This window comes from Streptomyces sp. NPDC025793 (assembly GCF_055558375.1).
On record NZ_JBVHMR010000024.1, the window covers coordinates 57,328 to 114,478 of the forward strand.

The window sequence follows — 57,151 nt, forward strand, 5'->3', positions numbered from 1 at the left end:
CACTAGAGGTCGAGGCGATGCGTTCGTTCAAGTCGATTTTATCGTCCAGCGCGCGCAGCACTCCCGTGATTGCTTTCTGCTCCGCTAGGGGTGGAAGTCTCAGCGTCAACCGCTTTGCCGATCCGACATTAAAATGCTGCTGCACGGCTCCCACCGTGTGAGCCTGAATGAACTCCCGCGCTGTCTCGTTAATGGCATAGCACAGGAACCACGGCTCCACGCCAGGCCCCGGCCTTGCAATAACGAGGTCAGCGCAGTTCAGGGATCCCACCCCGCCTGGAATCACAGAGGAGACGCCTGGCTCGCCCGTACGGACGATGACCAAGTCTCGTTCATGCAACTGCGACTTGGACAGCTCATCGTGGAAGTCTTGATCGATGTACTTGAGTGATGCGAGGTCGAGTCGACCGGGTTTCACATTCTGCGACCGCAGAAACGGGATCCCCTTGGGCACGTATCGCGAGGCCATAGACCCCACGTGCCCCACAGTGATCCGCGTACAAAGTTCTCCTAGTTCACGCACCGGCCACTCGGTCATCCCAGCCTCCCCAACTGCTCCCGCACCACCGAATCCAACCGAGCCGACTCATCCAACTGCTCGAACAACTCCTTCGTCAGCCGAGCGATCCGCTCTTCCACCGGCTCTGCGTCCGGGTCCTCTTCGACCTCCGCCGCCCCCACATACCGCCCCGGCGTCAGCACATAGTCGTGCTTCTCGACCTCCTCCAGCGTCGCGCTGTAGCAGTAGCCCGGGACGTCCTCGTATGAAAGGCCCTTGTCCCTCGCCGACTTGGTGCCCCGCCACGCGTGGTACGTGTCGGAAATCTTCTCCAGGTCCTCCTTCGTGAGGATCCGCTCCGTGCGGTCGACCATCGTGCCCATCGCGCGCGCGTCGATGAACAGCACCCGGCTCCGCCGGTCCTCCAGCGCCCTCGCCCCCTGCGGGGACTTGTCCTTCGTCAGGAACCACAGGCACGCCGGGATCGCCGTCGTACGAAACAGGTTGCCCGGCAGGGCGATCATGCAGGAGACCAGGTCCGCCTCGACCATCGCCGCGCGGATCTCACCCTCCCCCGACTGCTTGGACGACATCGAGCCGTTGGACAGGACCACGCCCGCGCTGCCCCGGTCCCCCAGCTTGGACACGATGTGCTGGAGCCACGCGTAGTTCGCGTTCGACTGGGGTGGCGTGCCGTACCGCCACCGCCTGTCGTCCGACTTCCTTGCCCAGTCGGACATGTTGAACGGCGGGTTGGCCATGACGAAGTCGGCCTTCAGATCAGGCAACTTGTCGTCTGCGAACGTGTCCGCCCAACGGTCGCCGACGCCCTTCGGGTCCATGCCGTGGATGGCGAGGTTCATCTTCGCCAGGCGCCACGTGCGCTCGTTGGCCTCCTGGCCGTAGACCGCGATGTCGTGGGTATGGTCCTTGCCCTTGCGCCGTTCGACGAACTTGCCGCTCTGCACGAACATGCCGCCCGAGCCGCACGCCGGGTCGTACACCCGCCCTTCGTACGGCTCCAACACCTCGACGATCAGGCGGACCACGCTCGCTGGCGTGTAGAACTCGCCGGCCCTCTTGCCCTCCGCCCGCGCGAAGCGCTCCAGGAAGTACTCGTACGTCTCGCCCAGGATGTCCTGCGCGGGACGGTCGCCGTGCCCCGTGAAGCGCGCGTCGCTGATGAGGTCGACGAGTTCCTTCAGGCGCTTCTGGTCGACGTTGTCGCGGTTGAAGATCTTCGGGAGGACGCCGGTGAGGGTCTTGTTGGCCTTCATCACCTCGTCCATGGCCTCGTCGAGGAGCTTGCCGACGCCGCCCTCCGCGCTGGCCGCGTTCTCCGAGATGTGGTCCCAGCGGGCGGTTGGGGGCACCCAGAAGACGTTCTTCTCCGTGTACTCGTCCTTCTCCTCAAGGAAGGCAGCCCGGCGGTGCTCGGGGATCTGGGCCAGCTCGGGGTCGGCGGCCAACTCCTCGCGTCGTTCGGTGAAGGCGTCGGAGACGTACTTCAGGAAGACCAGGCCGAGCACGAACTCCTTGTACTGGGCGGCGTCCATGGAGCCGCGGAGCTTGTCCGCGGCCTTCCACAGGATGTCCTGGATCTCCTTGGTGCTAGAGACACTGAGCAGTTCGCCCTGTCCGGCGGCTGCCGCGGCTCGCTTGCGGGGAGGCATCGTTCCTTCTTCCGACTTGTCAGTGGGTGGGTCTGGGGGTTACGTACGGTTGATGGTTCGGGTTTCGCCGAGGGTGAGGGTGCCGTCGGCCAGGCCCGCGATCGTCAGGCGGCGGGCCTCGGCGAGGGCTTTGGTCTGGGCGTGCAGCAGGCGTTCCCGGCGTTCGGTCTCGGCCAGCAGGGCGTCGAAGCGCAGCACCTCGTCCGGGTCGAGGTCGGGGAGCTGGTAGTCCTCGATACGGCGGGCGGGGCGTACGGCGCTGGGGCTGCGCGCGGTGCCACGGGCCGCGCCGAGCAGGGCCGCCAGGACCCGGGGGGTGAGCGGACGGGGGGCGTCGGCGTTGACCCGGAGGACGCGGGCCGGGAATGCGACGACCGAGAAGCCGTCGTGGTCGACGTACACGCCGAGGCGGGGCGCGAGGGTATAGACGACGTCACCGGGCTCGGTGAGCGCCGCCCGTTCGTACGCTGTCGCCAGCAGCAGACGGTCGATGCGGCGGTCACCCATGGGCCGTTCGCCGGTGACCTCCTCGGGGCCCAGAACGGTGTGGTGGCCGTCCCGGGTGAGGTGCTTCTCGTCGATACGGTGGCCGGGGAGGCGGGTCACTCTGCGTGCGGTGATCAGCTTGTCGAGGGTGGTGCGTTTGGGCAGGCGACCGACCCTGCGCATTACGGCCCCTCGGTAAGGGCCTCGCTCGTCCTCGTACGTGTGGGTGTCCGCCGTCGCGCGTTCCAGGCGGGCCTCGGCCTCGGCGATCAGGGCGGGGCGTTCGGTGACCTTGTCGGACCAGATCGCGGAGGCGGGCGGCGCAGGCGGGGTCAGCGGACCGCCGAAGGCCCGGTCCAGGTCGGCGACGGGGACCACACGGCCGTAGCGCGGGTCGTGACCGTCGAGTCCTCGGAAGCCTTCCGATCGCCAGAGGAGGACGTCCTCGACGAGTCGCATGCGCACACCCGGCGTGAGCTGCTCCGAGCTGATGTCGGCCAGTAAGACCAGGCCCTCCGCCTCCCGGACGGGACCACGTGTGAGCGTCCACAGCGCGAGACGGTAGCCGGGGCGGAAGGGCAGGACCCCGCCAGGAAGCGCGATGACCGACTCGACGATGTTCTCGCGCAGGAGGGCCGAGCGGAGCTGGGCGGCCTCGGTGCTCTTCAGCTCGTCGACGAGCGCGTCGGCCGGTCCGAGGACGAGGGCCGTGCAGCCGGGGCGAAGGAGGTAGGCGACGCGTTCGAGCTCCGTCAGGGCGGCGAATACCGAGCGGTCCTCGCCGGGGCGGTACGGGAGCTGGGTGACGACGAGGTCCGGGTCCGCGAAGCGCTCCTCCAGGTCGGGGCCGGTCTGGACGTCCAGGTCGAGTTCGCCGACGCCCGCCAGCAGGAGGCGGCGGCGGGTGATGCGGGTGAGCCGGTCGTCGGGGTCGGCGGCGAGGACGGTGACGCGCTCGCGGTCCTCCGTGTCGTCGAGGAGCGCGGCGAGCAGGTCGCCGACGCGGGCGTGCGGGTCGGCGAGAGTAAGGGCCTCGCCTCGCTCAAGGCGGACGCGGAGGTCGGTGAGCTGGGTGAGCAGGCTCCGCAGCTCCGGGGTGACCGCGTCGGCGGCGAGGGAGTCCAGTCCAAGCCGGGAGCGGGCGGCGAGCAGCCACTCGTACGCGCCGCGCTCGTCGTAAGCGGACTCGATCAGGTCCTCGGCGAGGCGGGCGAGCGGGGCCGCTTTGGCGTCGATCAAGCGAAGCTCGCGGAGTACGAAATCGTCCTCGGCGTCTATCCGTTCGGCTCGGCGCAGCAGCGCGGACCAGAGGGCGTCGTCGGCGTCGGCGCCGGGCTGGGAGGCTGGGGAGACGTTCGCGTCGTCGGCCAATGGCCGGCCGTCGAGCCGGCGCAGGCACAGCAGGCTGCCCAGCGTCTCGACCAGCTGCCACGGCGTGAAACGGTCCCGCAGCGCGATGATGCCGAAAAGGGCCAGCTCGGATCGGAACTCCTGCGGGGCGGCGTTGCCCAGGCCCGAGGCGATCAGCCAGTCGGTCACCTGTGCGCCGTCGAACAGCGGCCGTCCCGAGTTCTCGGACACGACGGCGGGGAAGTCCGGGTGGCGTCGTCGCCAGGTGGACACGACAGGGCGCTTCACCCGGGCGAACATCGCGATGTCGGACATCGACACCAGGAGGGACAGCGGCCCTGGGGAGCGGAGTGCCGGGTCAGGCAGACCAGTGACCACGGTGTGCATCCCTCCCCCACTCATCTATCGTCACATCAGCCGCTTCGCCCGTCAGACCGGGCCTTGTCTTGCGTCGCGGTTCCGCTTGCAGCGGATTCTCGCTCGACGCCACAAGACGATACGCCGACCCCGGCTACGCAAGTGCACCTTCGTTTGATAATGATGGTTATCAGACCTGGATACAGGGTCGCCCCTTCGAGCTGCCTCGTCTGGCTGGGTGATTCACATCCGAAGTGCCACTGCTCCCGAGAGATGCGCCAGAATGACGGATCAGTTTCCCGACTGAACAGCACTGAGGGGGTGGCAGCAGGAAATGGTCGAGCACAGCCGCGGACCGTCTTGCCGAAAAGGGCTCACTGCGCGGCGCACCCACCGGCCAGCGGCGTTCAGCTGCTCTCGGTCCGATGGTTGAGCGCATGGTCGCCGTCGGTGGGAAGCCGCAAACACCGGAGCTCGTGGACGGACCGGGCTGGAGCCGCCCGGGACTGGACATCGCAGCGAGCCGTTATCCGCTCTCGGTGGAGCGGCACGTGATGCGCATGGTCGATCACCTGGTGCCCGGGGTGACCACAGCGACTCCGCATGCGCGGTACTACGCTCTGCACGGGCTGATCGCGGCGCAAGCCAATGCGGAAGACCTGACAGTCCCGGCCTCCCAAACTCTGCTGCGCCGCGCGGAAGTGGCGTTGGCCGCCGTGTCGTTCGCGCATCATCCACAGCCTCTGGAGTGGCTGCCGCGTGCTCATGGAATCGATGCCCTGGTCCGGAGGCTGCACGCCGGAACGGTCACCATGTCCGAGGCCGAGATCCCGGGCAAGGACGGGTACGTACGCAACCCGTGGGGGTTCTGGAAGGCGTACGCCGGATCCGAGGTCCCGCTCGGCATCCTCGGCACCGGCCCCATGCCGGTTCCCGGGCCGCGGCTTGAGACCGCGGCACTGCGAGCCGGACTGGGCGGGCTACTCGAACTGGCCGCCGAAGACACGCTGAACGTGGATGATCTCGCCTCTTTCGGCGACCGGCTGTGCGTGTGCGCGGGCGGTGAGCGTCCTGACGGAGCGTGGCTGGCGAACCTCATGTGCGAGCCCGGTGCACCGGCCGAAGCAGGCTCCCGCTCGGCCACACGGCGACAGACGATTCAGCTTCTGGCTCGTGTGGTCGCCACACATCCCGTCCGATACTTCACCCGCGACATCGGCCATGTGCTCGCTTTCGGCGACTTCCTGACCACCGATGCCGTGACCAGCGGCATCGACGCGGCCGGTGCCTGGCGCGGAGTGGTGCTGCGGAACTACTCCGTCGGAGCGTGGCGCCGTCTGTGGTCCTGGCTCGTGGAGCAGGTCGACGGGCTGGTACCGATCGAGGAAGTGGCCGACCGCTTCGCCGCGGAGTTGCCCGACATGACGGTGGACGCATTCCTGTCCTCTCTACCCGCGACGCAGAGCACTGCCGGAACGCCGTTGCCCGCCGAGCACGACCTGCGGTGGGCGGGTGATCCCTTGCCTGTCGCCGAGCTGCGGGTGCTCGCCGCGAGTGCCCGTCGGGTGGACGAACTCACCGGTCGGGTCCGGGACGCGTTCCTTGGCCAGCGCGGTGTCGAGCTCGGCCCGGAATGGGTCCGGCGGCGGCTTGACGAAGCACGGCGCATGAAACTGCCCGATGTCGCCCGCCGACTCACCTACGACCTGGTGGCGCGGTCGCAGCGGATCGCGCTGGCCAAGGCCCGCCGACGTGCTGACGGCACGCTGTGGTTACCGACCCGGCTGCATGAGCGCGGCGGGATGCTGTACCGGACGAGCCAGGAGGGGCGCGATGACGTCGGGCTACGGCTGAATCAACTCGGAACCGTGCTGGCCACCTGCGGCGTACTGCGGTACCACGACCAGCACTGGTCAGTGACCAGTAGCGGGAGGGCTCTCGTTGACTGAGGCCGCATCGGCACCGGGAGTGGTGGAGCCACCAACCGCGTTCGCCTCTCCGCTGACCCTCATCCTCGAGGAGCGTACGGGCGGGCGGAGCCTGGAAGAAGCGCTCTTCCTCAGCTTCACCGCCGATCTCGGCTTCTTGGAGGAGGTCGCCCTCGGCGTCACCCAGGCCACCGGAGCACGCGTCACGGTGGTGGGAGATGTCTCCATGGCGCGGAACGATCCCCGGTCCGTCCGGCGGGCCGGCCGCAGCTACCTCGCCGGTCTGGCATACGCACACGGTGCCGCGTTCCACCCCAAGCTGATGGTCCTCGCCGGACCGGAGCACGCCACCATCGCCCTCGGCTCCGGCAACACGACGCTGGCAGGCTGGCAGGCCAACGCCGAACTGTGGACGGTTCTGCGGGTGGACGGCGAGCAGAGTCCCACCGCGGTTCCGGAGCTGTCGGCATGGCTGCGCGACCTCCGGGAAAGGGTGAGGTTCTCCGCCGGCGTGCCACAAGCGCTGGGCCGGGTTGCAGCACTGCTGGACCGGCTCCACCGCGGCAGGACACCCACGGCGCCACAGGTCCGCGTCGTCAGCAGTCTGCGTGCGCCGATCATCGATTAGCTGACGCAGGGGCCCGTCGAGGAACTGGCCGTGTTCGCGCCCTTCTACGACCAGCGCTCCATGGCACTGCGGCGGTTGCTCGAACGCTTCCGTCCGAGTCGGTTCACCCTCGCCTACCAGCCCGGGCTCAGCGACCTCGACGGCCCGTCGGTCGCCGCCCTCGTGAAGGAGTACGACGGACGCGTCATCAGCGACAACGACCAACGGTATCGCCACGGGAAACTCGTCGAGTGGGTCTCTGAAGGGCAGCGGTGGGCCCTGACCGGCAGCCCGAATCTCTCCGCCGCGGCCCTGCTGCTTTCCCAGGGCGAGGGCGGCAACTGCGAACTCGGCATCATCACGCCCACCCCCACCACCCTCCTTCCGGACGGCACCGACGAGCCCGTCGCCCGGCTGCACACGGCCCCGCCCCTCCCTCGCCCCATCGCTGGCAATGGACCGCTGCTGCTCGGTGCCCTACGCGTATCGGACGGCCTGGAGATCAGCGTGGCCCGACCGCTCTCCGACACCGCTCACCTCGAGTTGTCTCAGGCGGCAGCACCGCCGGAGGCATGGGAGCGCATCGCCGACATCCCGCCCGGCCAGGCCACGGTGACGGTGACAGCTCCGGCGGATGCGGGCAGCCGTGTGCGCCTGCTGGTAGTCGGCAGCGACGGCGTACCAAGCTTCGGCAACATCGTGTTCGTCGTCGACCCTGACCGCGCCCTGCGCCGAATGACCCCGGCACAGTCCCAGGCCCCCACGACACGGCCTCCCGACCTGTTCGCGGATCCCCGGCTCGCCGAACGATTCCTGAGCGACCTGGAAACCCTCCGTACGGGACTGACCCCCACCCCGGCGGGCGTATCCGCGAGCAGCAGCACTGGCGGTGCGGTCACGACGGCCCCGCTGGACGGCGACGAGGACGGCTGGGAGCGCTATCTGGACGAATGCGCCGGACGCGTCGGACATCCGCTCACGCGCTTCGCGCTGGGGCTCCCCCTGCCCACCGACATCAGCACGCCCTTTCAGGACCTGCTGCCCGTCTCCTGGGACGAGCGGTTCATCGATGACATCGAAGCCGCCCTCGACGATGACGACGCGGAGGCCGTGGCAGCAGAGCACGACCCCGAGGCAGTCGGTGCCGAAGCGAGCAGCACCGCCACCCTGCCCGACCTCCGGCAGGCCGACCAGGAAGTCCGCCGTAGATACCGGCGCTGGGTGGAGCGCCTCGTCGCCCTCGCTCCCCAGTTGGGCCCTCCGGAGCGCATGCTCGTCGTCCGGCTGACCCTGTGGACCGTTGCGGCCGGCGCTTGGCCTCCGGCACACACCGACTGGCTCCCGCTGCTCTCCCGGGCCGTCCGCGCACTGAACCGAAACGATCTTCCCGAGCGGATCGAGCCCCAGGTCGGCAGCCTCGCCGCAGTCGCCCTCGCCGTGCTCCGAAGCCACGCCCCACGCTACGAGATCACCCCTGAGACACTCGCTTTCAACGAAGCCTCCCAGCCAGTCGGCCACCTGCTTCCCGCCGTGGACTCCGCGTACGTCACGGAGTACACGACGCTGCTCGACACAGCCTTCGGCCCGGCAGTCGATCAGGCCGCCGTGCTCGATGTTGCGTCGGACATCGTCCAGGACGATCCCCTCGTCGACGCCGTATGGTCCCTCGCCGAGAAGGGGCGCGACGTACACCGCCACGGACGACTCCTGCTCCATGTCATCGGCCGCTTCAGCAACCCCGCGCTGGTGGCACTCGAAGCAGTCGGCGCCGCCGAGGATGCGCCCCTGGTCGGGGCCTGGGCCGACTCGGGCTCGGACTCCGGCGGGGGAGCCTGGGCGCTGGTCGTCTGGCGTCGGCCCGACCTCATCGTGGTCGATGCCCGTCGGCCGATTCCCCTCTGGCGGCATTACCGGCTCACCGGGCTGGTAGGCCCCAGAGCCCTCGCCGTACAGCGCGGCTTCGAATCCGCCACCTCCGTACCCCACGGCCCCCGCAACCAGCCCTTCGAACTGGCTCACCAAGTCCTGTCAGACCTGCGTCTGGCCGGGCCACGGCCACCACGGTGCGAGCCATAGTCCGTGGACTACCCCGGGTGCTCGCCGTGGAGGACACCGTGCCACCGGCCACCGGTGAGCACGGTCCTCAGGATCTGTCTACGGCAAGGTGCGAGCGGGGAGTGCTGTACGCCTACGGGGTCAGGGGCCATCAATCCGCTGCTGCCTCGTCCGGGTCGATCATGGCCAACCACCCGGACATCTCTTCCTCAGCCTGGCGTTCGTCAGCAGCGCTTTGTTCCTTGTCCTCCTCCCAGGCCACGCTCTTGAAGATCTCCTCCGATTCCCACTCATCAAGCAGTTCGTGAGGTCTGTGATCCCAGTCGCCGAGTTCCCCGTAGTACTCCTTGGCGCTGTACAGCAATCGGAGATCCGCTTCGATGAGTCGATAGCGGGGGCTCACGCCGTAGAAATGCTGGTGTGTCGGGCGCCGAAGATTCACCTCGACCGCCCCGAGGTAGCTCTCCGACTCAGCCAGGAGCGCTTGGTGCAAGTCATCGAGTTGGCCTCTGCGCACGCCACGGACGAGGGCGAGGGCCACTTCCACGTCCGCCAGCAGAGTGCCCAGAGCGTTGATGGAGTGCGTCGACCACACCTTGGGCTCACCCGCCAAGTGGGCCGCTGCGATGTCAAGCGGCTTCGGCAGGCCGGTCAGCCCCGAGTGGGTGACGAGATTGCCCACGGCGACCGTGAGATCACGCCGGAACTCCGGCACCACCCGCATCAGCTGCCGGAACGTCTCACGCTGGATCTGCCCCGGGTCGACCTCAAGTTCGTTGAAGTGCAGTGCCACAGTGACGTCGTCGTTGCTCGGGTCACGAGTAGCGCCCAGCAGCCGCGATCCCGACCCGTGCGACGACAACCCTGTCTCGAAGTCGTCGACAGAAACCATCCTTACGGTCTCGTCCTCGCCCTGAATGACGTACTTCATGAACGCCCCTTCTGCGGTTTGCGGCTTCCCGAAGAACAGCGCGGAGATCCGAATCGCATCGGCGGATTCACCCACGACAAGGCCGATCCCCGCATAGGTGGCCTGCTCTGTCGCCGCGCTGACCAAGTCCGTGCCGGCGGTAGTGGTGGTGAGCCATTGCGGGTCATACCGGATCATGACCGTACGTCCGCCCAGTCGAAAGGACAGGTAGGGGTCGTCCTGCCATGTTCCGGTGAGCGGCCGAGGAAACGGCCGGTTGGACACGTTGCGGCTACGCATCGGCGCGTTGAACGCCACGTACATCCCCTGCCGGATCGCGTCCAGACGTGCTTCGCCGAGAGGCACAGCGTGCCCTCGCCACGACTCGAAGACGGGACGCACAGTCCCGACGAACATTCCGGGGGCGAACCCCTGCCCAGAGAACTGCCTCGTCGGGTCGAGGCCGGCACGTTGAGCCGCCTGTTGCACGACATCCCCGCCCGGAAGCATCGCAACTCTCGGCACGTTGAGGTAGTCGATGCTGCTGTAGCTCATCCTCCACGCCTGCCCGGCTTTCCTCAGGGCGGCGGTCCAGGTCTCGTGCTCCGCCTTGAGTCTGGACAACTCCTCAACGGTGTACGCCTCTCCATTGTTCTTGTCGACGATGTCGTGGCAGGTCGAGCACAACAACAGGAGGTTCGATACGGCGTTCCTGGCCTCGATCGGCAGGGTGGGGTCCGCTCGGGGCCCATGATCGCTGAGTGCCACGTTGTGTGCCGTCTGAGCCGTTGGGGTGCGTCCGGCAGTCCCAGGGTCCAACTCCCGCCGACATATCTGGCACATGCCGTTTGCCAGCCTCCAGAGCTCCCGGCGAACGCGCTCCCTGGCCTCCGGCCCTCTGGACATACCGCCCCCACCCCATTACCACTTCGATTCGTACGCGTGTGCACGCTGCTCAGAGGCACCGATCCTGCCAGCGATCAAGTCTCCAGGCGGTAACTCCACGCCATCTCTTCAGGTGCCTCACGCGACATTGGCCGATACCGTGTGGTTTCAGCCGTCACAAGAGAGCCCTCGTGCCCGTTCCGGGTTGAGCGGCTCCCTGTCCGGATGACCGCGAACCTCCTGAGGAATCTCGACAACATGGTGAAGAGAGTGCTGGCTTTGATCGGTCGCCGAGGCTGCAACGAGCCCTGAAGGGCTCGGCTAGTTGCGCCTGCGAAGTATGTACCGCAAGCTGTCGCGTGAGACGGTGACGATACCGACCACCGGGATCGTCGATCGGACCAGCCAGGAATTGGCGCAGCCGCCACCTCAGCCAAGCCATCCAGCAATGGCGTGAGCGAGCGCGTCACCCCCCTGCTGCACCACGGTCCCCGCCACCAAAGCCGGCAACGCTTGCACAGCCCCGCGCAGCGCCCCAATCGCCGGTGCATCCGAGGCTGTCAGCGAGGTGTCGATGGAGTCCGCCATGGCGCGGAACACCTGCGCGTTCGGCAGGACCGATCCGTTCTGATCCACCTCGGTTCGGAATGCGGCAAGGAGGTCGCGCACGGTTTCCATGCTGACAGCGGGACTCTCGACGGACGCGGACTGGTGGACGTTCGAGATGTTCTGCCCAACCACGTTCTGGAGTGGGGCGATGTTGTTACCGCCGATGCTGATGCCCGAGCCCCGTCCCTGTTCCGGTTCGGGGCAGCGACGTCCTACAACCATCAACTTCTCCCTCCTTGAGTCTTGTTGTCCTGGCCGACATTGCTGATGCCGCTGCCGGCGACGTTCTGGATGGGTGCGTTGTTGTCGCCGTAGACCTGGATGTTGGTGATGACCGCGGCCACCTGGCGCTCGTACGCAACGATGTCGACGCCCAGCTCTTCGAGGTAGGCGGAGACCGTGCGGAAGACGCAGGTCTGCATGAGGACGACGTGCCGCTTCGCATCGTCGGCCTGGTGCATGTCGGTGACTTCTTCGGTGGAGTACCGGTCCCGGAGGCTGACCGGATCTTTTTCCTCAGCCCGACCACCTTCCGACTGCGCTCCGAGGGCGAGCCGGGTCACCAGCCGCCACAGTGCGAGGGGGCCGTGGACGGCGTCCAACAGGGACTGCACGACCACCCAGCCGTAAAGTCTCGCTCCGCGCTTGACGACGGGTGAGTCCGTCACCCTCAGCTCGTTGTAGAGAGGCGTCATAACGTGCGGGCGCAGGGTAAGCCGTAGTTCGCCTGCCTCCAGTGCGGCATGCGCGAACAGGGTGACCACGACCTGGCCGTCCCAACTGACGCACTGTGCCCGCAAATAGAGCCGGTCCGGCACGCTGGACGGTGACCGGCGGCCCCGGCCGCGCAGGTCCGGCAGCTCCAACTTCGCGGCACGGGTCCGTCGAAGCCACAGCTCGGACGGCAGCCCGAGAATCTCCGTGACGGAGAAGCCGGGTAGGGGATCGGTGATCTCCCGTGCGCCACGGCCCAGTTCCCTGAGGGCGTCGCCCATCTGCCGCAGCAGTTCCCGCTCGCCGAAGGGCTTGATCGATACCTCTGAGTCCTTGGGCTTGAGTGGGATACCGATGTCAGCCACGCCCCATACGTAGCGTCCGGCTCCGACGAAGGTTTCCGGATGGTCATAGGGCAGTTCGAGCCGCGTCTGCTCGTTGCCGATGAGAGCCATCCGACGCATGGCCTTCGCCGACGTCCAGGGCAGGCGGTCAGACGCGATGCCGTCCCGGACGATCCTGGACAACCCCGCCCGCGCCATGAGGCGATCTCCCGCACAGATGAGTACGGCTCCGGCCAGCAGGGCGAACGGCAGCAGGAGCAGTCCGGTTCGCAGGGTGACCGCCTCGCCGCGTATCGGCTCGTAGGGCACTACGGCGAGTATCCAGGGGACACACAGAACGAGGTACGCCAGACGGGGTGAGGGCGCCAGCCTCGACTTCTTGCCCTTGCGGGCTGCCCGTAGCCCGGCCCACCACATGAGGCAAGCCAGCAAAACGGCGCCGCCCCACACGACGGCTGCCCGGGGGACCTCGTACGCAACACCGACGGCAAAGAGCAGGACGAGCGTTCGCCGCAGCCGACGCCGTCTCCGTGCGCGCAGACTGTGCGCGATGACGGGCACTAGGTCGAATCCGTACGAGGGAACAGGCAACGGCGGGCCGTGGAGAACGTGATCACGTACCCACTGGGCCATGGGCTCACCCAGGGGAGGGCAGTCGTCGTTGCCCTCCAAGTAGATGCGTCTACGAGTACTGCGCCGCGGCTTGTTCGGTTTCTGATCCTTGCCCTGGATCTTGCTCCACCACGCCTTGACGGCCTTGACCCGGTCGGGACGGGTGTAGACGGCCTGGCACAGCAGCCTTGTCACCTCCGACGAGGTCGAGTCCACCTCACCAGAGCCGCCACCGCGAGAGGGGACAGGCCCGGCCTGAACCGGTACCGCGGGCCCATCGACCATCCCTTCCGGGGCACGCCCCTCTCGTACACGCAGTCCCCGACCGAACCCCATTCCCGCCCCCCGTTCACTGACACGGCGGGCATCATCATGGTGAAGTCCCGGAACCACCAGACCGCAAACGCGACAATGCACTCAACCTGCCTGGATCGGTGAAGGTTTGACCGAATACCGCTCACAGTCGAGAGTGCCTCGCACACAGCATCAACGCGTAGCCCTCCGCGCCTTGCCGGCATGAACGGCCTTGACCGTCATTGGCCCGGGCTACAGAACGGTCCGCGAGGCCGCGGCTTCGGTCGTGCTGACCGCGCCCGGCGTCGCGCTCCATAAAGAAGCGATCCTCGATCTCCTTCTGGACGGCCTGTCGCACCAGGCGTAGGGACATCGGCGCCGTGCTCGGCTCTGGGAGCCATCTGGGAGCCGACTCGCTCCCGAAACCCCCTCCACACCACCCGAGACCAACCGGAACCACCCACCCGAACTGTGTAAACACAATCCCGGCAGGAAAGATCATTAATCGAACCTCATTCGGGACGAAGAGGTCGTGGGTTCAATTCCCACCATCTCGGTAGGAAAATACCGGGTCAATTCAGCGTCCGCACGTGAAAAACGTCAGCCTGATTGCTTGTGTGGAACCGTCCTGCACGGCCGGGGGTAATCACCGGATCGCCTCACAGGCGGTGGCCAGCAGGGCAACAGCGTCCCAGGGCACATCCAGGGCACACGAGCCCGGGAAGCAGCGTTGACCCGTGAGAACTACCGAGAGGTAATTCCGCAGGTCACCGCACGTTTGCCCAAGAAGTGCCAGCTCAGCCCCGCACCCCTCCCATTCGCTGCACGAGTGGCAGGACTTCAGCCACCGGCTGCATGAGGCGGGGCATCAGCCGTATTGCCTTGTGTGGCCCTGATCGGCCCTGAGCTGGGGTTTCTTGCGGATCGGGCGGGGTCTTCGGGCCTCGCCGGCAGCGGACAGGCGGGCTTCTCGTTCAACTGCTCGTCGCCGAGCGGCTCCTGCTCGTGGGGCCCGAACCACGGCGGGCGGCTGAGGGGCGACGGACGACGGCACGATCTGGCGCGCCGCAGCCGTGAAGCTCTCCGGCGGCAGGTGGAGGCCTGCGCTCGACGGTCACCGACACCCACGGCGACGGCTCGACCACAGCGGTGTACAACGCGTACGCCGTCAGCCGAGGCCCGACCGGACCGGTTCTCGCCGCCGCCCGGAGTCAGCCGACGACAACCGCATCAACTCCCGTACCCCTGGCGGTCGTTGTCGTCGTAGCGAGCCGCAACGAGCGGGGGAACCTGCCCGTGGCGGCTGCGCTTCGGGAACGGCCCTCGCCGAGGCGCTCCGGCCGCCGTACCGCCTCCCCCGGGCCCGCCCGGTACGCCACGCCCTCCTGCCCGTTGGGAACCGGCCGTAGTGGGGTTATCGTCGGAATCCTGGGGCCAGGACGAGGAGGACGGCCGGTGATGTCGCAGGACGAGGCCGTGATCGGCTGCATGGGCAAGGTGCTCATCGGGACCCGCGGAACCGCCGGTCCAGGCGAGGTGCTCGTGCGGGTCAGAGGCGGCTCCGAGACCTTTCTCGCCTGGTCCGAGAATCCCCTGCCCGCAGGCTCCACGGTCCTCGTGATCGAATCACGCGGATGCCGCGAGGTCGGCGTCATCGAGTGGGTGGATCCATTGGACGCGCTCGACGGAGACACCGCCGGCGCAAGCTGAGGAGTACAGGCATGTTCGGATACCGCGTTCCCGCTCCCGACGAGGCGATGCTGATCTCGGGAGGCAGGCGGGGACTGGGGGGCGCTCCGTTCCGCGTGGTCACGGGCCACGGCAAGTTCGTGCTTCCGGTCTTTCGCAAGGTCCGCTTCCTCACGCTGTCGATGTGTGAGGCGGAGGTCACCGAGACCTGTGTGACCAAGCAGGGCATCTCCCTGCACGTGCGCGCGGTCATCGCCTTCAAGGTCGGCAACGACCAGGAGAGCATCATCAACGCCGGCCAGCGCTTCCTGTCCGACCAGGAGCAGATGTCGGTGCTGACCGGCCGGATCTTCGCAGGTCACCTGCGGGCCATCATCGGCTCGATGACCGTCGAGGAGATCGTCACCGAGCGGCAGAAGCTCGCCGCCGAGGTGCTGGACACCTCGAAGGTCGAGATGGCGAAGATCGGCCTGATCGTCGACTCGCTCCAGATCCAGTCGATCGACGACGGCGACACCGGCTACATCGCCGCGATGTCCGCCCCGCACAAGGCCGCCATCCAGCGCCAGGCCCAGATCGCCCAGGCGCAGGCCACCCAGGCCTCGGTCGAGGCGGAGCAGGCGGCGGCCCGCAAGCAGGCCGAGTACGCCCGGCAGACCGCCGTCGTCCAGGCCGAGTACTCGGCCGAGGTCGACCGCGCGCAGGCGCAGGCCTCCCAGGCCGGTCCGCTGGCGCAGGCCCACGCCCAGCAGGAGGTGCTCGCGGCACAGACCGAACTGGCCCAGAGGCAGGCCGAGTTGCGGCAGCAGCAGCTGGTGGCCGAGGTCGTCAAGCCGGCCCAGGCCGAGGCCGAGCGGGTCCGGATCCTCGCCGCCGCCGAGGCCCAGCGCATGAAGATCCAGGCGGAGGCCGCGGCCTCCTACGACCGGGTCGCGCTGGACCGGATGCTGATCGACCAGCTCCCGCAGATCGTGAAGGAGGCCGCGGGCGGCCTGGCGGGCGCCAACGTCAACGTCCTCAACGGCGCCGACGGCCTCGGCGAGATCGCCGCCGGCCTGGTCTCGCAGGGCCTGACGATCCTCGACTCGGTCCGCCAGAACCTGGGCGGCCAGGACAAGGAGAAGACCGGCACCGCGGGCACCGCCGGAGGCACCAACCCGAGCGGCCTGCTCCAGCTGCGCGCGGGCAAGGGCCGCTCCTCGGACGACGACGGCCCGGTCACCGTCGACTAGCACGCGAAGTGCCGGTCGGGGCCGGGGTCCCGGTCCCGACCGGCACCGCCACATGCCACCGCCACCGCCACCGCGAGGCCCTCGGCGCCGTCGCACACGTGAGACCTCGCCGCGGAACCGATCACGAGAACGGCCACCACCCCCACCGGTGACACCCCGGCCCGGCGCGACCACCCGGAAACCCTACGTATTGTAGGTTCCCAACCGCCAGCGGCCACACGCCTGTTCAACGGGGGACCCATGCAGGACAGCGAGACGAAAACCGGCGAGGAGGCGTGTGCGCGCAGTCTCGCGCCCACGGTGACCCTGCTGGTCGTCAGCCTGATCGTCGCCGCCGTGGGCGTGTACGAGCTGTGCGGTTTCGGCCTGCACAGCCTCGACCGGCGCCCGCACCTGTTCAGTGACGGCCTCGCCACCGGCGGGGTGATCGTCGCCGCGGTGGCGGCCGGCGCGGCGGTGGGCAACCTGGCCTGGCACCTGGCGGCGGCCCGGCGCGGCACGGGTAAATCCGGTTGATTTCCGGTAAGACGCACAGCCGGGACACAGAAAGGGCCGGGTAAGGCGAGCACAGGGAGTTCCCAGGAAGGCGGGAACAGGCAGATCCAGGTAAGAGCGGATGCCGGTACGCTCCCGGTAGCCCCGGCGCCCGGACCATCGCCGTCCGCTCCGTGTGAATCCGGTGAGTGCCGCCGCATCGGGGCCGCGCACCACGCGCACCCACGCTTACCCTACGAACTGTAGGGTCGGCGTTTCCCCGTCCCTCCCCACCCAAGGTGACCAGTCACCATGCCCGCACAGCAGTCGACCGTGATCGACGCGCAGGTCCCCGGCCAACGCGGCAGCCGCCGCGAGTTCCAGTTGCCCGCGCCCAGCCCCCGGCTGCGCGCGGCGGCGGCTTCGGCCACCGTCTGGTACCTGCGACTGATCGCCGTCTTCAACATCATCGCGGTGCTGTCGGTGCCGTTCCGCAAAGAAGTGCAGGAACACAACGACGGCAAGATCTTCACCGCCCGCCATGTGCACGCGCACACGCACCACGCCGGCCAGTTCTTCACGCCGTACCTGGCCACCGCGGGTCTGGCCGCGGCCGCGGCGGCGATCTTCCTGGCGCTGGTGATGCGGCGCGGCAAGCGGGCCGCGTGGGTCGTCAACATGCTGATGGCCGGCCCCCTGTTCGTGCTGTACGTCCTCGCGCTGACCCAGCACCCGTTCAGCGGCCATGTCTTCAACTGGGTCTCCACCGCCCTCACCGGCCTCTTCGTGGTCGCGCTGCTGATCGGCCGCCGCGAGTTCAACGCCGTCGGCGACCCCTCCAACCCGAAGCTCGCGCTGGCGGCCGGCGTCGGCGGGATCCTGGTGGCCGGCGGTCTCGGCACGCTGCTCGTGCACGCCACCAACAAGGTGCCGGGCGGCGGTCCCCTGTACGAGGAGCTGGCCTACACCCTGCTGCGCGGCGTCAGCGTCGGCCCCTTCGCCGACCGGGTCGACTCCGTGCACGCGCCCCGCTGGGTCGACATCATCGTCAACGTCCTGCTGGCCGCCGCCTTCTGCCTGGTCCTGTACGCCTGCTTCCGCTCCCCGCGCGGGCGCCGGCTGCTCACCGACGAGGACGAGGAGAAGCTGCGCGCGCTGCTCGACAAGCACGGCGCCCGTGACTCCCTCGGCTACTTCGCGCTGCGCCGCGACAAGGCCGCCATCTTCTCGCCCACCGGGAAGGCGGCCGTCACCTACCGCGTCGTCGGCGCCGTCTCCCTCGCCTCCGGCGACCCGATCGGCGACCCCGAGGCCTGGCCCGGCGCCATCGACGCCTGGCTGTCGGAGGCCCGCCGGCACGCGTGGACCCCGGCCGTGATGGGCGCGAGCGAGGAGGCGGGCACGATCTACGCCCGCCACGGCCTGGACGCCCTCGAACTCGGCGACGAGGCGATCGTGGACATCGCGGACTTCACCCTGGAGGGCCGCGCCATGCGTGTCGTCCGCCAGGCCCACAACCGGGTCAAGCGGGCCGGCTACACGGTCCGGGTCCGCCGCCACGAGGACATCCCCGAAGAGGAGATGAACCGGCTCGTCCAGCGCGCCGACGACTGGCGCGACGGCGCCACCGAACGCGGCTTCTCCATGGCCCTCGGCCGGCTCGGCGACCCCGGGGACGGCCGCTGCGTGATGCTGGAGTGCCGCGACGCGAACGACGAACCGCGCGCCCTGCTCAGCTTCGTCCCCTGGGGCGAGCACGGCCTGTCCCTGGACCTGATGCGCCGCGACCGCGACAGCGAGAACGGCCTGATGGAGTACATGGTCGTGGAACTCCTGCTCCAGGCGAAGGAGTTGGGGGTCCAGCGCGTCTCGCTGAACTTCGCGATGTTCCGCGCGGTCTTCGAGCGCGGCGCCCGCCTCGGTGCCGGTCCGGTCCTGCGCCTGTGGCGCTCGGTCCTCACCTTCTTCTCCCGCTGGTGGCAGATCGAGTCCCTGTACCGGGCCAACGCCAAGTACCGCCCGGTCTGGGAACCGCGGTTCCTGCTGTTCGCCAAGTCCAGCGACATCCCGCGCATCGGTCTGGCCTCGGCCCGGGCGGAGGGGTTCCTCGAACTGCCGGGTATGGGCGGGAAGTCGTAGGGAGCGGCCGAGCGGCGGCGGACCGGCGGCAGCGGCCGACGGTCCGCCGCTTGCGTCGGTCCTCAGCCGTTCACGCGATCCCGCCGCCCACGGTGAACCCGATGACCGAGCCGCCGCCCTCGCGCCGGAAGGCGAACGGCGCTCCGCCGTGCGCCATGGCGACCTCGCGGACGATGGACAGCCCGAGGCCCGAGCCCGGCAGGGAGCGGGCGTCGGCGGCCCGGTAGAAGCGGTCGAAGATGCGGATGAGGTCGCCCTCCGCGATACCCGGCCCCCGGTCCAGCACCTCCACCCGTACCGTCCCCGAGCGGGCCGGCCCGGTGATGTTGATCTCGATGGGGGACGTGCGGTCCCGGTCGAACTTGGCCGCGTTCTCCACCAGGTTGGACATGGCCCGCTGCAGCATCCCCGGCCGGCCGTCGGTGGTCGTGTCGCCGCTCGTACGGAGCACGATCTCGCGCCCGGTACGGCGCTTGGCCACCCCCATCACCTCCTCGGCGATGTCGGCGAGGTCGACGCGCTGCGGCGGCTCGGTGTCGGACTGCCCGGCGGCCAGGTCGACCAACTCGTTGACCAGGTCGGTCAGTTCGCGAGCCTCCTGGCCGAGGTCGGCGACCAGGTCCTCACGGGTCTCGGGCGGGAGTTCGTCGATACGGCGCAGCAGCGAGATGTTCGTCCGCAGCGAGGTGAGCGGGGTGCGCAGCTCGTGCCCCGCGTCCTGGACCAGCCGGCGCTGGTCCTCCTCGGACTGCGCGAGCCGGCCCAGCATCCGGTCGAAGGCACGGCCCAGCCGGCCCACCTCGTCCAGCCCGGTGACCGGCACCTCGATACCCAGCCGGCGGGTGCGGGCCACGTCCTCGGCGGCGGAGGTGAGGATCACCAGGCGCCGGGTGATCCGGCGCGCCAGCCACCAGCCGAACAGACCGGCGGCCACCACGACCGCCGCCATCAGGATCAGCGTGCGCCGCTGAAGGGTGCGCAGCAGGTCCTCGGTGTCGCTGAACTCCTGGGCGATCTGCACCGCGCCCCGGCCGTCGCCGAGCGAGATGGTGGCGATGCGGTACAGGTCGGAGTCCACCGGCACGTCCTTGTGCTGGACCACCTTCCCGGCGGTCTGCGCGAGGGCCATCGCCTTGTCCCGGGAGGTGACGGGCAGGCTCGGACTGCCGTGGTCCACTATCTGGCCCTGCGCGCCCAGCACCTGGACATCGGTGCGCGCCGGCCGGACCAGGTCATGCCCCGGCCGGGACGACGAGAAGTCCTCCGGCACCATCTCGTGCTGCCGTACCTCGTCCCGTACGTCCTGCACGACCTGCGAGAACACCGACTGCTGGTCGACGCGGACCAGCCGGGCGGCGGAGCTGTACGACAGGATGCCGACGAGGATCGTGACCGCCGCGGTGACGGCCGCGAAGGAGACGACGAAGGTGGTGCGCAGGGAGACGAGCCCCGGCCGGCGCCCGGCCAGCGACCGCTTGAGCCGCTTGAGACGGCCCACTCAGTCCTCCCGCAGCACGTAACCCACGCCCCGCACGGTGTGGATCAGCTGCGGGGCGCCGGGCTCGTCGAGCTTGCGGCGCAGGTAGCCGACGTACACGGCGAGGTTCTTGGAGCCCGGACCGAAGTCGTAGCCCCAGATCCGGTCGTAGATGGTGGAGTGGTCGAGCACGATGCCGGCGTTGCGCACGAGGAGCTCCAGCAGCTCGAACTCGGTGCGGGTCAGCTCCAGCTCGCGCTTGCCGCGCCAGGCACGGCGGGCCTGGAGGTCCATACGGATGCCGGCGGCCTCGACCTGCCGGTCCGAGATCTGGACGTCGGCCCGCACGGAGTCGGTCCCGCCACCGCTGCCGTTCGCCCCGGCGGGCACCGGGAGCGTACGGCGCAGCAGCGCACGCAGCCGAGCGAACACCTCCTCCACGTCGAAGGGCTTGACGACGTAGTCGTCGGCGCCGGCGTCCAGGCCCGCGATGCGGTCGGCGGTCTCCACGAGGGCGGTGAGCATGAGGATCGGGGTGCGGTCGCCCTCGGCGCGCAGCACACGGCAGACCTGCAGACCGTCGATGCCGGGCATCATCACGTCCAGCACGAGGACGTCCGGCGGCGTCTTGTGGGCCTGGGCCAGGGCTTCCACGCCGTCGGCGACCGCCGTCACCGCATACCCTTCCAGCGTCAGCGCACGCTCCAGGGCATGGCGGATGGCACGGTCGTCTTCGGCGAGCAGCACAGTCTGGGGCACGCCCCCAGTTTGCCAAGGCCTGCGGCGGTTCGGTCGAGGCGGGCGGGCCTACGATCACCCTTTTTACCGCCCTCTCACCGTCACGGTGGAACCCGACCCCGCCCCTTTCCGTCCTCTCACCATCTCCGCCCCGCCCGCCAGGGCCGCCTCACAGCCGGCCGAGCCGGGTCGACGGGCGGGCGGAAAAACGGAAAAACCGGCCACTACAACGCCGCCTCCGCGGGGAGCAGGGACCGGTGCGTGGGCGCCTCCGGCACCCCGGCCGGCCGCCCCTTGGCGAACTCCTCCCGCAGCACCGGTACGACCTCCTCGCCCAGCAGGTCGAGCTGCTCCAGCACGGTCTTCAGCGGCAGCCCCGCGTGGTCCATGAGGAACAGCTGGCGCTGGTAGTCACCGGCGTACTCACGGAACGCCAGCGTCTTCTCGATCACCTGCTGCGGCGAACCCACGGTCAGCGGGGTCTGCTCGGTGAAGTCCTCCAGCGAGGGTCCGTGACCGTAGACGGGCGCGTTGTCGAAGTACGGGCGGAACTCGCGCACCGCGTCCTGCGAGTTCCTGCGCATGAACACCTGGCCGCCGAGCCCGACGATCGCCTGCTCGGGCGTGCCGTGCCCGTAGTGGGCGTACCGGGCCCGGTACAGCTCGACCATCCGCTTGGTGTGGTCGGCCGGCCAGAAGATGTTGTTGTGGAAGAAGCCGTCGCCGTAGAAGGCCGCCTGCTCGGCGATCTCCGGGGAGCGGATCGAGCCGTGCCAGACGAACGGCGGCACGCCGTCCAGCGGCCGCGGGGTCGAGGTGAAGCCCTGCAGCGGCGTACGGAATTCGCCCTCCCAGTCCACGACGTCCTCGCGCCACAGGCGGTGCAGCAGGGCGTAGTTCTCGATGGCGAGGTTGATGCCCTGGCGGATGTCCTGCCCGAACCAGGGGTAGACCGGGCCGGTGTTGCCGCGGCCCATCATCAGGTCGACGCGCCCGTCGGCCAGGTGCTGGAGCATCGCGAAGTCCTCCGCGATCTTCACCGGGTCGTTGGTGGTGATCAGGGTGGTGGACGTGGACAGGACGAGGTTCTCGGTCCGCGCCGCGATGTAGCCGAGCATGGTGGTCGGCGACGACGGCACGAACGGCGGGTTGTGGTGCTCACCGGTCGCGAAGACGTCCAGGCCGACCTCCTCGGCCTTCAGCGCGATGGCGACCATGGCCTTGATCCGCTCGGCCTCGGTCGGGGTGCGCCCCGTGGTGGGGTCCGGCGTGACATCGCCGACCGTGAAGATCCCGAACTGCATGGCTCGCTCACCCTCTAGGTTGTTGACCGCTAAACTTAGCTTTCCGAACGGCCACCCAACCTCGGGTATTCCACCCCCGTCGACACCCCGCCGAGCCGGACCTCAGAAGGTGTACGCGTCCCCGGTGTCCAGCACGAGGACCTTCAGCCGGTCGTTCGACCGGTCCCCGTCCACCGCGCCGCCCGCCCACGCCGTGTCGACCTCCAGCGTGACCTCCGACGACCGCTCGCCCAGCCGCACCGGCACCCGCAGCGGCTCCCCCGCCGCGTCCACGCCCACCGCGCCCGTCGCGCACAGGAGCGTGCGCTCGTCCTCCCGTACACACCGGGCCGGCAACTGCTGCGCCGCGGCCAGCGGCACCGACCAGCGCAGCCGCACGGTCGCGTCCGGCACGGCGGCGGGGCCGCCGTTCCACGGGGTCAGCCGCAGATCGACCGCGCCCCCGTCCAGCTGCGCCACCCCGTGGAACGCCAGATCGGCCTCGGGAACGGGAGTCCGCCCGGGAGCGGCCACGGCACCCCCGCACGCCAGCACCACCCCGGCACACACGACCCCCGACACCGCCCCCGACACCACTGCCCGAGCCCGCATCCGCACGCCACTCACCTCGCACTCCGGCCGCCCTGGCTGTCGCAGGGATGTATGCCACCGCAGCCGCCGCCCAGGCGCCCTCCAACAGGTGACAAGCGGATGACAAGCTGGGCGGCATGCCGATCCTCCGCTCCGCCGCCCTGTTCGTCGTCGCCGCGCTCTTCGAGATCGGCGGCGCCTGGCTGATCTGGCAGGGCGTACGCGAACACCGCGGCTGGCTGTGGATGGCCGGCGGAGTCCTCTCCCTCGGCGCGTACGGCTTCGTCGCCACCTTCCAGCCCGACGCCCACTTCGGCCGCATCCTCGCCGCGTACGGCGGGATCTTCGTGGCCGGCTCGATCCTGTGGGGCATGGTCGCCGACGGCTACCGCCCCGACCGGTACGACCTCACGGGCGCCCTGATCTGCCTCGCCGGCATGGCCGTGATCATGTGGGCCCCACGAAACGGCGGCTGACCCTCACTTACGCTGGACGGAGCACCGCCACCGGACCCCCCGAACGAGCACAGGAGCAGCCCATGGCCCCGGCCCCCGCGTCCCGCATCGCCGTCGTCACCGGTGCGAGCAGCGGCATCGGAGCCGCCACCGCCCGGCAGCTGGCCGAGGCCGGGTACCGCGTCGTCCTCACCGCGCGCCGCAAGGACCGCATCGAGGCGCTCGCCGAGGAGCTGACGAAGGCGGGCCACTCCGCGACCGCGTACCCGCTGGACGTGACCGACCGAGCGGCCGTGGACGAGTTCGCGAGCGCCTTCACCTCGATCGCCGTCCTGGTCAACAACGCGGGCGGCGCCCTCGGCGCGGACCCGGTGGCCACCGGCGACCCGGAGCACTGGCGCACCATGTACGAGACGAACGTCATCGGCACCCTGCACGTCACCCAGGCCCTGCTCCCGAAGCTGGAGGCGAGCGGCGACGGCACGATCGTGGTGCTCTCCTCCACGGCCGGCCACGGCACCTACGAGGGCGGCGGGGGCTACGTCGCCGCCAAGCACGGCGAGCACGTCCTCGCCGAGACCCTCCGCCTGGAGATCGTCGGCCGCCCGGTCCGCGTCATCGAGGTCGCCCCCGGCATGGTCAGGACCGACGAGTTCGCCCTGACCCGCTTCGGCGGAGACACGGCGAAGGCCGCCAAGGTCTACGAAGGCGTGGCCGAACCCCTCACGGCCGACGACGTCGCCGACACGATCACCTGGGCGGTCACCCGCCCCAGCCACGTCAACGTCGACCTCCTGGTCGTGCGCCCCCGCGCCCAGGCCTCCAACACGAAGGTCCACCGGGAGCCGTGATGCCGGACAACACCGAATCGCCCGAGCCCGCCGACGCCCTCGACTCCTTCGAGAAGTCCCTGGAACAACGCCGCCTGGCCCAGGAGAAGAAGGACGAACGCCGGGTCTGGTGGTTCCTCGGCTACTTCCTCTTCGGCATCCACATCGTGGCCTTCGTGATGATCTACGCGGTGCGGCACGGGAAGTAACCCGACCGGTGACCAACTGGACGAGGCCCCCGCCACCGGGGGGGGCCTTTCGCGTCAGCCCTTCACGCAGACGAACTGCTTCAGCTTCGCCACGACTTCCACCAGGTCACTCTGCTGCTGCATGACCTGGTCGATGTTCTTGTAGGCACCCGGGATCTCGTCCACCACCCCGGAGTCCTTGCGGCACTCCACACCCCGGGTCTGCTCTTCCAGATCCTTGGTCGTGAAGTGACGCTTCGCCGCGTTACGGCTCATACGCCGACCCGCGCCGTGGGAGGCCGAGTTGAAGGCCTTCTCATTCCCGAGCCCCTTCACGATGTACGAGCTGGTGCCCATCGAGCCGGGAATGATCCCGAACTCACCGGAGCCGGCCCGGATCGCGCCCTTGCGGGTGACGAGCAGGTCCATGCCCTCGTACCGCTCCTCCGCCACGTAGTTGTGGTGGCAGGAGATCTCCGGCTCGAAGGTCGGCCTGGCCTTCTTGAACTCCTTGCGGATCACGTCCTTCAGGAGCGCCATCATCAGCGTGCGGTTGTACTTGGCGTACTCCTGCGCCCAGAACAGGTCGTTGCGGTAGTCCGCCATCTGCGGGGTGTCCGAGACGAAGACCGCGAGGTCCCGGTCGACCAGGCCCTGGTTGTGCGGGAGCTTCTGGGCCACGCCGATGTGGTGCTCGGCGAGTTCCTTGCCGATGTTCCGGGAACCGGAGTGCAGCGTGAGCCACACAACCCCCTCGGTATCGAACAAAAGCTCGATATAATGGTTGCCCGCACCGAGCGTTCCCATCTGCAGAGTCGCCCGCCCCCGGCGGAACTTCACAGCATCGGCGACCCGGTCGAACCGCCCCCAGAAGTCGTCCCACCCAGCAGTCGCCAGACCATGGAAGTCACCCGGCGCCACCGGATCCTCATGCATCCCCCGCCCCACCGGGATCGCCTGCTCGATCTTCGACCGCAGGCGCGACAGGTCGCCCGGCAGGTCGTTCGCGGTCAGCGAGGTCTTGACCGCCGACATCCCGCAGCCGATGTCCACCCCGACCGCCGCCGGGCACACCGCGCCCCCCATCGCGATGACCGAGCCGACCGTCGCGCCCTTGCCGTAGTGCACGTCCGGCATCACGGCCAGACCCTTGATCCACGGCAGGGTCGCCACGTTCTGGAGCTGACACAGGGCCACGTCCTCCACCGTCGCGGGATCCGTCCACATCCGGATCGGGACCTTCGCGCCCGGTATCTCCACGTACGACATACGTTCCTCATTCCCCCGTTGGCGATAACAAAAGACTTAGAAGCGACAAAAACGATAAAGCGCAAAAGCAGCGCGATGGTCGGCGAAATGGGACAGGGAACCGGCGGGCGCGGCAGTGCGTGCGATACACATTGTCTCCAGGGGGCGCCCCGCTGCGGCAAGCGATTAACCAGCGGGGACACTGGAGCATCAAGCGAGCGCACACCCATCCGAGAGGAGCCCGACCGTGCAGCGGAAGGCGTACGTACCCGGCGCAGCCGCCCTCCTCGCGGCCCTGTTGGCCGGCTGCACGAGCGGTTCCGGCGGCAGCGGCACGACGGACAACGCGAACCCCGGCGGCGCGGGCACGACGACGGTCGCGGCGCAGCCGGGCAAGTACCGCACGCTGCCCGAGCCGTGCGGCGCGGTCGGTCATGACAGCCTCGACACGCTGCTGCCGGGCATCAGGCAGATCACCGATCCCGACCAGCGGGACAAGGCCTACCAGGGCGACGCGGAGCTGACCTACGACACCGATCGCAAGGTCGGCTGCCACTGGAAGGTGGACTCCGAGGACGCCACCGACCGGCTGTCGGTGGATTTCGAGCGCGTGGTGTCGTACGACAACGCGGTCAGCGACGACGACCAGGCGAAGAAGCTGTTCGGGGACAAGGAGTCGGCCGCCGACCTGCCGACGCCGAGCACGTCCCCGTCGGCCGGCGCTTCCCCCTCCGGCTCCCCCTCGCCGTCCGGCTCTGCCTCCGGCACCCCCTCCGGCACCCCCTCGGGTTCCCCGTCCGGCTCGGCGTCCCCCTCCGGCACTCCGGCCGATCTCCAGCCGAGGGTGCTGACCGATCTCGGTGACGAGGCGTATGTGGACGACCAGCTCGCGTCGTCCGGTTCGACGGCTCAGCAGCGGACGGTGACTGTGGTGTTCCGCACGTCCAACGTCCTTGTCACGCTTGTGTACGAGGAGCAGCCGATGGCGACGGGGGCGGCCCCGGACAGCAAGGAAATGCAGGACAGGGCCCGTAATCTGGCCTCCAAGCTGGATGACACGCTGGGCGGCTGACGTCCCTGGGCGTCCGTTGTTCCCTCGCTCGCAAAGAACGTGAACGGAAACCGCACGGCTCCTTCACCGCGTACGGTGGCCCCGCAGGAACCCGCACGAACACCGAGCGTAGTGAAGGAACCATGCAGCGAGCAGCCCAGCGAGACGACCGTGCCCAGACAGTGAGGCGTGGCAAGCGCCTGAGCCGTGCGCTTGTCTGCGCGGCAGCCGTTCCCGCGGTGCTGATCACCGCCGCCTGTTCGTCGGGCTCGGGCGACGCGAAGAGCAAGGGCGGCGACAGCAGCGCCAAGCAGTCGGCGGGCGCGTCGGGTTCGTCGTCGGCGAGCGCGTCCCCGACGGTGCAGGCGGCCGCGTACAAGAACCTTCCGGACCCGTGCGGCGTGTTGTCGAAGGGCACGCTGTCGGATCTGGTGCCGAAGGGCACGTCGGGCAAGAAGGGCGGTTCGGACGACACGTCGTCGCGTTCCTCCTGCTCGTGGAGCAGCCTGGACAACAACGGTGTGAAGGGCTCGCAGTTCCGCTGGCTGAACGTGTCGCTGCTGCGCTTCGACTCGGACACGACGCGCGGCACCGGTGAGGCGCAGGCGCACACGTACTTCGCACAGCAGGTGAAGGACGCGGAGGCGGTGGACAGCGCGAAGAACACCAAGGAGGTGCCGCTGTCCGGCACGGGTTCGGAGGCGACGGCGGTGCGCTACGACCTGCAGAAGAAGGAAGGCCTCTTCAAGCAGCAGACGGTGGTGGCCAGGGTCGAGAACGTGGTGATCACGCTCGACTACAACGGCGCCGGTCTCGCGGGCGACCAGACCCCGAACGCGGACGACCTGACGCAGTCGGCGACGAAGGCGGTCAAGGAAGTGGTCGCGTCGGTCACGAAGGCCAACGGCGGCTCCTCGTCGTCCGGTTCGTCGTCCGCGTCGCCCTCTTCGAGCGCGTCCCCGTCGAAGTCGGCGGGCAAGAAGGGCTGATCGCCGGCCCGTTTCGCCCGTCCTCCCCGGCCTGTGGCCGCCGGCCGGGGAGCGGCGGATCTCCCGACCGGTGCCACGTTCTCCGTACGCGTGTGCCACCCTGTTGCGCGCAACAACAGGCAAGGGGAGGGGAGTACGAGTGGCCGCGCCACCGCAGCTGACTCGATTGCACCGCATACTCATCGGCGTGGTGGTGTCCGGCGCCCTGATCATCGCCGGCATCGGTTTCGCCGGCTCGTACGCGGCGGTCCGTGAGCTGGCCATCAAGAAGGGCTTCGGGAACTTCTCCTACGTGTTCCCGGTCGGCATCGACGCGGGTATCTGTGTCCTGCTGGCCCTGGACCTGCTGCTGACCTGGATACGCATCCCCTTCCCGCTGCTGCGGCAGACGGCGTGGCTGCTGACGGCGGCGACGATCGCGTTCAACGGCGCGGCCGCCTGGCCGGACCCGCTGGGCGTGGGCATGCACGCGGTGATCCCGATCCTGTTCGTGGTCGCCGTCGAGGCGGCCCGGCACGCGGTCGGCCGGATCGCGGACATCACGGCCGACAAGCACATGGAGGGCGTCCGCATCACGCGCTGGCTGCTCTCGCCGGTGCCGACGTTCCTCCTGTGGCGCCGTATGAAGCTGTGGGAGCTGCGCTCCTACGACCAGGTGATCAAGCTGGAGCAGGAGCGTCTCGTCTACCAGGCCCGCCTCCACTCCCGCTTCGGCCGCGCGTGGCGCAGGAAGGCTCCGGTGGAGTCGCTGATGCCGCTGCGGCTGGCGCGGTACGGCGTACCGCTGACGGAAACGGCTCCGGCGGGCCTCGCGGCGGCGGGTATCGAACCGGTGCTGCTGCCTCCGGTGCCGCAGCAGCCGCAGTTGCCGGCGGCCGGGCCGGTCGCGGCCGCCACCGACGCCGTCCCGGCCGTGGCCGCAGCCGTGCCCGTTCCGCAGCAGGCGGCGCCTGCGGGCAACCAGCGCCAGGAACCCCCCGTGGACGACCAGAGCCCCTGGTTCCAGGCCCAGCAGCAGGCCGAGTACCACGGCGGCTACGACCCCGCCTTCACGCCGCCTCCGGAGCCGCAGTACGTGCCGGAGGAGGAGTACGGCGAGTGGTACGAGGAGCAGCAGCCGCAGGACTTCCAGCAGCCCTCCCCGGAGGAGACCGGCAGCTTCCCCATCCCGGTGAGCCCCGGCCGCACCCGTGAGCTGGGCGACGGCGGCGGCACCCCGGAGCCGCAGCCGACGGAGGAGGACTTCTACCTGGTCTTCCGCAAGTCCATAGACGGCAGTTACCCGACCGGCGCGCAGTTCAAGGACGACGTGGAGGCGACGTTCGGCATCACGCTCGCGGCGAACGACGCCAACCGGATGGTCAATCGCTTCACCAACCGCCACACCGCGGAACTGGAAGAGGACCACATCGCTTAACCGGCATCGAAACCCGGCATCAAAACCGGCGTCGAAACCCGGCATCGAAAAGGGGCCCTCCGGGAAGAGGGCCCCTTTTCCTTACCTGCTTACTGATCCGGCCTTACGTACCGGGCCCTTACGCGCCGAGCAGGCGCCGCACCCGCTCCTGTCCCACCGCGAGCAGCAGCGTGGGCAGGCGCGGGCCGGTGTCGCGGCCGACGAGCAGGTGGTAGAGCAGGGCGAAGAAGGTCCGCTGGGCGGTCTTGATCTCCGGCGGCAGTTCCTTCGGCGTGGCGTCGGCGGAGAAGCCGGCCTGCACCTTCGGGACGCCGTAGACGAGGTGGGTCAGCCCGTCCAGGGACCAGTGCTCGGCGAGGCCGTCGAGCAGCAGGCGTACGGACTGCTGGGAGGCCTCGTCGAGGGACTTCAGCAGCTCGGTGTCGGGCTCGTCCCGGACGATGGTGCGCTGGTCGGCGGGGACGTGCGTGTTGATCCAGGACTCGGCCTTGTCGTAGCGCGGCCGGGCCTCGTCGAGGGTGGCCAGCGGCTGCTCCGGGTCCAGCTCGGAGAGGATGCGCAGGGCCTGGTCCTCGTGACCGGCGGTGATGTCGGCGACGGAGGCGAGCGTGCGGTACGGCAGCGGGCGCGTGGTCTTCGGCAGCTCACCGGCGGCGGTGCCGACGGCCCGGGTGTACGCGGCGACGTCGGCCGGCAGCGCGGAGCCGTCCGCCACCTTCCCGGCCAGCTTGTCCCACTCGTCGTAGAGGCGCTGGATCTCCTGGTCGAAGGCGATCTTGAAGGACTGGTTGGGCCTGCGGCGGGCGTAGAGCCAGCGCAGGATCTGCGGCTCCATGATCTTCAGCGCGTCGGCGGGCGTGGGCACGCCGCCCCGCGACGACGACATCTTCGCCATGCCGCTGATGCCGACGAACGCGTACATCGGGCCGATGGGCTGCTTGCCGCCGAAGATCCCGACGATCTGGCCGCCGACCTGGAACGACGACCCCGGGGACGAGTGGTCGACACCGCTCGGCTCGAAGATCACGCCCTCGAACGCCCAGCGCATCGGCCAGTCGACCTTCCAGACCAGCTTGCCGCGGTTGAACTCGCTCAGCCGGACGGTCTCGGTGAAGCCGCAGGCGGTGCAGGTGTAGGCCAGCTCGGTGGTCTCGTCGTCGTACGACGTGACGGTCGTCAGGTCCTTCTCGCAGCTGCCGCAGTACGGCTTGTACGGGAAGTACCCGGCGGAGCCGGACGAGCCGTCGTCCTCGCTCGCCGCGCCCGAGCCCTCCTCGGCCTCCAGCTCGGCCTCGTCCACGGCCTTCTGCTGAGGCTTCTTGCCGGTCTTCGGCTTGGTGCGGTACTGGGCGAGGACCGCGTCGATGTCGGCGCGGTGCTTCATGGCGTGCAGGATCTGCTCGCGGTAGACACCGGCGGTGTACTGCGCGGTCTGGCTGATGCCGTCGAACTCGACGCCCAGTTCGGCGAGCGAGGCGATCATCGCGGCCTTGAAGTGCTCGGCCCAGTTCGGGTACGACGAGCCCTTGGGCGCCGGGACCGAGGTCAGCGGCTTGCCGATGTGCTCGGCCCAGGAGTCGTCGACGCCCGCGATACCGGCCGGGACCTTGCGGTAGCGGTCGAAGTCGTCCCAGGAGATCAGGTGCCGGACCTGGTACCCGCGGCGGCGGATCTCGTCCGCGACCAGGTGCGGGGTCATCACCTCACGGAGATTGCCCAGGTGGATCGGGCCGGAGGGGGAGAGACCGGACGCGACGACCACGGGTTTGCCGGGGGCCTGGCGCTCCGACTCCTCGATGACGTCATCCGCGAAACGGGAGACCCAGTCGGCGGTCTCGGTGCTCTGAGCCACGATCGGCACGTCCTTCTTTCTGGAACGGGGAGGCACTCCATCTGATCGGGGTGACACCTCATTCTCACAGACCGGATCGCGCCCGCGAAAACCCCTTTACCCTCCGTGGGATACTGGCCGGGAGTATCCATCCCCACGAGGAGAACGGCACCCATTCCTATGGCCTCGGTCACGTCCCTCAGCGATTCCGTCCAGCAGCACCTCGCGTCCGCCCTCTCGGCCACCCTGCCGGAGGCCGCCGGAGCGGACCCGCTGCTGCGACGTAGCGACCGGGCCGACTTCCAGGCCAACGGGATCCTGGCCCTGGCCAAGAGGGCGAAGGCGAACCCGCGGGAGCTGGCGACGACGGTCGTCGCCCAGGTGGTGACCGGCGACGAGCTGATCAAGGACGTCGAGGTCTCGGGCCCCGGCTTCCTGAACCTCACGATCGCGGACCGCGCGATCACCGCGAACCTGGCCGCGCGGTACGCGGACGACACGGGCCGCCTCGGCGTGCCCCTCGCCGCACACCCGGGCACGACGGTGATCGACTACGCGCAGCCGAACGTGGCGAAGGAGATGCATGTCGGCCACCTGCGCTCCGCGGTGATCGGCGACGCCCTGCGCGCCATGCTGGACTTCACCGGCGAGAAGACGATCGGCCGGCATCACATCGGCGACTGGGGCACCCAGTTCGGCATGCTCATCCAGTACCTGTTCGAGAACCCCGGCGAGCTGGCCCCCGCGGCCGACGTCGACGGCGAGCAGGCCATGTCGAACCTGAACCGGGTGTACAAGGCCTCGCGCGCGGTCTTCGACGCGGACGAGGAGTTCAAGGATCGGGCGCGCAGGCGGGTCGTCGCCCTGCAGTCCGGCGACAAGGAGACGCTGGAGCTGTGGCAGCAGTTCGTGGACGAGTCGAAGGTCTACTTCTACTCGGTCTTCGAGAAGCTGGACATGGAGATCCGTGACGAGGAGATCGTCGGCGAGTCCGCGTACAACGACATGATGGCCGAGACGGCGCGGCTCCTTGAGGAGTCGGGCGTCGCGGTCCGCTCGGAGGGCGCGCTCGTCGTCTTCTTCGACGACATCCGCGGCAAGGACGACCAGCCGGTGCCGCTGATCGTGCAGAAGGCGGACGGCGGCTTCGGGTACGCGGCCTCCGACCTCTCGGCGATCCGCAACCGCGTCTTCGACCTGCGGGCGAGCACCCTCCTCTACGTGGTCGACGTGCGGCAGTCGCTGCACTTCCGCATGGTCTTCGAGGCGGCCCGCCGCCAGGGCTGGCTGAACGACGACGTCACCGCGCACAACATGGGCTACGGCACGGTGCTGGGCGCGGACGGCAAGCCGTTCAAGACGCGTGAGGGCGAGACCGTACGGCTGGAGGACCTGCTCGACGAGGCGGTGCAGCGGGCCGCCGAGGTGGTGCGGGAGAAGGCTCAGGACCTCACCGAGGACGAGATCCAGGAGCGGGCCGCCCAGGTCGGCATCGGCGCCGTGAAGTACGCGGACCTGTCGACGTCGCCGAGCCGGGACTACAAGTTCGACCTGGACCAGATGGTCTCGCTGAACGGCGACACCTCCGTCTACCTCCAGTACGCGTACGCCCGTATCCAGTCGATCCTGCGCAAGGCGGGAGAGGTACGCCCCGCCGCCCACGCGGAGCTGGAACTGCACGCGGCGGAGCGGGCGTTGGGCCTGCACCTGGACGCGTTCGGCGACACGGTCTTCGAGGCGGCGGCGGAGTACGCCCCGCACAAGCTGGCGGCGTACCTGTACCAGCTGGCGTCCCTCTACACCTCGTTCTACGACAAGTGCCCGGTCCTGAAGGCCGACACCCCGCAGCAGATCGAGAACCGCCTCTTCCTCTGCGACCTGACGGCCCGCACCCTGCACCGGGGAATGGCCCTGCTGGGCATCAGGACGCCGGAGAAGCTCTGACCCGTACGGGCACGCGTGATCGGACGCGGCTGTCCGGAAAGCCGTGCCAGCGGCTATCCGGAAGCCGTGTCCCCCGCCTGCGCGTTCCCTTCGGCCAGTTCCCGTGCCCGCCGCGCCAGCGCCTCCCGTACCGACTCCGGCGCGAGGACCCGCAGCGGCGTTCCCAGGGTCAGCAGATAGCGGGCGAGGCCGTCCGGGTCCGGGCCGCCGATCTCGACGGTCGTCGCGTCGGGGCCGTCGGGGTGGTGGGTGCCGATCGTGGCGGGGACGAGCCGTAGCGCCCCGCGCAGCGGGAGCGGGAGGCGGATGGTCGCCGTCAGCGGGTAGGGGCCGGTGGCGATGTTGCGGGAGACCAGGCGGGCCGGGTCGGGCGCGTCGGTGAGGTCGGCCGGCCGGCCGGTGGCCTGGAGGCGGTCGACCCGGTCGGCGCGGAAGGTGCGCCACTGGTCCCGGGCGACGTCCCGCGCGACGAAATACCAGAGCCGGCCGGTGTGGACCAGGCGGTAGGGATCGATCTCCCGGACGGTCGACCGGCCCTCCCCGTCCGTGTACGACAGCCGGGCGCGCTCGCCGCGCCGGCACGCCGCCGCAAGCTCCAGCAGCAGGCCGGGGCGGAGCGGGGGCGCGTCGGTGCCCGGCAGGCGTACGAAGGCGTCGTCCAGGTCGCCGAGGCGGTCCGCGACCCTGCGCGGCAGCACCTGGCGCAGCTTCAGCATGGCGGACAGGGCCGCCTGGTCGCCGCCCAGCGCGGCCTCGCCCAGCCCCACCGCCACGGCCAGCGCCTCCTCGTCGTCGAGGATCAGCGGGGGGACGTGGGACCCGGCGCGCAGGCGGTACCCGCCCCACGGACCGGCCTCGGAGTCCACCGTGTAGCCGAGTTCCCGGAGCCGCGCCACGTCCCGGCGGACCGTGCGGTCGGTGACCCCCATGCGCTCGGCCAGTTCGGCGCACGTCCAGGACGGGCGGGAGGAGAGGAGCGACAGCAGCCGCAGCAGGCGGGCGGACGCGGCGATCACGGTCGAAGTCTCGCACACGGTCGCGCATGACCAGGACCGGAACTGTCCTGGTCATGTCCTACCGTCTCCCCCATGAGCACAGACACCACTCACGCACCCGCGTTCCGCTACGCCGCCGTCACCTTCGACTGCGCCGACCCGGCCGAACTCGCCCGCTTCTACGGTGAGTTGCTCGGCTACCCGACCCTGTTCTCCACCGACGACTTCTTCTTCCTCGGCAAGGAGGGCGCGTCCGGCCTCGGCTTCACGCGCGTCGCCGGCTACCGCCCGCCGACCTGGCCGGACCCGGCGCAGGGGAAGCAGGCGCACATCGAGCTGGGCGTGGACGATCTGGACCTCGCCGAGAAGCACGTGCTCGAACTGGGCGCCACGAAGCCGGAGTTCCAGCCGCAGCCGGAGCGGTGGCGGGTGCTGCTGGACCCGGCGGGGCATCCGTTCTGCATCACGACCCTCGTGTGACGGCACCGTACGGCGGGGGCGCGCGGCGGAGCGTTCCACCCGGGCCCCGCCGTCAGTGGACGGCCCCTCCCACCGGCCGTCCCTGCATCTCGTTTCCGCCGCCCTGGCCGGGGACCGGCCCCCGGTCGCGGGGCCGACGGCCGCCCCGCCGTCCCCGTGGCGTGCGCTGCGGCCACAGCAGGACGTACGCCGCCGAGCCGATGCAGAAGGCCAGCCGGATGAGGCCCTGGGTGGAGTCCGAGGGGATCACCAGGACGCTGCCGTAGAGCGCGATCAGGGCGATCCAGCTGACCCAGGGGACCAGGCGGCGCTGGCCGATCGAGTCCCAGATGAGCGTGCCGAGCAGGACCGAGGCGTTGTAGTACGTGTACACGCTCGGGTCCAGCATGATGCGGGCGTCGGCGGCGAGGAAGACGACCGCCGGCCAGCGGCCTCGGCGTACGGCCAGTGCGCCGAGGGCCAGGCCCAGGGCCATCTGGGCGGGGCGGTCCCACGGCGGTGTCGCGGGGTCGTTCACGCCGAACCAGCGCAGGGCGGACGCCGGCTGGTTGGGGATGGTGAAGCGGGCCGCCGCGAAGGTGTTCAGGTGGCTCAGGTAGAAGGGCAGCCAGGCCACCGCCACCAGGCCGAAGGCCCAGGCCGCCGAGCGCAGGCGGACCTCGCGGGGCAGGGCCAGCAGAAGCGGCAGGAAGCCCACCGCCCACGGTTTCGAGTCGACCGCCAGGGCCAGGAAGACACCCACCGCCGTCGCGTTTCCGCGTACCAGCGCGCGGACCGCGAGCGTCGTGAAGAACAGGGCCATGACGTCGTCGAGATGGGCGAAGCGAACCGAGACCTCCACCCACATCGGGATGAAGGCGGCACCGGCTATCAGGACGCGTTGTTGCAGGCGTTTGTGGTTGAGGCCCGTGCCCCGGTTGTAGTCGGCGGCGGCCCGGCCGATCAGGACCAGCATGTACAGGCCCAGGCCGGACATGAACGCGTCGGCGAGTTTCTCGCCGACGGCGAGGGGGAAGGGTGCGAAGAGCCCGGCGACCAGGAAGCTGACGGGGCCGATCTGGAGTTCGGGGTGGTTGGCGTAGAGGGCCAGCCCGCCGCCGGCCTTCTGGTTGAAGAGCAGTTGCTGGCCCGTTCTGAGGTAGTGCCAGGACACGGGCGCGTGGCGTTCGGCCACCAAGAACCAGACGATCGTCCACAAAGTGAGCAGGACGATGTGCCACCGCACCGGGTTATGCCCGAACCGCACGTTCCGCTTCCGTCCTTCCCGTCACCGCACCACCTGCTAAGAGGGGCTGCCGGAGCAGGTGGTTCATCGGGCCGGTCCGCCAACAGGATTGTCAGTGGGGCACCCTACAGTCACCCTCATGGCGACTCTTCCCAACCCTCTGCCCCAGCTGGCCCTCGACCCCAGCGGCCGTTCGCTGGGACTGCGGCTTCCTCCGGGCCGGCTGGTCGACGCGACCGACGAAGGCTCCTGGCACGAACCCCTGCTGTGGCAGGCGGAGAAGCCGGCCGCGCCCGGCACCTGGAAGGCCCTGGGCGCGCCCGGCGCCCGGGTCGGCCTGCTGCCCGTGCTCGTGGACCTGGGCGGCTCCGAGGCGGGCGGCCCGCAGAACTGGGGGCTGCTGCCCGGCGAGACCTCGTATCCGGGCGACCACGACGCCGAGGACGTCCTCGCGGAGTACTGGGAGGACTGGGCCGAGGAGGAGGGCTGGGCCGAGGAGGGGACGGACGGGCAGATCGAGCCGTTCGGGTCCGACTGGCCGGGGCTCGCGCCCGCGCCGACCCCGACCGCCGACCCGGACGCGCGCGCGGCCCAGGTGGCGGACTCACTGACGGACAAGGCGCCCGAATGGTTCGAGTAGGCACATCTCGCCCTGGTCCCGGCCCGCCGCTCCGCCGACATACCGGCGGCGATCGGCTGGACCGGGCCGCAGTACCACGACGGTGACGTGGCCCGGCCGTGCGCGGTCCTGCGCTCCTGGGAAGACCGCTTCGGGATACGGGTGGTCGGGCTCGGCTTCGACGTCCTGGTCGTGTCCGTCGCGGCCCCGCCCGCCACGGTCGCCGACGCGGAGATCCTCGCCGCCGAGCACTTCGCCTTCTGCCCGGACCTCGCCGAGGGCGGCCCGGGCGGCCTGCGGGAGTACGCCAAGGGCCTGGTCGGCGGCCACACCTGGACCTTCTCCTGGGACTGACCCCGGCGCCCGGGGGGGCGGGCGGGTCAGTTCGCCCCCGCCGCCGGTTTCCAGGCGTCGCCGCCGAGCGGAAAGGCGTACGCGGGCCGCCCGTTGTCGCCGCTGGTGCGGAACGGCCGGCCCTCGTCCCCGATCAGCAGCGTGCCGTGCCAGCCCCCGCTCGACCATGCCAGCTCCAGGTACCAGCTGACGTCGTACGCCGACGCGTCGGCCGTGACGTAGAGGACCTCGGGGTCCGTCCGGCTCACCTTGAACGGGAAGTCCTGGTGCCCGGACTCCGGTACGACCTGGGGGCGCAGGGCGTCGAGAGCGACCGTGAAGGAGCGCGTCGGCACGCCTCCGCCGCAGCCCACGCCCGGATAGCCCATGGCGTAGTCGTTCCAGGCGAGCGGCGCCCGCCGGCCCGCCATGCGCACGGACAGCCCCTCCAGGACCACGGTGTTCCCGCCGGTGCCCTGCACGGTGAGCGTGACGAACTGCTCCCCCGCCGACACCGCCTTGTGCACGGCCACCCAGGCGGGCGCGTCCTGCTCCAGCGGCGGCGGGGAGACGTCGCTCGGCGCCCGGTCGATCAGATAGTGCTGGGAGCAGGGGCTCTCCCAGGAGTAGGGGTGGGTGGTGACCGCGAGGGGCGGGGCGGCGCTGTCCGTCCCGCCGGCGGCGCCGGAGGCGGAGTGCGAGGCGCTCGGACCGGCGGCGGAGGAGGCGCCGGACGGTGAGGCGGACGCCTCGCGGGAGGAGCCGGTGGTGTGCGGGACACCGGCCGTCGGCGTGTGCTGCCGTGCCGGGTCGGAGCCCGTGGCGGCCGCGGCCCCCGGCCCGGCGCCCCTGCCGTCCGCCTCCGCCCCGCCGGAGGGCAGGGTGAGGGCGAGCGCCGCCGTACCGAGCAGAGCCGTGACGGCGACGGCGGCGAGGAGGACGGTCCGGGTGCGGCGCCGGGGGCCATCGGCCGGCACCGGCCCGGGGACGTCCGACACCGGCGGCACCAGCTCATGGAGCTCCTGTACGGGCTCCGCCTCCGGCGCTGTCTCCTGGACCGGCGCCGGTTCCCTCCGCCCCCGCCCCGCATCCGCCAGCACCCACCTGCGGTGCAGCTCCACCAGCTCCTGCGGCGTCGCCTTGCACAGGCGAGCAAGGCGCTCGACGGGGGCGTAGTCGGCCGGTACGGCGTCCCCGTTGCAGTAGCGGTGGAGCGTCGACGTACTCATGTGGAGCCGCTTGGCGAGCGTTCCGTAACTGTGGCCGGAGCGGTTCTTCAACTCCCGCAGGAGGTCCGCGAAACCGCTCTCCGTACTGCCGTCCGCCACCCTCTCCCCCTCCCCCCTCGTCCCATCCCGGCGTTCCAGGCAGGGACTGTTTTCGCAGGTCAATGCCCATGTCGGCGTTCCAGCGTCCCGGATCGGCCGTGATCTGTGGCCTCCGGGACGGGACCGCGCACAGGCTGTGACTCATCCAAACACGTCAACAGCCCCAGCCCGAAAGAGGACTTGCCATGCGTATGCGCCACATCCGTCTGCTCGCCGCCGCCGGCACCGCGGTGACCGCCCTCGCGCTCAGCGCGTGCGGTGCGGACGGGACGGGGACGAAGGACGAGGGCGCCTCACGGTCGGTGCCGCCGACGGCTGCGACGGCGACGGCGGCCGACAAGGCCCCGGGAAAGACGTCCGCCGGCACGCCCGCGACCCGCGCCCACACGCCGACCGGCAAGGCGGGCGGCACGAGGACCGGCGGCAGCGGAACCACGTCCGCAACCACGTCCGGATCCTCCGGCACCTCCGGCTCCTCGCCCGTGCTGTGCAACGGCGCGAACACCCGCGTCACCGCCCGGCCGATGAGCCGCCCCCTGAACCACATGCTGCTCACGGTGACGAACACGGGCCGCAGGACCTGCGAGCTGACGTACTACCCGATCGTGCGCTTCGACGAGATGCAGTGGGCGCCGCAGGCGGACAAGGACACCCAGCCGCAGGCGGTGACGACGCTGAAGCCGGGCGAGTCGGGGTACGCGAGCGTGCGGCTGTCGGCCGCCGACGGCAGCGGCGAGGGCGGGACGACCGCCCGCAAGCTGACGCTGATGTTCCAGGGCATGACCCCGAACAGCGACGGCGGCGCCACCGCGACCCCGGCTCTGCCGGCGAAGGGCGTCTACTACGACAGCTCGCTGACGGTGACGTACTGGCAGCAGAGCCTGGACGACATCGCCGGCTGGTAAGCCCGGCGAGGGGGGTGAGGTCAGCGCAGCTTCCGCGCGGCCTCGGTCGCCCAGTAGGTGAGGATGTTCCGGGCGCCGGCCCGCTTGATGCCCGTCAGGGTCTCGACGATGGCCCGGTCCCGGTCCACCCAGCCCTTCTCGGCGGCGGCCTCGATCATCGCGTACTCGCCGGAGATCTGGTACGCGGCGACCGGCACGTCCACGGCGTCCGCGACCCGGGCCAGGATGTCGAGGTACGGCCCGGCCGGCTTGACCATGACCATGTCGGCGCCCTCGGCCAGGTCCAGCTCCAACTCCCGCAGCGACTCACGCCAGTTGGCGGGATCCTGCTGGTACGTCTTCCGGTCCCCGGTCAGCGAGGAGGCGACGGCCTCGCGGAAGGGGCCGTAGAAGGCGGACGAGTACTTGGCGGTGTAGGCGAGGACGGCGACGTCCTCCCGCCCGATCTGGTCGAGCGCGTCACGGATGACGCCGATCTGGCCGTCCATCATCCCGCTGGGGCCCACGACATGGGCTCCGGCGTCGGCCTGCACCTGGGCCATCTCGGCGTACCGCTCCAGGGTGGCGTCGTTGTCGACGCGGCCCTCGGCGTCCAGCACCCCGCAGTGCCCGTGGTCGGTGGTCTCGTCCAGGCACAGGTCGGACATGACGAGCAGATCGTCGCCGACCTCGGCCCGCACGTCCCGGATGGCGACCTGGAGGATCCCGTCGGGGTCGGTCCCCGCCGTCCCGAGGGCGTCCTTCTTCGACTCCTCCGGCACGCCGAACAGCATGATCCCGGAGATCCCGGCCTCCACGGCCTCCAGCGCGGCCTTCTTCAGGCTGTCGCGGGTGTGCTGCACGACCCCGGGCATGGTCGCGATCGGCACCGGCTCGCTGACGCCCTCGCGGACGAACGCCGGGAGGATGAAGTCGGCGGGGTGCAGGCGGGTCTCGGCGACCATCCGGCGCATGACGGGCGAGGTCCGCAGCCGCCGGGGACGCGTACCGGGAAAAGATCCGTACTTCGTCATGCCTTCTACGCTACGCCCGCCCGGATACCGCCTTTGCCAACACCGTGTCGGCCGCCAAGAGGCCCCCAACCGGGGCATAGCGGCGCCCTGATACCAAGTTTTTGCGCTCCCCTGAACGTCCCTGGAACCGCACGCCTCCCCAGCGTTCTACGCGCGTGGTGTCATGCACGCGCCACCCCCTCCCGTGAGCTCACCCCAGGAGTCACGCATGCTGTGGAAGGTCCTCGGCCGGGCGGGCGTCGCCCTGGCCGCCGGCGCCGCCGTCGTCGCCACCGCCATCCCCGCGAACGCCGCGAGCTACTCCGCGTTCGCCTTCTCCCAGAGCGGCAGCCAGCCCGCCGTCTACGACTTCATCAACTCGGCCACCACCACGCTCGACATGACGCTGTACGAGCTGGAGGACACGACCGCCGTCAACGACCTCATAGCCCTGAAGAACAAGGGCGTGACGGTCCGCGTCATCCTCGACCGCCAGCACCAGAGCGCCAACGGCTCGGCGTACACGTCCCTGAAGAACGCGGGCATAGGGGTCGTCTGGTCCTCCTCCGCCTACGTCTACACCCACCAGAAGACGATCACGGTCGACGGCGTGAAGTCCCTGATCATGACGGGGAACCTGACGTCCCAGTACTACACGACCAGCCGGGACTACGGCGTCTTCACCGACGACACGAGGGACGTGGCGGCGATAGAGAAGGTCTTCAACGCCGACTACACGGCCACGTCGATCACCCCCACCGACGGCGACCACCTGCTGTGGTCCCCCACGGACTCCCGAAGCCGCCTGGTGTCCTTCGTCAACTCCGCGACCAGGACCCTCGACGTGGAGGAGCTGGAGTTCAGCGACAGCACGGTGGTCAACGCGATCGTCGCCCGCGCCAAGGCCGGCGTGAAGGTCCGGGTCGTCCTGGAGACCCCCTCCAGCTACTCCGGCGAGGTCTCCGAGATCAAGGCGGCGGGCGGCACGGTGGTCGGCTACTCCGACCCCAACGGCTTCTACATCCACGCCAAGGCGATGGTCGCCGACTACGGCCTGTCCACCCAGGCGGTCGAGGCCGGCTCCATGAACATCAGCAGCAACTCCCTCGGCAACAACCGGGAGCTGGGCATCATCCTCACCGGCACGGGCGTGGCCCAGCCGGTGGCCCAGACGATCGAGACGACGTTCGCGAGCGACTACGCGGGCGGTACGGCGGCCTGACCGGATCGGGGGCGGGTGGGTGCCGGGTCGGCTCCCACCCGCCCCTCAGCGTCCGCCGAACCTCGCGAGCACGCGATCGGCGATCTCCCTGCGGTCGTTGGCGCGGAGCAGCCCGGAACGGAACTGCTCCAGGCGGCGGACCACGCTGAGCGGAACCTGCTCCGCCTCCAGGTCGTCCACGCATCTGCCGACCGCCTGGAGCGCCCAGTACTGGTTGAAGGGCAGCGGCTCGCCGGTGGCCGCGTCCACCAGCGCGCCGAGCACCTCCGGCTCCGGCAGCGCGTACAGGCGCGCGTAGGCCGCCAGGCGCAGTCCGGCGTCCTGGGAGCCGAGCAGCGTACCGGCGTCGAAGTCACGCACCCGCTGGGTCACGCGCACCAGGCGGGCGAAGATCTGGTCCATCCGGTGGTTGCGCGCCGGACCGCTGCGCTGCTGCAGGCGTACGTTCACGTATTCGGCGGCCAGTTCCCGGACCGCGTCCCAGGCGGCGGTGTCGTCCACGGTCCCGCCCTCAGGGCCGTCACCGACGAGCGCCGCGTTCGCCGTCCGCTGGACGGCGTCGATCCTGCGCTCGATGTCCCGGAACTCGATCCTGCCGATGCCCGGCACCTCGATACTGCGGAACAGGTCTCCGAGCCACGGCACGACCGCCACCGCGAGCAGCATCACCGTGACGCCGTCGATCCTGAGGCCGGGCGCCAGGACATGGAGTACAGCCGCTCCCACCCCGATGCACGTCAACACCACCGCGACGGCACGACGCCGTATCCAGGCCGTCCGCTCACGCCCCCGACCCCGATCCCCCTCAGTCATACCGGCCAGCATGGCAGACACGCGCATCGGTGACGGAGAGTTCGGGACGGGCGCCGCGAAGGGCCGGGGAAAGGATCCGGCGGAGTGCCCCGGCAAGGAGCACTCCGCCGTACTTCGTCAGGTCGTGGACCGCCGCCGCCGTGCCCCCGGCCGGCGCTCGCTCGGCCGGGTCACCGGGTCGCCGGCCTCCACCGCGGCCGCGCGCCGCTTCATGCCGAACTCGGCGAGGGCCTCGGCCAGCTTGTGCACCGACGGCTCCGGAGCCATGACGTCGACCCGCAGGCCGTGCTCCTCGGCGGTCTTCGCGGTCGCCGGGCCGATGCAGGCGATCACCGTCACGTTGTGCGGCTTGCCCGCGATGCCCACCAGGTTGCGGACGGTCGAGGAGGACGTGAAGAGCACGGCGTCGAAGCCGCCGCCCTTGATCGCCTCCCGCGTCTCCGCCGGCGGCGGCGAGGCGCGCACGGTCCGGTAGGCCGTGACGTCGTCGACCTCCCAGCCCAGCTCGATCAGCCCGGCGACCAAGGTCTCCGTGGCGATGTCCGCGCGAGGCAGGAAGACGCGGTCGATCGGGTCGAAGACCGGGTCGTACGGCGGCCAGTCCTCCAGCAGACCCGCGGCCGACTGCTCCCCGCTCGGCACCAGGTCCGGCTTCACGCCGAAGGCGACCAGTGCCTTCGCCGTCTGCTCGCCCACGGCCGCGACCTTGATGCCCGCGAAGGCACGCGCGTCGAGGCCGTACTCCTCGAACTTCTCCCGGACGGCCTTCACCGCGTTGACCGACGTGAACGCGATCCACTCGTAGCGGCCCGTCACCAGGCCCTTGACCGCCCGCTCCATCTGCTGCGGGGTGCGCGGCGGCTCCACCGCGATCGTCGGAACCTCGTGCGGCACGGCGCCGTAGGACCGCAGCTGGTCGGAGAGCGAGGCCGCCTGCTCCTTCGTCCGCGGTACGAGCACCTTCCAGCCGAACAGCGGCTTGGACTCGAACCAGGACAGCTGGTCGCGCTGGGCGGCGGCGGAACGCTCGCCGACCACGGCTATCACCGGCCGGCCGCCGTCCGGCGACGGCAGGACCTTCGCCTGCTTCAGGGTCTGCGCGATCGTGCCCAGGGTGGCGGACCACGTGCGCTGGCGCGTCGTCGTACCGGCGACCGTCACCGTCAGCGGGGTGTCCGGCTTGCGGCCCGCGGACACCAGCTCGCCCGCGGCTGCCGCCACCGAGTCCAGCGTCGTGGACACGACCACCGTGCCGTCGGAGGCGCCGACCTCCGTCCAGCAGCGGTCGGAGGCCGTACGGGCGTCCACGAACCGGACGTCCGCGCCCTGCGCGTCCCGCAGCGGCACACCGGCGTACGCCGGCACACCGACCGCGGCCGCCACGCCCGGGACGACCTCGAAGGGCACCCCGGCGGAGGCGCAGGCGAGCATTTCCTCGGCCGCGTACGTATCAAGTCCCGGGTCCCCGGACACCGCACGGACGACCCGCCTGCCGGACCGCGCGGCCTCCATGACAAGATGAGCCGCATCCCGGGCAGGAGACGGGGCAGCGGCGGTTGTTGACGTGCCGTCAACGACCGTGAGCTGCGGCGTGCCCGTGCCCGGTGGCGACATGGAGGCGTCCGTCGGTACGACGGAGACGCCCTGCCGCGCGTGCGTCCGGATCACGTCCAGCACCTCGTGCTCGGCGATCAGGACATCCGCGTGCGACAGCGCCTCCACGGCGCGCAGCGTCAACAGTCCCGGATCCCCGGGTCCGGCACCGAGGAAGGTGACGTGCCCGTGATCGAGGCCGGCGGGAAGGGTGGTGGGGCTCACTGTGCTCGCTCCCCCATCAGACCGGCCGCGCCCTGGGCGAGCATCCCGGCCGCGAGGTCGCGGCCGAGGGCGATCGCCTGGGTCTCCGTCTGGGGCACGGGACCGGTGGTGGACAGCTGCACCATGCGGGTGCCGTCGGTCGTGCCGACGACGCCGCGCAGGCGCATTTCCTTGACAATCTGCCCGTCGGCCAGAAGGTCGGCCAGCGCGCCCACAGGGGCGGAGCAGCCGGCCTCCAGGGCGGCGAGCAGTGACCGCTCGGCGGCGGTGGCGGCCCGCGTGAGCGGGTCGTCGAGCTCACCGAGCGAGGCGATCAGCGACGCGTTGTCCGCGGCGCACTCGATCGCCAGTGCCCCCTGGCCGGGGGCGGGCAAAACCGTGTCGACCGACAGGAAGTCGGTCACCTCGTCGCTGCGGCCGATCCGGTTCAGTCCGGCGGCGGCCAGCACGACCGCGTCCAGCTCGCCGTCCCGGACGTACCGGATGCGCGTGTCGACGTTGCCGCGTATCGGGACCGTCTCGATGTCCAGGCCGTGCGCGCGGGCGTACCCGTTCAGCTGGGCCATGCGCCGCGGCGAACCGGTGCCGATGCGCGCGCCCCGCGGCAGGTCGGTGAACTTGAGCGCGTCCCGGGCGACGATCACGTCCCGCGGGTCCTCGCGCTCCGGTATGGCCGCCAGGACCAGCCCCTCCGGCTGCGCGGTCGGGAGGTCCTTGAGCGAGTGAACCGCGAAGTCGACCTCGCCGCGCACCAGCGCGTCGCGCAGCGCCGTGACGAACACGCCGGTGCCGCCGATCTGCGCGAGGTGCTCGCGGGAGGTGTCGCCGTAGGTGGTGATCTCGACCAGCTCCACGGGCCGCCCGGTCACCTGGCGGACGGCCTGCGCCACCTGCCCGGACTGGGCCATGGCGAGCTTGCTGCGCCTGGTCCCCAGCCTCAGTGCCTTCTCAGTCATGCCGGTCGGTCCTTCGTGTCTGTGCTGTCCACGGCCCGGGAGACGGAGGCGACCGTCTCGGGGTCGAGGTCGAACAGGGTGCGCAGCGCGTCCGCGTACCCGGTGCCGCCGGGCTCGGCCGCGAGCTGCTTGACCCGTACGGTCGGCGCGTGCAGCAGCTTGTCGACGACCCGGTGCACGGCCTGGCGGATCTCGCCGCGCTGGCGGTCGTCCAGGTCGGGCAGACGGCCGTCGAGCCGCGCGATCTCACCGGCGACGACGTCGGCGGCCATGGTGCGCAGCGCGACCACGGTCGGCGTGATGTGCGCCGCCCGCTGTGCCGCGCCGAAGGCCGCGACCTCGTCGGAGACGATACGCCGGACCAGGTCCACGTCGGCCGCCATCGGGGCGTCCGCCGAGGACTCCGCGAGCGACTCGATGTCGACCAGCCGCACCCCGGCCAGCCGGTGCACGGCCGCGTCGATGTCGCGGGGCATGGCCAGGTCGAGGAGGAAGAAGAAGGGCGCCGGACGCTCGGCCGGCGGCTCGGGCCTGCGCCGCTCGGGGATCCGGCCGACCGTGGCGACGGTCGCGGCGAGCGCGGTGATCAGCTCGGCGTCGGCCTCGGGGCTGCGGCGGCCGGGACGCTCGATGGTCCCTCCCGCGACCCAGGCCGCGTGCTGCTCCAGGGTGGCCGCGTCCATGCCGGCCACGGCGGCCTCGCCCATGACGGAGAAGCCGGTCGGTACGGCGGCCAGGTCCAGCGGGCAGTTCTCGTCACCGGCGCCGGCGGTCGGCAGCGGGATCTCGGGCTCCACGTCCGGGGAGGAGGCGACGGCGGGCTGCCCGGTGCGGCCCTCGACCGCCTGCGCGACCGCTTCCGCCGTGAGCACCAGACCCGTCGCCCCGGTACAGGAGACGACGACGTCGGCACGTGTCAGCTCGCCCGGCACGGCGCTCATCTCGACCGCGCGCGCGGTGACCGCGTTGTCGTCGGCCTCGGTCAGTATCTGCGCGAGGCGCTCGGCGCGCTCGAAGGTGCGGTTGGCGACGACGACCTCGGCGACCCCGGCCCGCGCGAGCGTGGCGGCGGCCAGCGAGGACATCGACCCGGCGCCGATGACCAGGGCCCGCTTGCCGCGCGCCCAGGCCGGGACGTCCGCGGCGGCGGCCAGCTGCTCCAGGCCGAAGGTGACCAGGGACTGGCCCGCGCGGTCGATGCCGGTCTCGGAGTGGGCGCGCTTGCCGACCCGCAGGGCCTGCTGGAACAGGTCGTTCAGGAGGCGGCCGGCGGTGTGCAGGTCCTGCGCCCTGGCCAGGGAGTCCTTGATCTGGCCGAGGATCTGCCCCTCGCCGACGACCATCGAGTCCAGGCCGCAGGCCACCGAGAACAGGTGGTGGACGGCCCGGTCCTCGTAGTGCACGTAGAGGTAGGGGGTCAGCTCGTCCAGGCCGACACCGCTGTGCTGGGCGAGCAGCGTGGACAGCTCGGCGACACCCGCGTGGAACTTGTCCACGTCGGCGTACAGCTCGATGCGGTTGCAGGTGGCGAGCACCGCGGCCTCACCGGCCGGTTCGGCGGCGACCGTGTCCTGGAGCAGCTTGATCTGGGCGTCCATGCTCAGCGCGGCCCGCTCCAGCACGCTCACCGGCGCGCTGCGGTGGCTCAGTCCGACGACGAGGAGACTCATGCCGGCATCACGGCGGGTACGTCCCCGTCGGGTCCCTGGTCGGCGGATGCGGCAGGCGCGGCGGTCGATGCCGCTTCGCGGGGGGTGGCGGCGGGCTGCGCGCCGTCGCCCACCGCGGTCTCCAGGGCGGGCTCCTCGCCGGCCTTGCGCTGCTCGTGGAAGGCGAGGATCTGGAGTTCGATCGAGAGGTCGACCTTGCGTACGTCGACGCCGTCCGGGACGGACAGCACGGTCGGCGCGAAGTTCAGGATGGAGGTGACCCCGGCGGCCACGAGCCGGTCGCAGACCTGCTGGGCGGCGCCGGCCGGGGTGGCGATGACGCCGATCGAGACCCCGTTGTCCTCGATGATCTTCTCGAGGTCGTCCGTGTGCTGCACCGGGATGCCCGCGACGGGCTTTCCGGCCATCGCCGGATCCGCGTCGATCAGCGCGGCCACCCGGAAACCACGGGAGGCGAACCCGCCGTAATTGGCCAGCGCGGCGCCGAGGTTGCCGATACCGACGATGACAACCGGCCAGTCCTGGGTCAGACCCAGTTCACGGGAGATCTGGTAGACGAGATACTCCACGTCGTAGCCGACACCGCGCGTTCCGTAGGAGCCCAGGTACGAGAAGTCCTTGCGCAGCTTGGCGGAGTTGACCCCCGCGGCGGCCGCCAGCTCCTCGGAGGAGACCGTGGGTACCGAGCGCTCCGACAGCGCGGTCAGCGCGCGGAGGTACAGCGGAAGCCTGGCGACGGTGGCCTCGGGAATCCCTCGGCTACGGGTCGCCGGTCGGTGTGTTCGGCCAGTTGCCACGGTGCTCCTGCGGGTAGAGCGGGGCTGTAGGCGGTCATACGTCCCCAGACCGCCCCGTCGAATGCAGGCTATGTCTTTGTGAACGCGTGCACAAAGATGGTGTCCGATTTGCCCGGCAGAAGTGACCGGGGTCACGCAACCGGAGCGCCCTCGACGGGAACCGGCGCACACCCGCGCACGTTCCTTCGGTATTGGGGGCAAAATCGCACACTCTCCTCACAAATCCCGCCCCCGAGACCAAACCGCCGTCGATCCTAAGCGACTTTCGGGCCGGTTTGGACTAGTCGGTCAGTGCCCGGCGCAGTCGCTCCTCGTTCACGCGCCAGAAGGTGTGCTGTTCACCATCGACGAGTACGACGGGAATCTGCTCCCAGTACTGGTCGTGCAGCGCCTTGTCGTGGGTGATGTCCTTCAGCTCGAACGGCACCCCCAGATCGCCGGCCACCTTCTCGACCACCTGCTGCGCGTCGTCGCACAGATGACAGCCCGGCTTGCGGACGAGAGTGATCAGCCGCTCGTGCGGGGCGGCCTTGCGTCGGAAGAGAGGAGTCATGCCGGCCATTCTCCCGCCCTTCCCCGCCCCCCTTAACGGCCCGGTAGCGGAGAGTTCACCCCCTTCCAACCTCTCGACTCCGGAAGCACCGAACAAACTGGCTATGCTCACGACATGGCCGCTCTCGGATGGCTCACTCCCCGTAGGCGCTCCGCCACGGCGCGGAGCGTGTTGGCAGGCGAGGCCTCGGCAGAGGCCGCCCGCAAGTCCTCGCAGGAGGCGCAGACAGCCCAGGAGGCTCCACCGGGCGCACCGGAGGAACCGGAGTTCCCCGTCATCGGCGACACCAGGGCAGCCGCGTTCTTCGACCTCGACAACACCGTGATGCAGGGCGCCGCGCTGTTCCACTTCGGCCGCGGCCTGTACAAGCGGAAGTTCTTCGAGACCCGCGACCTCGCCCGGTTCGCCTGGCAGCAGGCCTGGTTCCGGCTGGCCGGCGTCGAGGACCCCGAGCACATGCAAGACGCCCGCGACTCGGCGCTGTCGATCGTCAAGGGCCACCGGGTCGCCGAGCTGGAGTCGATCGGCGAGGAGATCTACGACGAGTACATGGCCGACCGCATCTGGCCCGGCACCCGCGCGCTCGCCCAGGCCCACCTGGACGCGGGCCAGAAGGTGTGGCTGGTCACGGCGGCCCCGGTGGAGATCGCCCAGGTGATCGCCCGCCGCCTCGGCCTCACCGGCGCGCTCGGCACCGTCGCGGAGTCGGTCGACGGCGTCTACACCGGCAAGCTGGTCGGCGAGCCGCTGCACGGCCCGGCGAAGGCGGAGGCGGTCCGCGCGCTGGCCGCCGCGGAGGGCCTGGACCTGGCCCGCTGCGCCGCGTACAGCGACAGCCACAACGACATCCCGATGCTCTCCCTGGTCGGTCACCCCTACGCCATCAACCCGGACGCCAAGCTCCGCAGGCACGCCCGGGAGAAGGACTGGCGCCTGCGCGACTACCGCACCGGGCGCAAGGCGGCGAAGGTGGGCATCCCCGCGGCGGCCGGCGTCGGCGCCGTCGCCGGCGGCACGGCGGCCGCCATCGCGATCAGCCGACGGCGCCGATAGGCACCGCCCCCGCACTCCGAACCCCAGCACGACACCCACTGGCCGCGCGCGCCCGAATTATGCCGCGGCCATTTCAACACGCCCTGTACCTCACCGAAACAGGCCTGTTTTCGATCAACAACCGATCAAGCTACGGCACTTGATAGGACGTCAATCGGTAACAGAAGCGACGCAATCGATGATTTGAGCAACTCGGTGTAGCAGTGCCTGCACGAAGCGTTATTCTCCTCAGACGCAAACCGGTACCTCTCCGTCGCTACGACGGGTGAACGGTCCCGCACTGCACGTGATGGAAGCTCTGCCTCTGGGAGTCCCGTGTACCCACACGTCGGGGTTGACGCCTCGGGCCTGGCTACGCTGCGCGCAACACTCGCAACGGTCAAAGAGACGCTGCGCGGCCTCGTCCCCACCGCGTACGCCGTCCCCGCCTTCGCCGCCGCCATGCCCGCCGGCCCGTGCTACGCACTGGCCGACGGCAGCGCCACCGTGGGCAGACGAGGCCGCGCCACCGGCGCGGCCACCGCCCGCCGACCGGCCGCCGACAGCGACAGCGCCCGGATGATGGACCTGGTCGAGCGCGCCCAGGCCGGCGAGGCCGAGGCCTTCGGCCGGCTCTACGACCAGTACAGCGACACGGTGTACCGGTACATCTACTACCGCGTCGGCGGCCGCGCGACGGCCGAGGACCTCACGAGCGAGACCTTTCTGCGGGCGCTCCGCAGGATCGGCACGTTCACCTGGCAGGGCCGCGACTTCGGCGCCTGGCTGGTCACGATCGCCCGGAACCTCGTCGCCGACCACTTCAAGTCCAGCCGCTTCCGCCTGGAGGTCACCACCGGCGAGATGCTCGACGCCAACGAGGTCGAACGCTCCCCGGAGGACTCCGTCCTGGAGTCGCTGTCGAACGCCGCGCTGCTCGACGCCGTGCGCCGACTCAACCCCCAGCAGCAGGAGTGCGTGACGCTCCGCTTCCTCCAGGGCCTCTCGGTCGCCGAGACCGCCCGCGTCATGGGCAAGAACGAGGGCGCCATCAAGACCCTCCAGTACCGCGCCGTCCGCACCCTCGCCCGGCTCCTGCCGGACGACGCACGCTGAACCGATCGCGACCGCGGGCGACCGCCAACTCACGTTGCGTGAAAGCCCGTTGTCTTTCCGATCCGCCCATCCGCCGTCCGTAACCCAAGTGCCGCGCCAGTCGTTGTGCGGGATACAGGCTCCCTGTGGTCACGTCCTGGCCGACCCTGATCACTCGATCGTGTGGATCGGTCACGGGCGTGCAACCCTCAGGACCCCCTGGGGAGTCGACCGTGATGACGAGAGGAGGTGCCGCCAGTGATCGCGAACGTATCGGCGCACCGGCGGGCGAACGCCTTCGCCCAGGCCCTGGATGAGCAGTCCGACCGGGACACGGCGGCCGAGCAGCCAGCACCGGCGGGCGGACCGCCGGCCACCGAGGAGTCCGGGCAGGGCGAGCTGCTCGCCCTCGCCTCGGGCCTCGGCGCACTGCCCAAGCCACAGCTCGACCCCGAGGTCAAGGTCGTCCAGCGCGCCCAGCTGGTGGCCGCGATGGAGGCCATGCTCCAGGAGGGAACCGGAGCGGCGGACGCGTTGGTACCCGAACAACGTTCTTCCCACTCCAGGGGCGCACACCGGGCGAGCCCGTTGAGCAAACTCCGCCCACGCAGCCGGCTGACCAAGGGACTCGCCGCGGGCGGGCTCAGCGTCGGCGTGGCCGCGGGAGCCTTCGGCGGAGTCGCCGCGGCCAGCTCGGACGCCCTGCCCGGTGACTCCCTGTACGGCCTCAAACGCGGCATCGAGGAGTTCAAGCTCAACTACCTGTCCGACGGCGACGACCAGCGCGGCCAGACCTACCTCGACCAGGCCTCCACGCGGCTCAGCGAGGCCCGGCGGCTGATGGAGCGAGGCCGCGGCGGACACCTCGACCACGAGTCCCTCGGCGAGATCCGCCGCACGCTCTCCGGCATGCAGCGCGACGTCACCGAAGGCCACCGCCTGCTCCACGAGGCGTACGAGGCCGACCCGGACTCCCTGGGCCCCATCCAGGCCCTGTCGACCTTCGCCCGGTCCCACCGCGAGGCCTGGAGCGCGCTGAGCGGCAAGCTGCCGGTGCAGCTCGGGGACGTCAAAGAGCAGGTGACGTCGGTGTTCGCCGCCATAGACCAAGAGGTCGCGCCGCTGGAGGCCCGTCTGCCGAAGCCCGGGGCCCACCCCGGCACCGGCACGCGCCAGGGCCCCGGCTCGGCCTCGACGGGCTCGGGCGCCCACCGCGGCGCCACCTCGCCCAGCTCTTCCGGCTCGGCCCCCGCCACCGGCAAGCACGCTCGCACGGACGACCCGAGCGGCTCGCTCACCGGCGACAACGGCGAGGGCCTGCTCGGCGGCAACACCGGCGGCCTGCTCGGTCCCCCGAAGACGGGCAACGGCGCCAGCACCTCGCCCACCACCAAACCCACGACCCCGACTGCCCCCGACGTCACCCTCCCCCCGCTCCTCCCCGGCCTCCTCCCGGGCCTGGGCATCGAGGGCGAGAACAACACCAACTAGCGAGAGTCACGGCAGCGGGGCACCCACCCGAGCGGGCGCCCCGCTGCCGCGCAGACACTCAGAAGAACACCGACCGCCGCTGCACGAGCAGCTTGTACAGCGTGTGCTGGATCTGCTCACGCACCTGGTCCGTCAGGTTGAACATCAGCATCGGGTCCTCCGCCGCCTCCGGCGGATAGCCGTCCGTCGGGATCGGCTCACCGAACTGGATCGTCCACTTCGTCGGCAACGGCACCGCGCCCAGCGGCCCCAGCCACGGAAACGTCGGCGTCAACGGGAAGTACGGGAAGCCCAGCAACCGCGCCAGCGTCTTCGCGTTGCCGATCATCGGGTAGATCTCCTCCGCCCCGACGATCGAGCAGGGAATGATCGGCGCCCCCTGGCGCAGCGCCGTGGAGACGAAACCGCCCCGGCCGAACCGCTGGAGCTTGTACCGCTCGCCGAAGGGTTTCCCGATCCCCTTGAAGCCCTCCGGCATCACCCCGACCAGCTCCCCCTGCGCCAGCAGCCGTTCGGCGTCCTCCGCGCACGCGAGGGTGTGACCCAGCTTGCGGGCGAGTTCGTTCACCACCGGCAGCACGAAGACCAGATCGGCCGCGAGCAGCCGCAGATGACGGTCGGCGGGGTGCTGGTCGTGCACGGCGACCTGCATCATCAGCCCGTCCAGCGGCAGCGTCCCGGAGTGGTTGGCGACGATCAGCGCCCCGCCCTTGGCCGGGATGTTCTCGATGCCCTTCACCTCGACCCGGAAGTACTTCTCGTACACCGGCCGCAGCAGCGACATCAGGACCTGGTCGGTCAGCTCCTCGTCGTAGCCGAAGTCGTCGACGTCGTAGTCCCCGGTCAGCCGGCGCCGCAGAAACGCCAGCCCCGCCGCCACACGTCGCTCCAGACCCGCGCCCTGCCCTCCGGCACCGGGCCGCGGATCCCGCGGTTCCTCCGGCTCCCTCTGCTCCTGCGCGCGGCTCACGAACCCATCCTCCCGCACCCGGGCCCGCCCCGGCAGCGGCTGGACCTCGCCCAGCTCCCCGGGATCGTCCGACCCGCCGCGCGGCCTGCCCACACCCCGGCGCCGCGCCGGGCGCGCCGCGGCGCCCCCACGGGACCGGTCGTCGTCGAACGGAATGACCTTGGCGTCCGCCATCGTTGCTGCGCTCCTCAGTTGGCGCCGTGCGTGGGGAGGTGACCGCTGCCCTTGGCGGCCAGCGCGGCGATGCGGTCGACGGCCCCGGCGAGGGCCTCCGGCGGCAGCAGCCCGGGGCCCTGGCCGCGTACGAAGTCCGCGAACGTCTCCGCCGTCGTGTACCGGGGCGTGAAGCCGAGCGTCTCGCGCATCTGGCCGGTGGCCACCACCCGCCCGTGCGTGAGCAGCCGGATCTGCTCCGGTGAGAAGTCCGTCATACCGAGCGTACGCACCAGCGAACCCGCCCAGGTGACCGCGGGCAGCAGCAACGGCACGGTCGGCCGCCCGAGCCGCCGCGAGCACTGCGAGAGCAGCAGCACACCGTCCCCGGCGATGTTGAACGTGCCGCTGTTGAGCGTGCCCCGGCGCGGCTCGTGCGAGGCGATCCGGAGCACCTCGACGACGTCGTCCTCGTGCACGAACTGGAGCCGCGGGTCGTAGCCGAACACGGTCGGCAGGACCGGCAGCGTGAAGTACGAGGCGAGCGGGGTGTCCGCGGCCGGCCCGAGGATGTTGGCGAACCGCAGCACGCACACCGCGACGTCCGGGCGCCGCCGGGCGAACCCGCGCACGTATCCCTCGACCTCGACGGTGTCCTTCGCGAACCCGCCGCTCGGCAGCGACTTCGCCGAGGTCGTCTCGGTGAACACGGCCGGGTCGCGCGGCGCGGAGCCGTAGACGTTCGTACTGGACTTCACCACCAGCCGCTTGACGGCCGGCGACTTCTGGCAGGCGCCGAGCAGCTGCATGGTGCCGATGACGTTGGTCTCCTTGACCATGGCCCGGCTGCCGGCGCCCAGCGCCGTGCCCGTCACATCGAGGTGGACGACCGTGTCCGCGCCGGTCTCGGCGAGCACGCGGGCTATCGTCGGCAGCCGGATGTCGGCCTGGATGAAGTCGGCCCCGCCCAGATGGTGCACCGGGGGCACGGCGTCCACGGCGATCACCCGGTCGACCTCCGGATCCCGTTGGATCCGCCGCACGAACCGGCCGCCCAGCTGGCGGGCCGCTCCGGTGACGAGCACGACCTTCCCCAAGATCAGCGCCTTCCCTCGTACGGTGTGCGTGCGGCCAACTTAGCGGGTCGACGTTGCGCTGTGATGACCCCCCGATGCACGAGGTGACGGAATTTCACCGGTCGGAACCGCAGCTGGGCGGCCCGGACATGCCTGTGGCCCCCCACCGTCAGGGTGGGGGGCCACAGGGACACGCTTCTCGCGCGCCGCTTACTTCTTGTTGCGACGCTGAACGCGCGTGCGCTTGAGCAGCTTGCGGTGCTTCTTCTTGGCCATCCGCTTGCGCCGCTTCTTGATAACAGAGCCCACGACTACCCTCGCTCACTTCTCATCACTCGGTTGTTTGGGCGCCATGGGCCCACACGACCTACGAGGGGCTAGCCTACCCAACCGAGCGCTGAGGTCGTAATCGAGGGTCCTCCGGATCTTTCCGGAGGCGTCGTCAGGCCGTTTCCACCCCCACATAGCTGTCGCGAAGGTACTCGTGTACCGCTTGCTCCGGGACGCGGAAGGACCGCCCCACCCGGATCGCGGGCAGATGACCGCTGTGCACCAGCCGGTACACGGTCATCTTCGACACTCGCATCACCGCGGCGACTTCCGCCACGGTAAGGAACACGACCTCGTTCAGAGGCCTCTCGCCAGCTGCCATGACACACCTGAACCTTCCGCACTCGACGGCCACCGGCTTCCCCTTCCGGTGACTCTTCGTCGCTGCGTGCTCACTCCCCAATGTAGGGGCGGGTGATGCGAGTGGGGAAGAGGTGCACCCATCGCTGGCCTACTGTGACAGACACGCTCGTTTGAGTACGTAGCGGGTAAGCGGGCGGTAGTACGCGGACCGCACGCCGTCATCAACCGGAACGGCGACGGCCAGCGCTCCCTCGACCTCTCCCACGAACAGCGCCGGATCGTCGACATCGCCGAGCCCGATGGCCTCGAACCCCAGCTGACCTGCACCGCAGACCCAGCCGTGGTCTCCGACGACGAGCGCGGGCAGCGGTCCGCCGGCGGCCGCGGCGACCTCCAGGACGACCCGAACCGGCAGCGGAGAATGACTGTGGACACCCGGCTCACAACCGGGGCGCTCGGCTCCTGGTTCCCGCACCAAGGCAACCCCTCGTACGTAGTCGAGGTAATGGGTACGTAGACCGAACCGGGTCAATATGTCGACACAGTGACCCTGCGCGGGGGTGAGCACCTCACACCCCGCCGCCGAGAGCGCGTCCGCCAAGCCGGCGTAGAACCCGAGCAGGCGGTGCGGATGCCCGGTCCCGAACAGCACGGGAGCCCGGCGCCCGGCCGCCTCCCCGATGCGCTCGGCGAAGGCATCCAGCGCGGCCACCGTGCGCCCCGGATCGATCACGTCCGGGCCGGACGTGTGCCGCGGATCGGCCGAAACGCCACACTTCTCCGCCATCAACGCGAGCAGTTCCGGCTGCTGCCACGCCCCTTCGGGATCGATCCCGATCAACACGCGCGGATCCCGGGCGGCGAACAACCGATAACTCCGCAGGCTGACCTCCCGGGAGGTCCCCACCTCCCCGGCCAGCCGCACGGCCACCAGATGCGCACACAGAGCCTCGGCGGTCACCACGGCTGAGATGCTCGCGCATCACGGATGAGGATGCGTCAGGAATGGGTGGAATTCCGCACAGTTGGCCTAACCCCCTACGGCAGCAGGCCCCGCAGAGGGAACGCCGCCCGCCGGGTCGCCAGGACCGCCTGGTCGAGCCGGTCGGCGGGGTCGTAGCCCGCGTCCCACGACGCCCAGCTCACCGGCCACCGCCCGTCGGTCATCCGCTGCGGCCCCAACTGCCGGGTCCTGGCGAACACCTCCTGGCGCCACCCCTCCGGGATCACCGTCTCCGGCGCCACCGGCCTGCCCGCGGCCACTGCCACCAGATGCGTCCAGGACCGCGGCACGACCTCCACCACCGCGTACCCGCCCCCGCCGAGCGCGACCCACTTCCCGTCGGCGTACTCGTGCGCCAGCTCATGACAGGCCACCTGCACCGCCCGCTGCGCGTCCAGCGACACGGCGAGATGGGCCAGCGGATCCTCGAAGTGCGTGTCGGCCCCGTGCTGCGTCACCAGCACCTGCGGCCGGAAGTCGGCGATCAGCTCCGGCACCACCGCGTGAAACGCCCGCAGCCACCCCGCGTCCCCGGTCCCCGCCGGCAGCCCCACGTTCACCGCGGCCCCCTCCCCGGCCCCCGCCCCGACCTCCTCCGGCCACCCGGTCTGCGGGAACAGCGTGCGGGGATGCTCGTGCAGCGAGATCGTCAGCACCCGCGGATCCTCCCAGAACGCGGCCTGCACCCCGTCCCCGTGGTGCACGTCCACATCCACATAGGCGACCCGCTCGGCCCCCAGCTCCAGCAGCCGGGCGATGGCCAGCGCCGCGTCGTTGTAGATGCAGAACCCCGACGCACCCCCCGGCATCGCATGGTGCAGCCCGCCCGCGAAGTTCACCGCGTGTTCGACGTCCCCCCGCCACACCGCCTCCGCCGCCGCCACCGACTGCCCCGCGATCAGCGCGGACACCTCGTGCATCCCGGCGAACGCGGGATCGTCGACCGTACCCAGCCCGTACTGCCCGCGCGCCCCCGCCGGATCCGCCGACGCGGCCTTCACCGCCTCGATGTAGTCCTCGCGGTGCACCAGCATCAGCGTCGACTCACCGGCCGGCTTCGCCGCGACGACCTCCAGCTCCCGGTCGAGCCCGAAGGCACCCACCAGTTTCCGGGTCAGTGCCAGCCGGACCGGATCCATCGGATGATCCGGGCCGAAGTCATAGCCCGTTACTGCCTCGTCCCACATCAGCTGTGCGCGGCCGCTCATGCCCGCCACCGTATCGGTCCGGTTGAGCGGCGAACGATCTGGCGTACCCCAGCGTCACCAGCACCAACACCATCGGCACAAGCATCGCCCCGCGATAACTCCACGCATCGCCCAAGGCCCCCACCAACGGCGAACCGACCAGAAAGCCCACGTAATTGAAGATGTTCAGACGCGCGACGGCCGCGTCCGAAGCCCCCGGGCCGTGCTCCTCAAAAGCGCGCCTGCCCGCCGCCGCGAACGTCTGCGGCACCAGCACGCACAACCCCAGCCCCACCAACATGAACCCGAGCATCCCGACCCACGCCCCGGGCGCCGACGCCACCACCGCGAACCCGCCGGCCGCCACCAGCGTCCCGAGCCGTACGACCGCCACGGCCCCGAACCGCCGCACCCCGAAGTCCCCGAGCGCCCGCCCCACCAGCGTGGTCACCATGTACACGTTGTACGGCACCGTCGCCAGCTGCTCGCTGCTGCCCAGCACGTCCTTCAGATACTTCGCGCTCCAGTTGGAGACGGTCGAGTCCCCGATGTAGGCGAAGGTCATCACCAGACACAGCGGCAGCAGCAGCTTGAACACCACCCCCGCGCCCTGCCCCCGCTCCTGGCCCTCCCCCACGGCCGCCGGTTCCCCGTCGGCGTACCACCGGCTGCCCACCAGCGTCGCCGGCAGCAGCACCGCCACCACCGGCAGATACGACACCCACAGCGCGAGATGCCAGTGCGCCCCGACCCAGGCCAGCGAGGCCCCGAGGATCCCGCCCAGGCTGTACGCGGCATGGAAACTGAGCATGATGCTGCGCCCGTACGACCGCTGAAGGCTCACCCCGAGCATGTTCATGGAGGCGTCCAGCGCCCCCACCGTGAGCCCGAACACGCCCAGCGCCA

Annotated in this window: 50 protein-coding genes and 1 pseudogene (2 of these 51 running past the window's edge); 22 read left to right on the forward strand and 29 right to left on the reverse strand. The window is 70.2% G+C overall.

The features are described 5' to 3' along the window. The 3 genes in view from ACZ4MF_RS33765 to ACZ4MF_RS33775 are tightly spaced (at most 39 nt apart) and all read right to left on the reverse strand, a layout consistent with a single transcriptional unit that may run on beyond the window. Nucleotides 1-538: the 5' end (the start) of a restriction endonuclease subunit S gene (locus ACZ4MF_RS33765; RefSeq protein ID WP_467496099.1), read on the reverse strand. The gene continues 677 nt to the left of window position 1, outside the view; the window shows 538 of its 1,215 coding nt (coding positions 1-538); it begins with the start codon at nt 536-538; its stop codon lies off the left edge, out of view. After that, nucleotides 535-2,172, reverse strand: coding sequence for a class I SAM-dependent DNA methyltransferase (locus ACZ4MF_RS33770; protein ID WP_467496101.1), 1,638 nt, complete (start codon nt 2,170-2,172; stop codon nt 535-537). Before ACZ4MF_RS33770 ends, ACZ4MF_RS33765 begins: the two co-directional genes overlap by 4 nt. A 39-nt stretch (nt 2,173-2,211) precedes the next feature. Further along, a complete protein-coding gene (locus tag ACZ4MF_RS33775) occupies nt 2,212-4,386 on the reverse strand; it encodes a hypothetical protein (RefSeq protein WP_467496103.1) in 2,175 nt (724 codons plus the stop codon). 404 nt (nt 4,387-4,790) lie between these two features. Between ACZ4MF_RS33775 and ACZ4MF_RS33780 the strand changes: the two genes are divergently transcribed. Genes ACZ4MF_RS33780 through ACZ4MF_RS33790 form a run of 3 tightly spaced genes read left to right on the forward strand, consistent with a single transcriptional unit; the run spans nt 4,791 to nt 8,976 of the window. Next, a complete protein-coding gene (locus ACZ4MF_RS33780; RefSeq protein WP_467496104.1) occupies nt 4,791-6,314 on the forward strand; it encodes a hypothetical protein in 1,524 nt (507 codons plus the stop codon). Beyond that, nucleotides 6,307-6,921, forward strand: coding sequence for a hypothetical protein (locus tag ACZ4MF_RS33785; RefSeq protein WP_467496106.1), 615 nt, complete (start codon nt 6,307-6,309; stop codon nt 6,919-6,921). The genes ACZ4MF_RS33780 and ACZ4MF_RS33785 overlap by 8 nt, the downstream gene beginning before the upstream one ends. Nucleotides 6,922-6,951: 30 nt before the next feature. Then, nucleotides 6,952-8,976 (forward strand): hypothetical protein, encoded by a 2,025-nt coding sequence (locus ACZ4MF_RS33790; RefSeq protein WP_467496108.1) that lies wholly within the window; start codon nt 6,952-6,954, stop codon nt 8,974-8,976. Between the two features lie 130 nt (nt 8,977-9,106). On the opposite strand, the gene ACZ4MF_RS33795 is transcribed toward ACZ4MF_RS33790, so the two are convergent. The 3 genes from ACZ4MF_RS33795 to ACZ4MF_RS33805 all read right to left on the reverse strand — a co-directional run bounded on the left by ACZ4MF_RS33795 (nt 9,107) and on the right by ACZ4MF_RS33805 (nt 12,615). Beyond that, a complete protein-coding gene (locus ACZ4MF_RS33795) occupies nt 9,107-10,633 on the reverse strand; it encodes a hypothetical protein (RefSeq protein ID WP_467496110.1) in 1,527 nt (508 codons plus the stop codon). 546 nt (nt 10,634-11,179) lie between these two features. Continuing rightward, entirely contained in the window at nt 11,180-11,581 is a 402-nt protein-coding gene (locus ACZ4MF_RS33800; protein ID WP_467496182.1) for a hypothetical protein, read from the reverse strand. Beyond that, nucleotides 11,581-12,615, reverse strand: a complete 1,035-nt coding sequence (locus ACZ4MF_RS33805) for a hypothetical protein (RefSeq protein WP_467496112.1) — start codon at nt 12,613-12,615, stop codon at nt 11,581-11,583. The genes ACZ4MF_RS33800 and ACZ4MF_RS33805 overlap by 1 nt, the downstream gene beginning before the upstream one ends. Nucleotides 12,616-13,555: 940 nt before the next feature. Here ACZ4MF_RS33805 and ACZ4MF_RS33810 point away from each other — a divergent pair. The 5 genes from ACZ4MF_RS33810 (at nt 13,556) to ACZ4MF_RS33830 (ending at nt 18,857) form a co-directional block, all read left to right on the forward strand. After that, nucleotides 13,556-13,690: a hypothetical protein gene (locus ACZ4MF_RS33810; RefSeq protein WP_467496114.1), complete on the forward strand. Its 135-nt coding sequence runs from the start codon at nt 13,556-13,558 to the stop codon at nt 13,688-13,690. A 1,091-nt stretch (nt 13,691-14,781) separates the two neighbouring features. Continuing rightward, on the forward strand, nt 14,782-15,033 hold the full coding sequence (locus tag ACZ4MF_RS33815) for a hypothetical protein (RefSeq protein ID WP_467496115.1): 252 nt from the start codon (nt 14,782-14,784) through the stop codon (nt 15,031-15,033). 11 nt (nt 15,034-15,044) lie between these two features. Beyond that, the gene (locus ACZ4MF_RS33820; RefSeq protein WP_467496117.1) at nt 15,045-16,244 is read left to right on the forward strand and encodes a flotillin family protein; all 1,200 of its coding nucleotides are present in this window, start codon (nt 15,045-15,047) and stop codon (nt 16,242-16,244) included. Nucleotides 16,245-16,484: 240 nt separating this feature from the next. Continuing rightward, a complete protein-coding gene (locus ACZ4MF_RS33825; RefSeq protein ID WP_362823352.1) occupies nt 16,485-16,760 on the forward strand; it encodes a hypothetical protein in 276 nt (91 codons plus the stop codon). Nucleotides 16,761-17,030: 270 nt separating this feature from the next. Beyond that, the gene (locus tag ACZ4MF_RS33830) at nt 17,031-18,857 is read left to right on the forward strand and encodes a phosphatidylglycerol lysyltransferase domain-containing protein (protein ID WP_467496119.1); all 1,827 of its coding nucleotides are present in this window, start codon (nt 17,031-17,033) and stop codon (nt 18,855-18,857) included. 70 nt (nt 18,858-18,927) lie between these two features. On the opposite strand, the gene ACZ4MF_RS33835 is transcribed toward ACZ4MF_RS33830, so the two are convergent. The 4 genes from ACZ4MF_RS33835 to ACZ4MF_RS33850 all read right to left on the reverse strand — a co-directional run bounded on the left by ACZ4MF_RS33835 (nt 18,928) and on the right by ACZ4MF_RS33850 (nt 22,967). Further along, nucleotides 18,928-20,355: a sensor histidine kinase gene (locus ACZ4MF_RS33835; protein ID WP_467496121.1), complete on the reverse strand. Its 1,428-nt coding sequence runs from the start codon at nt 20,353-20,355 to the stop codon at nt 18,928-18,930. Next, nucleotides 20,356-21,093, reverse strand: a complete 738-nt coding sequence (locus ACZ4MF_RS33840; protein ID WP_356035975.1) for a response regulator transcription factor — start codon at nt 21,091-21,093, stop codon at nt 20,356-20,358. Nucleotides 21,094-21,296: 203 nt separating this feature from the next. Then, a complete protein-coding gene (locus tag ACZ4MF_RS33845; protein WP_467496123.1) occupies nt 21,297-22,376 on the reverse strand; it encodes an LLM class flavin-dependent oxidoreductase in 1,080 nt (359 codons plus the stop codon). Between the two features lie 102 nt (nt 22,377-22,478). Further along, entirely contained in the window at nt 22,479-22,967 is a 489-nt protein-coding gene (locus ACZ4MF_RS33850) for a hypothetical protein (protein WP_467496125.1), read from the reverse strand. A gap of 116 nt (nt 22,968-23,083) precedes the next feature. Between ACZ4MF_RS33850 and ACZ4MF_RS33855 the strand changes: the two genes are divergently transcribed. The 3 genes from ACZ4MF_RS33855 to ACZ4MF_RS33865 all read left to right on the forward strand — a co-directional run bounded on the left by ACZ4MF_RS33855 (nt 23,084) and on the right by ACZ4MF_RS33865 (nt 24,440). Continuing rightward, nucleotides 23,084-23,422: a YnfA family protein gene (locus ACZ4MF_RS33855; protein ID WP_071375560.1), complete on the forward strand. Its 339-nt coding sequence runs from the start codon at nt 23,084-23,086 to the stop codon at nt 23,420-23,422. A 62-nt stretch (nt 23,423-23,484) separates the two neighbouring features. Continuing rightward, nucleotides 23,485-24,252: an SDR family NAD(P)-dependent oxidoreductase gene (locus ACZ4MF_RS33860; RefSeq protein WP_467496127.1), complete on the forward strand. Its 768-nt coding sequence runs from the start codon at nt 23,485-23,487 to the stop codon at nt 24,250-24,252. Continuing rightward, nucleotides 24,252-24,440, forward strand: coding sequence for a hypothetical protein (locus ACZ4MF_RS33865; RefSeq protein WP_467496129.1), 189 nt, complete (start codon nt 24,252-24,254; stop codon nt 24,438-24,440). Before ACZ4MF_RS33860 ends, ACZ4MF_RS33865 begins: the two co-directional genes overlap by 1 nt. A gap of 54 nt (nt 24,441-24,494) precedes the next feature. On the opposite strand, the gene ACZ4MF_RS33870 is transcribed toward ACZ4MF_RS33865, so the two are convergent. Beyond that, nucleotides 24,495-25,688 (reverse strand): RtcB family protein, encoded by a 1,194-nt coding sequence (locus tag ACZ4MF_RS33870; protein WP_467496131.1) that lies wholly within the window; start codon nt 25,686-25,688, stop codon nt 24,495-24,497. Between the two features lie 226 nt (nt 25,689-25,914). On the opposite strand from ACZ4MF_RS33870, the gene ACZ4MF_RS33875 reads away from it, so the two are divergent. The 3 genes from ACZ4MF_RS33875 (at nt 25,915) to ACZ4MF_RS33885 (ending at nt 29,124) form a co-directional block, all read left to right on the forward strand. After that, the gene (locus tag ACZ4MF_RS33875) at nt 25,915-26,739 is read left to right on the forward strand and encodes a DUF3558 domain-containing protein (protein WP_467496133.1); all 825 of its coding nucleotides are present in this window, start codon (nt 25,915-25,917) and stop codon (nt 26,737-26,739) included. A gap of 122 nt (nt 26,740-26,861) precedes the next feature. Then, nucleotides 26,862-27,707, forward strand: coding sequence for a DUF3558 family protein (locus ACZ4MF_RS33880; protein WP_467496135.1), 846 nt, complete (start codon nt 26,862-26,864; stop codon nt 27,705-27,707). 139 nt (nt 27,708-27,846) lie between these two features. Continuing rightward, nucleotides 27,847-29,124: a DUF2637 domain-containing protein gene (locus tag ACZ4MF_RS33885; protein ID WP_467496137.1), complete on the forward strand. Its 1,278-nt coding sequence runs from the start codon at nt 27,847-27,849 to the stop codon at nt 29,122-29,124. A gap of 118 nt (nt 29,125-29,242) precedes the next feature. On the opposite strand, the gene lysS is transcribed toward ACZ4MF_RS33885, so the two are convergent. After that, a complete protein-coding gene (gene lysS, locus ACZ4MF_RS33890; RefSeq protein WP_467496139.1) occupies nt 29,243-30,985 on the reverse strand; it encodes a lysine--tRNA ligase in 1,743 nt (580 codons plus the stop codon). A gap of 150 nt (nt 30,986-31,135) precedes the next feature. On the opposite strand from lysS, the gene argS reads away from it, so the two are divergent. Beyond that, the gene (argS, locus tag ACZ4MF_RS33895; protein WP_467496141.1) at nt 31,136-32,899 is read left to right on the forward strand and encodes an arginine--tRNA ligase; all 1,764 of its coding nucleotides are present in this window, start codon (nt 31,136-31,138) and stop codon (nt 32,897-32,899) included. Between the two features lie 53 nt (nt 32,900-32,952). On the opposite strand, the gene ACZ4MF_RS33900 is transcribed toward argS, so the two are convergent. Next, nucleotides 32,953-33,915: a helix-turn-helix transcriptional regulator gene (locus ACZ4MF_RS33900; RefSeq protein ID WP_467496143.1), complete on the reverse strand. Its 963-nt coding sequence runs from the start codon at nt 33,913-33,915 to the stop codon at nt 32,953-32,955. 72 nt (nt 33,916-33,987) lie between these two features. Here ACZ4MF_RS33900 and ACZ4MF_RS33905 point away from each other — a divergent pair, with 72 nt between their 5' ends. Beyond that, entirely contained in the window at nt 33,988-34,374 is a 387-nt protein-coding gene (locus tag ACZ4MF_RS33905; RefSeq protein ID WP_467496145.1) for a VOC family protein, read from the forward strand. A 52-nt stretch (nt 34,375-34,426) separates the two neighbouring features. Here ACZ4MF_RS33905 and ACZ4MF_RS33910 read toward each other — a convergent pair whose 3' ends face one another. Beyond that, entirely contained in the window at nt 34,427-35,620 is a 1,194-nt protein-coding gene (locus tag ACZ4MF_RS33910; protein WP_467496147.1) for a hypothetical protein, read from the reverse strand. Nucleotides 35,621-35,738: 118 nt separating this feature from the next. Between ACZ4MF_RS33910 and ACZ4MF_RS33915 the strand changes: the two are divergent. Beyond that, a pseudogene (locus ACZ4MF_RS33915) lies at nt 35,739-36,572 on the forward strand (DUF4253 domain-containing protein). 26 nt (nt 36,573-36,598) lie between these two features. Here ACZ4MF_RS33915 and ACZ4MF_RS33920 read toward each other — a convergent pair. Continuing rightward, the gene (locus ACZ4MF_RS33920; RefSeq protein WP_467496149.1) at nt 36,599-37,879 is read right to left on the reverse strand and encodes a helix-turn-helix domain-containing protein; all 1,281 of its coding nucleotides are present in this window, start codon (nt 37,877-37,879) and stop codon (nt 36,599-36,601) included. A gap of 191 nt (nt 37,880-38,070) precedes the next feature. On the opposite strand from ACZ4MF_RS33920, the gene ACZ4MF_RS33925 reads away from it, so the two are divergent. Continuing rightward, nucleotides 38,071-38,784: a DUF4232 domain-containing protein gene (locus tag ACZ4MF_RS33925; RefSeq protein ID WP_467496151.1), complete on the forward strand. Its 714-nt coding sequence runs from the start codon at nt 38,071-38,073 to the stop codon at nt 38,782-38,784. Between the two features lie 20 nt (nt 38,785-38,804). On the opposite strand, the gene hemB is transcribed toward ACZ4MF_RS33925, so the two are convergent. Then, entirely contained in the window at nt 38,805-39,797 is a 993-nt protein-coding gene (gene hemB / locus ACZ4MF_RS33930) for a porphobilinogen synthase (protein ID WP_356035933.1), read from the reverse strand. A gap of 208 nt (nt 39,798-40,005) precedes the next feature. On the opposite strand from hemB, the gene ACZ4MF_RS33935 reads away from it, so the two are divergent. Then, nucleotides 40,006-40,998: a phospholipase D-like domain-containing protein gene (locus tag ACZ4MF_RS33935; protein ID WP_467496153.1), complete on the forward strand. Its 993-nt coding sequence runs from the start codon at nt 40,006-40,008 to the stop codon at nt 40,996-40,998. Between the two features lie 45 nt (nt 40,999-41,043). Here ACZ4MF_RS33935 and ACZ4MF_RS33940 read toward each other — a convergent pair whose 3' ends face one another. From ACZ4MF_RS33940 to ACZ4MF_RS33965, 6 genes are all read right to left on the reverse strand, one after another. Continuing rightward, a complete protein-coding gene (locus tag ACZ4MF_RS33940) occupies nt 41,044-41,724 on the reverse strand; it encodes a hypothetical protein (RefSeq protein WP_467496155.1) in 681 nt (226 codons plus the stop codon). Between the two features lie 204 nt (nt 41,725-41,928). Further along, nucleotides 41,929-43,629 (reverse strand): bifunctional uroporphyrinogen-III C-methyltransferase/uroporphyrinogen-III synthase, encoded by a 1,701-nt coding sequence (locus tag ACZ4MF_RS33945; RefSeq protein ID WP_356035924.1) that lies wholly within the window; start codon nt 43,627-43,629, stop codon nt 41,929-41,931. Next, nucleotides 43,626-44,585 (reverse strand): hydroxymethylbilane synthase, encoded by a 960-nt coding sequence (gene hemC, locus ACZ4MF_RS33950; protein ID WP_356035921.1) that lies wholly within the window; start codon nt 44,583-44,585, stop codon nt 43,626-43,628. Before hemC ends, ACZ4MF_RS33945 begins: the two co-directional genes overlap by 4 nt. Further along, the gene (locus ACZ4MF_RS33955; protein WP_467496157.1) at nt 44,582-46,255 is read right to left on the reverse strand and encodes a glutamyl-tRNA reductase; all 1,674 of its coding nucleotides are present in this window, start codon (nt 46,253-46,255) and stop codon (nt 44,582-44,584) included. Before ACZ4MF_RS33955 ends, hemC begins: the two co-directional genes overlap by 4 nt. After that, entirely contained in the window at nt 46,252-47,052 is an 801-nt protein-coding gene (locus ACZ4MF_RS33960; RefSeq protein WP_356035916.1) for a redox-sensing transcriptional repressor Rex, read from the reverse strand. The genes ACZ4MF_RS33955 and ACZ4MF_RS33960 overlap by 4 nt, the downstream gene beginning before the upstream one ends. A 280-nt stretch (nt 47,053-47,332) precedes the next feature. Next, on the reverse strand, nt 47,333-47,614 hold the full coding sequence (locus ACZ4MF_RS33965) for a glutaredoxin family protein (protein ID WP_467496159.1): 282 nt from the start codon (nt 47,612-47,614) through the stop codon (nt 47,333-47,335). 105 nt (nt 47,615-47,719) lie between these two features. Here ACZ4MF_RS33965 and ACZ4MF_RS33970 point away from each other — a divergent pair, with 105 nt between their 5' ends. The 3 genes from ACZ4MF_RS33970 to ACZ4MF_RS33980 all read left to right on the forward strand — a co-directional run bounded on the left by ACZ4MF_RS33970 (nt 47,720) and on the right by ACZ4MF_RS33980 (nt 51,223). After that, nucleotides 47,720-48,658, forward strand: a complete 939-nt coding sequence (locus ACZ4MF_RS33970) for an HAD family hydrolase (RefSeq protein ID WP_356035911.1) — start codon at nt 47,720-47,722, stop codon at nt 48,656-48,658. A gap of 315 nt (nt 48,659-48,973) precedes the next feature. Next, entirely contained in the window at nt 48,974-49,753 is a 780-nt protein-coding gene (locus tag ACZ4MF_RS33975) for an ECF subfamily RNA polymerase sigma factor, BldN family (RefSeq protein WP_356035909.1), read from the forward strand. 237 nt (nt 49,754-49,990) lie between these two features. Next, nucleotides 49,991-51,223 carry a DUF5667 domain-containing protein gene (locus ACZ4MF_RS33980; RefSeq protein WP_467496162.1) on the forward strand — a complete coding sequence of 411 codons (1,233 nt, stop codon included), beginning with the start codon at nt 49,991-49,993 and terminating at the stop codon, nt 51,221-51,223. Nucleotides 51,224-51,281: 58 nt separating this feature from the next. Here the strand turns inward: ACZ4MF_RS33980 and ACZ4MF_RS33985 are convergent, their stop codons facing one another. From ACZ4MF_RS33985 to ACZ4MF_RS34015, 7 genes are all read right to left on the reverse strand, one after another. Continuing rightward, nucleotides 51,282-52,367 carry a lysophospholipid acyltransferase family protein gene (locus ACZ4MF_RS33985; RefSeq protein WP_467496164.1) on the reverse strand — a complete coding sequence of 362 codons (1,086 nt, stop codon included), beginning with the start codon at nt 52,365-52,367 and terminating at the stop codon, nt 51,282-51,284. 14 nt (nt 52,368-52,381) lie between these two features. Next, nucleotides 52,382-53,443: an NAD-dependent epimerase/dehydratase family protein gene (locus ACZ4MF_RS33990; RefSeq protein ID WP_467496166.1), complete on the reverse strand. Its 1,062-nt coding sequence runs from the start codon at nt 53,441-53,443 to the stop codon at nt 52,382-52,384. 189 nt (nt 53,444-53,632) lie between these two features. Next, a complete protein-coding gene (locus tag ACZ4MF_RS33995; protein ID WP_003948845.1) occupies nt 53,633-53,731 on the reverse strand; it encodes a 30S ribosomal protein bS22 in 99 nt (32 codons plus the stop codon). A gap of 133 nt (nt 53,732-53,864) precedes the next feature. Then, complete coding sequence (locus ACZ4MF_RS34000; protein WP_177235464.1) at nt 53,865-54,074, reverse strand: helix-turn-helix domain-containing protein; 210 nt, start codon at nt 54,072-54,074, stop codon at nt 53,865-53,867. 129 nt (nt 54,075-54,203) lie between these two features. Continuing rightward, nucleotides 54,204-55,019 carry a phosphatase gene (locus tag ACZ4MF_RS34005; RefSeq protein ID WP_467496168.1) on the reverse strand — a complete coding sequence of 272 codons (816 nt, stop codon included), beginning with the start codon at nt 55,017-55,019 and terminating at the stop codon, nt 54,204-54,206. A 74-nt stretch (nt 55,020-55,093) separates the two neighbouring features. Beyond that, on the reverse strand, nt 55,094-56,266 hold the full coding sequence (locus ACZ4MF_RS34010; RefSeq protein WP_362823369.1) for an acetoin utilization protein AcuC: 1,173 nt from the start codon (nt 56,264-56,266) through the stop codon (nt 55,094-55,096). Continuing rightward, nucleotides 56,217-57,151, reverse strand: the 3' portion of a protein-coding gene (locus ACZ4MF_RS34015; protein ID WP_467496170.1) for an MFS transporter. Its footprint extends 298 nt past the window's final position; the window shows 935 of its 1,233 coding nt (coding positions 299-1,233); the start codon falls outside the window, past its right edge — the gene reads right to left on this strand; it ends in the stop codon at nt 56,217-56,219. The genes ACZ4MF_RS34010 and ACZ4MF_RS34015 overlap by 50 nt, the downstream gene beginning before the upstream one ends.

What these genes read in the sequence shown, in the direction of transcription:
- ACZ4MF_RS33955 (WP_467496157.1), bottom strand. Translation starts at nt 46,255, where the DNA reads ATGAGTCTCCTCGTCGTCGGACTGAGCCACCGCAGCGCGCCGGTGAGC.
- argS (WP_467496141.1), top strand. Translation starts at nt 31,136, where the DNA reads ATGGCCTCGGTCACGTCCCTCAGCGATTCCGTCCAGCAGCACCTCGCG.
- ACZ4MF_RS34010 (WP_362823369.1), bottom strand. Translation starts at nt 56,266, where the DNA reads ATGAGCGGCCGCGCACAGCTGATGTGGGACGAGGCAGTAACGGGCTAT.
- ACZ4MF_RS33815 (WP_467496115.1), top strand. Translation starts at nt 14,782, where the DNA reads ATGTCGCAGGACGAGGCCGTGATCGGCTGCATGGGCAAGGTGCTCATC.
- ACZ4MF_RS33820 (WP_467496117.1), top strand. Translation starts at nt 15,045, where the DNA reads ATGTTCGGATACCGCGTTCCCGCTCCCGACGAGGCGATGCTGATCTCG.
- ACZ4MF_RS33870 (WP_467496131.1), bottom strand. Translation starts at nt 25,688, where the DNA reads ATGTCGTACGTGGAGATACCGGGCGCGAAGGTCCCGATCCGGATGTGG.
- ACZ4MF_RS33860 (WP_467496127.1), top strand. Translation starts at nt 23,485, where the DNA reads ATGGCCCCGGCCCCCGCGTCCCGCATCGCCGTCGTCACCGGTGCGAGC.
- ACZ4MF_RS33845 (WP_467496123.1), bottom strand. Translation starts at nt 22,376, where the DNA reads ATGCAGTTCGGGATCTTCACGGTCGGCGATGTCACGCCGGACCCCACC.
- ACZ4MF_RS33825 (WP_362823352.1), top strand. Translation starts at nt 16,485, where the DNA reads ATGCAGGACAGCGAGACGAAAACCGGCGAGGAGGCGTGTGCGCGCAGT.
- hemB (WP_356035933.1), bottom strand. Translation starts at nt 39,797, where the DNA reads ATGACGAAGTACGGATCTTTTCCCGGTACGCGTCCCCGGCGGCTGCGG.
- ACZ4MF_RS33970 (WP_356035911.1), top strand. Translation starts at nt 47,720, where the DNA reads ATGGCCGCTCTCGGATGGCTCACTCCCCGTAGGCGCTCCGCCACGGCG.
- ACZ4MF_RS33855 (WP_071375560.1), top strand. Translation starts at nt 23,084, where the DNA reads ATGCCGATCCTCCGCTCCGCCGCCCTGTTCGTCGTCGCCGCGCTCTTC.
- ACZ4MF_RS33770 (WP_467496101.1), bottom strand. Translation starts at nt 2,172, where the DNA reads ATGCCTCCCCGCAAGCGAGCCGCGGCAGCCGCCGGACAGGGCGAACTG.
- ACZ4MF_RS33780 (WP_467496104.1), top strand. Translation starts at nt 4,791, where the DNA reads ATGGTTGAGCGCATGGTCGCCGTCGGTGGGAAGCCGCAAACACCGGAG.
- ACZ4MF_RS33850 (WP_467496125.1), bottom strand. Translation starts at nt 22,967, where the DNA reads ATGCGGGCTCGGGCAGTGGTGTCGGGGGCGGTGTCGGGGGTCGTGTGT.
- ACZ4MF_RS33905 (WP_467496145.1), top strand. Translation starts at nt 33,988, where the DNA reads ATGAGCACAGACACCACTCACGCACCCGCGTTCCGCTACGCCGCCGTC.
- ACZ4MF_RS33800 (WP_467496182.1), bottom strand. Translation starts at nt 11,581, where the DNA reads ATGGTTGTAGGACGTCGCTGCCCCGAACCGGAACAGGGACGGGGCTCG.
- ACZ4MF_RS33880 (WP_467496135.1), top strand. Translation starts at nt 26,862, where the DNA reads ATGCAGCGAGCAGCCCAGCGAGACGACCGTGCCCAGACAGTGAGGCGT.
- hemC (WP_356035921.1), bottom strand. Translation starts at nt 44,585, where the DNA reads ATGACTGAGAAGGCACTGAGGCTGGGGACCAGGCGCAGCAAGCTCGCC.
- ACZ4MF_RS33965 (WP_467496159.1), bottom strand. Translation starts at nt 47,614, where the DNA reads ATGGCCGGCATGACTCCTCTCTTCCGACGCAAGGCCGCCCCGCACGAG.
- ACZ4MF_RS33830 (WP_467496119.1), top strand. Translation starts at nt 17,031, where the DNA reads ATGCCCGCACAGCAGTCGACCGTGATCGACGCGCAGGTCCCCGGCCAA.
- ACZ4MF_RS33985 (WP_467496164.1), bottom strand. Translation starts at nt 52,367, where the DNA reads ATGGCGGACGCCAAGGTCATTCCGTTCGACGACGACCGGTCCCGTGGG.
- ACZ4MF_RS33805 (WP_467496112.1), bottom strand. Translation starts at nt 12,615, where the DNA reads ATGGCGCGGGCGGGGTTGTCCAGGATCGTCCGGGACGGCATCGCGTCT.
- ACZ4MF_RS33925 (WP_467496151.1), top strand. Translation starts at nt 38,071, where the DNA reads ATGCGCCACATCCGTCTGCTCGCCGCCGCCGGCACCGCGGTGACCGCC.
- ACZ4MF_RS33865 (WP_467496129.1), top strand. Translation starts at nt 24,252, where the DNA reads ATGCCGGACAACACCGAATCGCCCGAGCCCGCCGACGCCCTCGACTCC.
- ACZ4MF_RS34000 (WP_177235464.1), bottom strand. Translation starts at nt 54,074, where the DNA reads ATGGCAGCTGGCGAGAGGCCTCTGAACGAGGTCGTGTTCCTTACCGTG.
- ACZ4MF_RS33935 (WP_467496153.1), top strand. Translation starts at nt 40,006, where the DNA reads ATGCTGTGGAAGGTCCTCGGCCGGGCGGGCGTCGCCCTGGCCGCCGGC.